Source organism: Ferrimonas sediminicola, from assembly GCF_005116715.1.
GTDB lineage: Bacteria > Pseudomonadota > Gammaproteobacteria > Enterobacterales > Shewanellaceae > Ferrimonas > Ferrimonas sediminicola.
Genome location: NZ_SWCI01000007.1, coordinates 1 through 55,768 on the forward strand (window position 1 = coordinate 1; position 55,768 = coordinate 55,768).

Below are 55,768 nucleotides of genomic sequence, written 5' to 3' on the forward strand. Positions count from 1 at the left end.
GGCTAACTACATTGACCAGTTCTATAACCGCCGTCGATTACACTCAAGCTTGGGCTACCAAAGTCCACAGCAGTTTGAGAAACTGGCGGTATAACAAACCCGTGTCCACTTTATCGGGGCAGGATCATGTTGGTGCTGCTGCTCAATAAGAGAAAGCGCGCTATCCACGACTTCATTGCCGGCACCGTGGTGGTTAACCGAGAGTTCGCTGTCCCGGCAGCGCATGGGAAGGGGCATGCCGCCGAGGCTGTCGGGTAACCTCGACTCGCGAGTGGCTGCCACCTGTCGGTGATACGTAGGTTGGAGGGGGCTCGGCTCCCTTATTCGGGCGCTGGGCGCCGGGTACTCCGCCCTGGTTATTTGCCCGCCCTGTGTTTCGTTCGGTATTTATTATTTGTTGTTGAGGTTTGAAAGTATGATGTTGATGCCGTCTACCATTGCGGTTGTTTTGGTTCTTGGCTTGGTTTTACTGCCCTTCCTGATCCAATATCTTTGGAACAGCACCGTCTCCGAGCTGTTTGAGGTGAAGACGATTAACTACTGGCATGCGTTACGCCTGCTTATTCTGTGTAAGATACTGTTCGCCAGCACGGTATATACCGGATAGCCGGGTAGGGCGTTTCGCCTCACGGTCCGATGAGGGGGCGGTTCTCGCCCCCTTGGTCCTCGGCAGGCAACCGCCGCCTAAGGCCGGTTGTTGCCTGTGCTTCAACGAGTTACACTCACGCGTTCCCAGTTTTTCAACGTGGCGTTCTAAGCCGAAATCCCATGAAATTACCTGCAGTGATCCTGGTTGCCGTCGTTCTGTTGTCCAGGGGAGCCCCGGCACTGGCCGACGGCCGGCTCTACACGGAGTATGCCACGCCCACCGACCCCTCCCATTGGCCTGTCAGGCAGAGGGTCATGGCATCCGGTGTGGTCGAGCAGGTGACCTCCTTGATCAACGACACACTGCAACTGCGGCACCCCGTGGGCATCCTCTTCGGGGGTGAAGCGGGGCCTCTCTATGATGATGAGGCCAGGAGGATAGTGATTCCCTACGCCTTTCTCGAGGAGGTCAGGGGGCGATTTGAACGATCACACTACGCTGAAACCGGTGTCACGGCCGAGGATGCGACCATGGACGCCTTGATGCATACGCTGTTTCATGAGATTGGCCATGCGTTGGTGCCGATGTTTGACCTGCCGATGCTCGGCAGAGAGGAGGACGCGGCAGACAGCCTGGCGACGATCCTGTTGATCGAGTACTTCGATGGCGGCGGGGAGATTGCACTGAGCGCCGCGGATCTGTTTGCCTTGGAGAGTGACGAGGTCGACGAGTTGGTTGAGGAGGACTTCTGGGACGAGCATGGCCTGGATCTGCAGAGATTCTACACCACGTTGTGCATGGTCTACGGCAGCAATCCCCAGGCGTACGCTTACCTGGCCCGGCAGGCCAACCTCTCGGCCGAGCGTGCGGCGCTGTGTGTGGATGACTACCACAAGGTGTCTGTCAGTTGGCTTTCCCTGTTGAATGAGCACCGCAAGGACGGCGACCGCCGGTACCGGGCCGATGCGCCAAAGGGCTAGGGCGGTATGAGTCGCAGCCTGAAGGACCTCGCCGCTGTCCTGCTGCTGCTGGCCCTGGCCTTTTTGGTCAGGGGAATTACCGTTCTGTGCGTCGCCCTGGAATCCTATGGCTGGAGCGCAGTGCCCGGTAGCGTGGTCGATAGTCACATCAGCCGCTTCCGTCCCGATGGCGCTCGTCACGGCAGCGATCTCTACCGGGCGGAGATAACCTATCGCTACGCGGTCGATGGCTTTGGCCGGCGCGGCAATCTGCTCTACCTCGGCTACAGCTCAGACCGCACCCGTGACGGGGCGCAGGCCTGGCTCGATAGGTTTCCCCCGGACCAGGCGGTGGTTGTCTACGTCAATCCTGAGGATTCGACCCAGTCCGTGTTGATCACCGGCATCAGCATCGAGGATTTTGCCGATCTTCTGACCGGTTCTCTGCTGGTCGCCGTGGCAAGCGCGATGTTGCGTCGCAGCCGCCGCAGATAGCTGCATCCGTTTCATACCTATTTAGGCCAATCTGCCGGGGCGCAATGGCCAGTTTATTTACAGGAGATGGAAAGTTTCAGTCATGTGATGGTGGGCTCAAACGATATCGGTGAGTCCAAGAGGTTCTACGACGCGGTGATGGCGGTACTGGGCTACCCGGAAGGGGTGATGGACGCCAAGGGACGTTGTCTCTACCTGGGCGAAGAGGGGGTTCTGGGGATTACCCGGCCGATCGACGGCCAACCCGCCCCCCACGGCAACGGCATGACCATCGGTTTCCGGGTGGCCACTCCCGAGTTGGTGGACGCCTGGCACGCCGCGGGGCTGGCCGGCGGCGGCAGCAGTTGCGAAGCGCGTCCCGGTGTTCGGGTCAGTGGAGAGAGGCGCCTGTATCTGGCCTATCTGCGCGATCCGGCGGGCAACAAGTTGTGTGCCACCCACTTTCTTTCGGCCACCGGCTAGACGCGACACTATACTGTCACCATGCGTCAGGCGGACAGCGGCCGGGTCCGAGGCATGGCGCGGTGAGTTCTGCGGCCGGGGCGCGGCGCCCCCGGCCGGTGAACTTGGGATCCGTGAATGCGCCGGAGGCTGGGTATGCGATTTCATCATCTTCTGCGGGTAGCGATGCTGCCCCTGTTGGCCGTGTTGGCAAGCGCCGAGGCGGCGACGCCCCCAAGCTCCAACGGCATCGATTATCCCACCGGTTGGCAGGAGTGGGCGCTGATCGCGGTGTCTCACCGAACTGACAACGGCACCCTTCGGGCGATCCTGGGTAATGACACCGCAGTGAAGGCGGCCCGGGCAGGGCAGACCAACCCCTGGCCCGACGGCACTGTCCTGGCCAAGGCGGTGTGGAAAGGGGCCGGGCTGGAAAACTGGAGCTCGGCGGTGGCGCCCAAGGCGTTCGTGCATGCAGAGTTCATGATCAAGGACTCGGTCCGGTTTGCCGAGACCTATGGCTGGGGCTGGGCTCGCTGGCTGGGGGAGACACAGGCGCCGTTTGCCGATGGGCCGCAGGTGTGCATCTCCTGCCACACGCCGGTGCGCGGCCGCGACTGGGTGTTCACCGATCCGGCACCGTTCCCCCATTAGCCGCGGCTGAGCGGCCCAGGCACCCGAGAAAGCTCATGGCCGTTGGGTCAGGATCTCCATGCATCTGGCGGCCACGGCCTCGCCGCTGCCGGTCAGGTGGGCGGTGACGATCGCCCCCTCCTTCAGCAGGCACAAGGTGTCCAGCAGCAGGGGGTCATCGCTGTGCAGGTGACCGGCGATGATCCGGCGCACCTCAAGTTTGTGGTGGCGGCAAAACTGGGCGACCTCACTGTCCAGATCACTGAACTCCGCCGAGGTATTGATAAAGAAACAGCCCCTGAAGTTGCCCAGCTCCGGCTCGTTGTTGCCGAACCAGCTCCGCAATGCGCCGAACAGGCACCCTATTACCTCCCGGTCTGAGCTTGCTGCCGACAGCTTTGCCTCCAGCCAGCGGCTGAAGCGATCGTGCCGTTGCTGAAGGGCGGCCATCACCAACTCATCTTTACTCTTGAAATGGCTGTAGAGCGTTCTCTTTGCCACCCCGGAAGTAGTGAGTACTTCATTGATACCAATGGAGTTTATTCCATTGTTGTAGAACAGTTCCAAGGCTGTATCGATCAGTAACTGGCGCTTTTGACTCATACCCCCTCCCTCTGGAATGCATATTGACAAATGTAGACCAGTCTGTCTACTCTTTCGGGTAGACCAACCTGTCTACTTTTGGATCTCATGATGAATCGTACCCTGTTGAATATCGTCGCCGGTCTCGGCGCCTCCCTGGCCATCGGGCTGCTCTCCTACTTTGATTCGGTGTCCAGCCAGCTGGTGCTGCTGATGGCGCCGTTCGGGGCAACGGCCGTGCTGGTGTTTGGTGTGCCGGAGAGCCCGCTGGCCCAGCCCAAGAACGTCATACTGGGCCACCTGATCACCGCCTTTGTGGGGGTGTTCTTTACCCAGTTCATCGGCGTTACCCCCCTGACCCTGGCGTTGGCCACCGGGGTGGCGGTAACGGCCATGCTGCTGACCGATACCACCCATCCGCCGGCGGGCGCCAATCCGCTGCTGATCATGCTGTCCAACCAGGGGTGGAGCTTCCTGATCACTCCGGTACTGCTTGGCACCCTGATCATCGTGGTTGTCGGCAGGAGCATGCGCCTGTTGCTCAAACAGTGGGCCCAGCCGCAGTGACCGCCAGGCCGGGGAAAGGGTTTGAACTCTCCGGCGACAAGCCGTATCGTCGGTAACAGTGCACCGGCGAGCGCGTCCGGTGGTTGTCGCCATTGACCGGTGACGCCAACGGCTCAACACCAAGGAGAAGGTATGCTGAGTAGAGAGAATACAGGACTCATTGTCGTTGATGTCCAGGGAAAACTGGCTCGGCTGGTGGCCAACAGCGACGCGATGATCGGCCACTGCCGCAAGCTGATCCTCGGGGCCAAGGCCCTGGGTCTGCCCATCGTCTGGCTGGAGCAGAATCCCGACAAGCTCGGGCCCACGGTCGAGGAGCTCGCTGGTGTGCTGGGGGAGAGTTCGCCCATCACCAAGTTTACCTTCGACGCCTGCGAAGAGCCGGAGTTCCTGAGGGCCGTTCGCCGCTGGGGTCGGGACTCCTGGCTGGTATGCGGCATAGAGGCCCATATCTGCGTGTATCAGACGGCACTGCATCTGCGGCGCCTCAGTTACGACGTCCACCTGGTGTGCGACTGCGTCTCCTCCCGTCAGGAGGCCAACAAGGCGCTGGCCATATCCAGGCTGACCCACCAGGGAGTGTCGATGACCGGGCTGGAGATGAGCCTGTATGAACTGGTCAAAGACTGCCGGGCCTCGGAGTTTCGGACGCTGCTGGATCTGGTAAAATAGCGCTGACCACCTGAGCCGGGGCACTTGAGCTGAACTTTTGAGCGGATTTCGTTACCCTGGTGGCTCAGCAGGGTGGTTGTGCCTGGGCTTCGGCTCGGCATCGTACCCATCATCGGGCCGCAGACCACACCAAGGAGTAAAGGGGGGGAGCGCAGATGAACACCATTATTCCCTACCAGTCCCTGCAGGAAGCCCTGACGGATCTGGATAACGGTGGCCGGTTCTACAACGTCTTTACCAGTGCCCACGACGGGGTGGTGGAACCGGCGGAACTGGCCAGGGTGGCCGGGGTGTTCAGCGACACCCAAAGGATGATGCTGTTCCTGGAGATGGCCCTGTCCGACCTGACTGAGGAGGATAAGGCCAGGGTTATTCAGCGCCTCAGTCCCGAGCTCAACAGTCTTTACCACGCCGAGGCGCCGCGCCGTTACACGCCGGTCCAGGCGAAGTTGCAGGGCCGGGCCGGCGAGGCGGCGATCCTTTGCGGCGTCCCCAGGCTGATGGAATCGGCGGAGAACTTCGCCGGAATGATCACCGTGCCCATCAGCGCCGGCACCATGAGCACCTTCACCATGATCCCCATCGTCGATCACTACGATGTCTACCAGGTTCGCGATGGCCAGACCAACCGTGAGTTTGTGGTGGCTCATGCCCGGGGAGAAACCAAGCTGCCGGAGAGCGTGTCGTTGTTCGGTGGCACCTTCAAGGAGCTGCAGCAGGATCAGTCGGGTAGCCTGTTCCTGGAGGTGGTCTATTATGTCAACCACCACACCCTGGCGGTATAGCGGCAAAAGTGGGGAGAGCGGATGAACCGCTTACTCAGGGGGCTGGCGCTGCTGCTGATGCTGGTGGCCCTGGTGGTGCTGACCAAGCCGGCGGATGCCGATCTGGGCATGGCATTGCTGGCGCTGGCGACGCTGCTGCTCTTTGTCAGTTTTGCCCTGAACCGACGGTCTCGCCGCCCGCCGGGCGGTGACTCCCTGCCCGGCGCCAGCGATACCGATGGCCGCGAGGGTGACTCCGGTTCCGATGGTGCCGGCGACTGAGGCAGGCTCAGTATCTCTCCTCGATGAAGGGGTAGTCGGCGATGGCGCCCTGGTCATCATACCTGCCGCTGAGATTTCGTTTCCCCAGGGCCGGGGCGTCCCTGGGCAGCTCCTCGTAGGGGAACTGGCTCAGGAAGTGGGCGATGCAGTTCAACCGGGCCCGCTTCTTATCGTCTGACTGCACCAGATACCAGGGGGCATGGCGGTTGTGGGTGGCGGCCAGCATGGCGTCCCGGGCCCGGGAGTACTCGTACCAGCGGTTGTAGGATTCCAGATCCATCGAGCTGAGTTTCCAGGTTTTCCTCGGATCGTTGATCCTCGCCCTAAAGCGCCGCTCCTGCTCCTCCATGCTCACCTCGAACCAGTACTTGATCAGCACGATCCCCGATTCGGCAATGGCGCGCTCGAACACCGGGGTGTACTTGAGGAAGATGTCGTACTGCTCCTGGGTGCAGAAGTTCATCACCCGCTCGACACCGGCCCGGTTGTACCAGCTGCGGTCAAACAGCACCACCTCGCCGGCGGCGGGAAAGTGGCGGACGTAGCGCTGGGCAAACCACTCGCTTTTCTCCCGTTCGGTGGGGGCCGGCAGGGCGACGACCCGAAAGATCCGCGGGCTGACCCTGTCGGTGAAGCGCTTGATCACCCCGCCTTTCCCAGCCGCGTCCCGCCCCTCAAACACCACCACCACCTTCAGCCCCTTCGCCTGAATCCAGTACTGCAGCTTGACCAGTTCACCGTGCAGCCGGAACAGCTCCTCTTCGTACTCCTCTCGGCTCATCTTGGGTTTGCTGCCATTGGGTGTGTCGTTGGTGGGCTTCTTGGCCATGGAGAGGATCCCTGTCATCGTTGAGCGCTCGCTGACGCCATCCTGCGTCAGCCCGTTGAGAGTTCATTCTACTGTGTCTCTTTTTTCGGCCCGGCTCAAGGGGCGGTCCGCCGCCGCGTATACTTAGGGGCAGTCAACGGTGACAACCCGCGGAGGATCCCATGCTCCAGGCGCTGTTTTTTGACATCAGCGGAGTGCTGTACGAGGGGCAGCGCGCCATAGCCGGTGCCGCCAAGGCCGTTGGCCGGGCACAGGCCAGTCCGCTGCAGGTGCGGTTTCTCACCAATACCTCGAGGAAAACCCGCCAGCGGGTGCACCAGGATCTGCTGGCTCTGGGGTTTGAGCTGGCGCTGTCGCAGATCATCACCGCCCCCTCCGCCGCCAAGGCGATGATCCAGGCCAAGGGGTGGCGCCCCTTCTGCCTGGTGCATGAGAAGATTCGCAGTGAGTTTGACGATCTCGACCAGGCGCAGCCCAACGCGGTGTTGGTGGGGGACGCCGCCGAGGGTTTCAGTTACCCGGCCCTGGACCAGGCGTTCCGACTCTGTCTGGAGGGCGCCCCGCTCATCGGTGTGGGCATGAACCGCTACTTCAAACTGGAGGGGCAGCTGCATCTGGATGCCGGTCCCTTCATCCGGGCCCTGGAGTATGCGGCGGGGACCGAGGCGATCATCGTCGGCAAGCCGGCGCCGGCGTTCTTCCTGGAGGCGGTGGCCAGTGTCGGGGTGAAACCGGACCAGGTGATGATGGTGGGGGACGATGTTCAGGGCGATGTGGAGGGGGCGCTGTCGGCGGGGCTGCAGGCCTGCCTGGTGCAGACCGGCAAGTACCGCCTGGGGGATGAGTCGGGCTGCCGCCGGCGCTTCCCCTGTGTGGCCTCGGTAGTGGAGGCGGTTGAGCTGGCCCTCGGTTGAGCCCCGCGGCGGATCACCGGGTCTGGGGTGGCAGAGGGGCAGGGTGCAGCGCGCCCAGGGTGGCAAACCCGGCCCCAAAAAAAGGGCCGCTTCACGCGGCCCGAAGATGAGAGTCAGGAGAGTATTATTATTTGGATTCTGCGGTTTCGAATTCGGTACGTTGCTGGCTGATCTTCTGGTGCAGCCAAAGTCCGGCGCTTTTCATCAAAAAGCCGAACAGGCCACCCAGCAGCAGGGCGGGGACCACCGCCCGCCAGTTGCCACCGGCGGCAAAGGTGGCGCAACAGCCGACGAAGGTGCCGGGGATGTAGCCCAGCCAGGTCTGTTTGGCCTGGATGCACATCAGCGTGGCCACGATGCCGGTGATCACATAACCCACCACTTCAATCCCGGCGATGGTCGACAGCTGGATGATCACCATGGCCCAGAACACACCGCTCATGTTGGTGATCATGCTGGCGGCCAGCCCCTTTGCCCCATCCTGGGGAGAGGCGAAGTAACTGGTACAGCCCAGGAAGCCGGCCCAGGTCAACAGGCCGAGGCTCACGGAAACCCAGCCCCACAGGGCCGACAGGATTCCGGTTGTGATTGCGATGGCCACCAATACAGACATGAAATTTCACTACCTTTATCTGGGAAAGGTAACGCAGTGTAGCGGACCGCACCCCAATTGCTAGTGATCACGATCACGCAAATTCCCCTTTGTAGCGTTTTTTTGATCCAGATATTGGTGCTTGTGTGACTTGATTGAAAATAAATTACGGTGGCGCAGGCACTTAGGGTACTGGGTGCGGCGTTCACCCTAGAAAGATTCGACGTTCCCCATTGACCGTCATCTCGGGGCCCGCCATTCTGCCGGTCAAGTCTGGCCGAGCTCCTCCAGGTCAACGTCTAAGCGGTGGGGCCTTTAGGTGAGCGCACCTTGAATCTCTTGCTGGCTGAGGGGACGGGCCTGGCCCTCGGCCAGGCCGGGCTCCAGGACAATGTGACCCATGCGCTCCCGGTGCAGCGCCACCACCGGGTTGCGGTAGAGGGCAAACATCCTCTTGATCTGGTGGTGCATCCCCTCATAGATGGTCAGCCTGGCCTGGTTATCAGCCAGCCGCTGCAGCTGGGCCGGTGCCGTCGTCACCCCCTCCTTGTCAAACCTCACCCCCAGGGCAAACTGCTCGGCGGCGTTAGGGTCTATGGGGTGGGCGGTGGTGACCAGGTAGGTCTTGGGGATCTTCTGCTCCGGCCGGGTCAGCCGCTTGGACCAGAGTCCGTCGTTGGTCAGCAGCAGCAATCCGGTGGTGGCCCGGTCCAGTCTTCCGGCCAGGTGGAGGTCGTCCAGCGCCAGGGCCGGATACTGGCGGGCCAGCAGCTCAATGGCGGTGGTGTGCTCGGCGTCGCGGGTGGCGCTGAGCACGCCGGCGGGTTTGTTCATCAGGAAGCAGTGGCGGGTGTCGCAGGGCAGGGGGTGGCCGTTGGCGACGATCCGGCTGAACCGGCTCACGCTAAGATCCCCACGGCTGCAGATGCTGCCATCCACGGTCACCGCCCCCTGCTCCAGCCAGTGTTTGACCTGCTTGTTGCTGGCCCTAAGGGTTTTACTCAGATATCTGTCCAGTCGCATCCCGGCCTCCGAAAGTGGGCGGCCAATGGTAACCCGACTCGCTTGCGGGCCCAAATTCGTTGATCAGGATCAGGGGTCGGCGCCCTATCCCCCGTTCGGGGGATGAACCTGCTTTTAGGTCGTCGTATCAATGGGGCAACTAGCAGGAGGTAGCTATGAAAACACAACATGGATTCAATCGATTTTTAATGCTGGCGGCCATGGCAGCCCTGGTGGGCGGATGTGGCAGTGATTCCGACTCGGAACCCAATCCCAAGCCACCGGTGGAGCCCCAGGTGCTGACCGGCGTTTTCCTGGACAGCGAGGTGGAGGGGCTGACCTTTGCCACCGATAGCCAGAGTGGCACCACCAACAGCGGCGGCGAATTCCTCTATCTCGACGGGGAGAGGGTGCTGTTTAGCCTGGGGGCGACCCAGTTCCCCGAGGTGGACGCTGGTGAGCGCATCACCCCGCTGGAGCTGTTCAATACCCAGGATCCCACGACTCAGGCGGTGATCAATACCCTGAGGCTGTTGCAGTCTCTGGATGCCGATGGCAACCCCGAGAACGGCATCACCATTCCAGAAGCGGTGGCGGCTGCCCTCGAGGAGGTGACCATCGATGTTACCGGGGAGGACTTTGAAACCCAGATGGCCGGGGCGATGGAGACCGCCGGCCTGGATCCGACCACCCTGGTGAGCGAAGAGGATGCCCTGGCTCATTTCGATGACACCGTGAACCCCGGCTTCAGCGCCGCGGATCTGAATGGCCAGTGGGTCTCCATGGAGTGGCTGACCCCTAGGTTCGGTTTCTACGATCCGGCCTACTTCGACTACCGTCTGGCCAACTGGAGTATCGAGGAGGGCACGCTGACCGTCAATGAGTTCACCCTCGCGGGTAAAACCTACGAGCCCGAGAGCTATGCCGTCGCCATCAATGATCGGGGGCAGATGCAGGTGGACGATGACGAGGAGCTGGCCCAGCTCGATACTGGTGAGCAGATGATGCTGTGGTGGGATGAAGATGACGGGCGTCAGCGCCTCGCCGCCGCCCTGAAGCGGGCCGACAGCTATCAGCTGGCGGATCTTCAGGGAGAGTGGCTGGTCGGCAGCCTCTACACCCCTGCCCACCAGAACGGGGATCCTGCCCAGTACGGTTTCGGGGTCTATCACCTGCAAGTGAACGATACCGGAGTGGTGAACTTTACTCCGGTGGGCGGTTCCGAGGACGACATCGATGTGTTTACCTTGGGGCTGGAAGCCAATGGCCACGTGGTCGATGAGGATGAGGGCTATATCCACCTCTCCGCCAACAAGGATGTGATGATGCAGGTGGCGGTTTGGGATGGTGTACAGCAGGAGATGATGCTGGCGGTGAAGCAGCCCGAGCAGCTTGAGGTCGCCGGCCTTGAGGGGCGCTGGTACAGCGTGACCGTCAACGTGCCCGCCCATGAGCACGATCCCGCCCTGTTCAACTACAGCCGGGATGAAGTGGTGTTCGATGCCGAGGGCAACAGCGCCTGGCATCAGTTGGCCACCGATGATCCTGAGGCGGATCTGGAGGTGGTCGACACCATGAAGATCACTTTGGTCGATGGCATGCTCAAGGATGAATACAACGGCTACTGGCTGGTGAACGCCTCCTACGACGTGGCCATCAACCTCTATCCCGAGGAGGATGGGGCCTATGTGTACGCCATGCTGGTGCGTATGGAGAAGTAATCCTTTCGTCTGCTAGTGCGCCAAAGGGCGTCGGGTATGGGCCCGTCGCCCTCTTTTTTTGTGACTGAATCCGGGAGGGTGGTCAAGGGGCACTGGGGGTCGACAGGGTACCGACGGTGTGGAGAAGGGGCCTCCCTGGGCCCCCGATTAGCCAAACTCCTTTTGGCGCAAGCGGCTCAGCAGGTGGTTCTGGTGGCGGCTGTTGGTCTTGTGCAGCAGGGATTTAATCTGGCTTTTTACCGTTTCCTTGCTGACGCCGCGATGGCGGGCAATCTCGCTGCCGTCCATCCCGCGGGCCAGCAGCTGCAATACCTGGCATTCGGCGTGGGTGAGTCTTTCAGCCAGGGCTGGGAGGTGCAACTGAGGGTAAAGTCTTGGCGCCAGCCTCAGTTGTGCCCAGGGCAGCAGCGCCGCCCCGACCCCCTGGAGGATCTGCTCCAGTCCCTTGGGGAAGGGGGTACGCCGCCGGTGGCAGGAGAGTCCCAGCTGGCGGCCGTTAACCAGGGGCAGGATCAGCCCCATGGAGTAGCGATAGTCAAAATGCGGGGCAAATCGCTCCAGGAAACCGTTGACCTCCGCCAGCGGACGGGGCAGCAGCTCCTGCAGGCAGACGGCGTGCCCCAACTGGTTTCGCTCCAGGTAGGTGATTAGGTAGCGGTCTTCGTAGCTGTGATCGGTCATAAAGGCCAGGGAGCGCGGTGAGAGGCCGGCGGCAAAGCTCTCGGTTTCTCCGGTCGACAGGTCAACCAGGAACAGCAGGCTGCTGTCAGCCTGCAGCAGTTGGGTCAGCTTGCCCAGTGCGTGATTCAGTGCCTGGTCGGTGTCTGCCTGACACAGTTCGTTGATCCAGTGGTAGAGGGGCTGCCAGTCCATAGATGCTCCTTATCGGCGTTAGTGTAAGGGCCGGAAAGGGTTGAGTTTTTGATGTGGATCACGGGTTGCCAAAATGTTGCGTTTGGGTAAATAGCTGGCGCCTCCGGCGGGAGGCGCAACAGGGGCCGCCAGGCTGGCGGCGGGGCAGGGGGCCTCTTGTGGGTTTTAGCCGCAGCCGACGCCCCCGCCTGGCGGGGCCGCAAACGCCTACTGCTGTTTGGGGGCGAACCTCTGATACAGGGTGGGCAGCACCAGCAGGGTCAGGGCGGTGGAACTCACCAGGCCGCCGATGATCACCATCGCCAGCGGCCGCTGCACCTCGGCGCCGACGCCGGAGGAGAGGATCACCGGCAGCAGGCCCAGGGCAGAGGTCAGGGCGGTCATCAGCACCGGCCTAAGCCGGCTGATCGCCCCCTCGAAGGCCGCCTTGGCCACCCCCTCGCCGGCGGCCACCCGCTGGTTGATGGCGTCCACCAGCACCACCCCGTTGAGCACCGCCACCCCGAACAGGGTGATGAAACCGATGGAACTGGGCACCGACAGGTAGGTGCCGGTCAGGTACAGCGCCAGGACACCGCCGATGAGCGCCAGCGGCACGTTGGCCATGATCAAAACTGCCTGGCTCAGGGAGCCGAAGCTGAAGTAGAGCAGCAGGGCGATCAGCGCCACCGACAGGGGCACCACGATAGCCAGCCGTCGCTGGGCGCGCTGCTGGCTCTCATACTGACCGCCCACCTTGACCGCGTAGCCGGCGGGCAACTGGGCGTTGTCGGCGACGGTGCGGTAGATGTCGTCCACCACCGAGCCCATATCCCGTCCGGAGACGTTGGCCTGGATCACCACCCGACGCTGCACGTCGTCGCGGCGGATGTTGGGCGGGGCGCTCTCCATGCCGATCTCCGCCACATCGCCTAAGCGCACCTGGCTGCCATCCGGGGCGGTGATCAGCAGATCCGCCAGCTTCTCCGGGCCGTTACGGAAGCGCTCGGCGAAGCGCAGCTGGATGTCGTAACGGGCGTTGCCGTCGATCACCTGGCCCGCCTCGCGGCCGCCGATGCCGTCAGACACCAGCTGCAGCGCGCGGTCGATGCTGATGCCGTAGCGGGCCAGCCTGGCCCGGTCCGGGCGTACCACCAGCTGCAGCTCCCCCTGGATCTGCTCCATCGCCACGTCCACCGCGCCATCGATCCGTTTCACCAGCTTCTCGATCTCCCGGCCCTTGGTAGCCAAAACCTGCAGGTCCGGGCCATACAGCTTGATCGCCAACTGGGCGCGCACCCCGGAGAGCAGCTCATCCACCCGGGTGGCGATGGGCTGGCTGAAGGTGAACAGCAGACCGGGGAACACCGACAGTTTCTGCTGCATCAGCCGCTGCAGCTCGAAGCGGTCGCCGGCGGAGGTCCACTGCTCGATCGGCTTGAGGCCGACATAGATCTCGATGTTGCTGATGGGCTCCGGGTCGCCCCCCAGTTCGGCGGCGCCGACCCGGCTCAGGGCGTACTCCACCTCGGGGAAGCTCAGCAGCACCTGCTCCAGCTTTGGGGCCACCGTCAGGCTGGTGTCCAGGTTGGCGGTCGGCGCCAGGGTCACCCGGATGTTGATGGTGCCCTCCTCAAGCTCAGGCACAAACTCGGTGCCCAGTTGCGGCACCAGGCCGAGGGTGGCGACAAAGGCCACCAGGGCGCAGAGCATCACTGTCTTGGGCCGGTGGATGATTCGCGCCAGCAGTGTGCGGTAGCCCCTCTCCAGCGGCGTGACCACTGGGCTGGGGCGGAAGCGGACGCCGCGTTTGAAGGCCAGGGTCGCCAGGGCGGGCACCACCAGCAGCGCCACCGCCAGGGCGGCCAGCATCGCCAGGATGATGCTCAGCGCCATCGGCTGGAACATCTTGCCCTCCACCCCCTGCAGGGTGAACAGCGGTGCGAACACCACGATGATGATGCTGGTGGCGAAGAACACCGGGCTGGCCACCTCCTGGGCGGCGGCCTTGATGCGCATGGCGATCCCCTGGCTGTCGTCAGCGGCATGGTGAGGGTCGGCCTCGTCGCTGCGGGCCCGGGCATCGTCCAGGTGACGGCGATCCGGCTGGCTGAGATGCTTAAAGATGTTCTCCACCATCACCACCGAGCCATCCACCAGCATGCCGATGGCCACCGCCAGTCCCCCCAGGGACATCAGGTTGGCCGACATGCCGAAGTAGGCCATGATCATCAGGGCGATGCCGATGGCCACCGGAATGGAGAGCAGCACCAGTAGTGTGGCTCGCAAGTTCAGCAGGAACAGCGCCAGAATGACGATGATCAGTGCGAAGGCGATCATCAGGGCATCGGTCACCGTCTTCACCGCCTTGGCCACCAGATCGGCGTTGTCGTAATAGGGCTCGAAGGTCACCCCTTGCGGCAGTGCCTGCTGGATCAACGGCACCCTGATCTTGATGTCGTCGATGGTGGCCTTGGTGTTGGCGCCCATGCGCTTGAGCACCACGCCGGAGACCACTTCGCCCAGGGGCTGGGGGGCACCCTGGTCGTTGCGGCGGGTCATGGAGACGGCGCCGACGCGGATCTCTGAGCCGTAATCCACGGTGGCGATGTCACCGATGGTCACCGGGGTGCCCTCGACCGCCTTCAGCGGCAGCAGCCGAATCGCCGCCAGTCCGGCGTCGCCGGCGGGGATAAAGCCGTAGCCACGGACCACGAACTGCTCCTGGCCGCGGGGCATAAACCAGCCGCCGGTGTTGCGGTTGTTGGCCTCCAGCGCCTGCTGGACATCGTCCAGGGTCAGCTGGTACGCCTGCATCCTGCCGGGATCCAGCTGCACCTGGTACTGGCGCACTTCGCCGCCGAAGGAGAGCACCGAGGTGACGCCATCCACCGGCATCAGCATCAACTTCACCAGGTAGTCGTTGAGGCCGCGCAGGGCCATGGCGTCATAGCCGCTGCCGGGCTCGGCGCGCAGCAGGTACTGGTACACCTGGCCCAGGCCGGAGGTGTTGGGGCCCATCTCCGGGGTGCCCACCCCCTCGGGGATGTTCTCCTGGGCCGCCTGCAACTGTTCGAACACCTGTTGGCGGGCGAAGTAGACGTCGGTTCCCTCCTCGAACACCACGGTCACCATCGACAGGCCGGTGCGTGACAGGGAGCGTACCTCGATGACTCCGGGCAGGGAGTACATGGAGGCCTCAATGGGGTAGGTGATCAACTGCTCCACCTCCTCCGAGGCCAGTCCCTCGGCCTGGGTGTTCACCGTCACCTGGACATTGGTGACGTCCGGGAAGGCGTCCAGGTTGAGCCTGGGCAGCATGAACAGGGCCGCGGCCAGGGTGGCCAGCAGCAGGATAAGTACGATCAGCCGGTTGCGAACCGCCATTTCAATCAAAGAGTTAAGCATACGCGGTCCCGTCAGTGGTTGTGGATCTCAAAGCCCGACTTGGCCTGCTCCGAGGCCAGGAAGAAGGCGCCCTGCACCGCCACCTGGCTGCCCGGTTTGATGCCACTGACCAGGTTCATCCCCTCCAGGGCGCTGAGCACCTGCACCTCGGTGGCGGTGAACCGGCCGCCGTCATAGCGGTAGACCATCCAGTCGCCGTCGGGGTTGCGGGCCAGGGCGGTATCCGGCAGCACCACGCCGCGACGCTGACTCTGGCTCAGGTAGACGGTGGCAAACTGGCCGGCGTGCAGCCGGTGATCAGGGTTGGCCAGCTCCAGGCGCACCGATTCGGTGCGGGTGCGGGGATCCAGCCGGTGATCGCGGCCGATCACCCGGGCGGCCGCCAGGTCGTCATCGATCCTCAGGGTCAGGGTCTGGCCGATGGTCACCAGGGCGGACTGGCTGGGCGCCACCTGGGCGGTGGCCCACAGGGTGTGCTCATCGGCCAGCACCATCAGGGTGGTGAGGGCCGGCAGGTTCTGCTGCATCACTGAGTTGTCCTGCTGGACGTTGCCGTCATGAGGCGCCAGCAGGGTGAACTGACCCAGGCGGTACTCCGGCGTGTTCAGGTCATCGATCTGGGCCTGGGTCATTCCCAGGGCCAGCAGATCCTGCAGGCCAGTTTCCAGGTCGATGCGTGCCTGCTGGTAGCGGCCGGCGGAGACCGCCTGGTTGCCCAGGGATTTGACCCGGCGCCACTCCGCTTGGGCCAGCAGGTAGCGCCCCTGGGCGTCGGCGATGGCGCTGGAGGCCAGGGTCAGCAGCGGGTCGCCCTGGGTCACCGCCTGGCCGGGGGCGACATGGCGGGCGATCACCCGGGCGTCCACCGGCAGCGACAGGGCGCTGGTGAGGTTGGGGTTGGCCTGCAACTGGGCGGGGAGCGGGTGGCGGAAGCTCAGCTCGGTCTCCATCACCGTGGCCACTTCGATGCCGGCAATGGCGCTCTGGGCCGGTGTCAGGGCCAGGCCATCCTCATCATGGTCCGCTTCCCCTCGCTGATGGTCGTGCCCCTCGTCGGCCTGCGCGTGGCCGTGCGCCCGCGATCTCTCCTGGCGTTCATGGCCCTCGGCCTGCTGGCCATGGCGGTGATCGTCACTCTCTCCAGGCGCGGAGGCGGCGGTCGTGGCCGGAGAGCCATGGCCGTCAGCGGCCAGGGCGGGGGCCTGGGCAAAGGCCAGCAGCAGGGCGGCCATCAGGGGAGTCGATGTTTTGCTGTTCATGGGGTTGTTCCTCGAATTCATTGTGCCTGTGCCTGGCTGACCAGCCAGGTTTCCAGTTCGCCGCGCTGGGCCATCATCTCGATCCACAGGGTGCGCTGCTGCGCCGCCAGTTCGGCTCCGGTGGCCCGGGTGTCGGTCAGTTGCTGTTGGGACTGCAGGTACTGGCTGGTGGGGAGCTCGCCCTCGCGCCACAGGGTCTGCAGCAGTGTCTCACTGCTCTGCAGCGAGTCCCGGGTCAGCCGTTGCCAGCTCTGGTAGGCCCGGCTGACCGCCTGATAGCGTTCGGCCAGTGACTCCAGGGTGATCGCCAGGGTGCGGGAGGCGTCGAGGAACTGTTTCTCGGCGACGATGATCGCCTGGTTGGCCTGGGCGATCTCGCCCTGGTAACGGTTGCGGATGTTCAGCGGCACTGAGATCCCCAACTGCAGGCTGGTGTCGTCACCGTCGGTGATGGCCCCCACCGAGAGGGTGGGGTCGGCCTTGGCCTCGGTGCGGGCCAGTGCCAGGCCGGCGCGGGCCGCCAGGACCCCCTGGTAGGCTCCCTTGAGGGCGGGCAGTTGCGGGGACACGTCGGTGGAGGGCAGGGGGAAGCTGGCCGACCAGGCGGGCAGCGCCAGATCCGGGCTGCCGCCGGAGAGTCTGACTTCGGCCCTGGCCTGGGCCTGTTGCTGGCGGGCATCGGCCAGGTTGCCAGTCATCCGGGCCAGCTCCAGGGTAATGAGCTGCCTGTCCAGGGGAGCCAGTTCCCCCACCCGGACCATGCGCTCGGCCAGCTCCAGCATGGCGCGGGTGCGCTGCTGCTGCTCGCCGGCGTAGCGGCTCAGGCTGCGGGCCTGGTCGAGGTTGACCCAGGCGATCAGCAGACGGGCCAGGGCGTGGTTGCGGGACTGGCGGTACTCAGCCAGGGCCTGCAGGGCACTGAGCTGGGCCAGCCGGGCGCGATAGTCGCGTTTGTCAGACCAGTCCACCGTCTGGGACAGCCCCAGGGTGATCTCCTCCTTGGCACCATCGGCACCGAGGCTCTCCAGCTCCAGGGAAAGATCCGGGTTGTAGAGGGGCTGGTCGGCGGTGCCAGCCGCCAGGTTGGCGAGCTCCAGCTCGGCGTGTTTGGCCTGGAGCTCCGGCAGGGCCGCCAGGCGCTCCAGCGCCTGGCGGGCAAAGTCGGACCATAGCTCCGCCTGGGCAACCGTGGCGGTGCCCAGGGTCACTGCCATCAGGGCAGTGCGAATCATTAAGTGCATAGATAGAATCCTGCGACAAATTGAATATCAAGGTGATTCAACGGGAGCCGCAGCAGGCTGGGGTGATCCTCAAGCGCGCGGGGTTGAGGCCCACTGGCCTGGATGCTGTCGGTCTGTCTGCAACGCCACCAGGCGTTGGGACCAGGATCACGGCTGCTGCGGCCGCAGCGGCAGGATCAGGCGATGGGGGGTCTCAGACGTTCGGAAGGCGCGGCATCGGGACAGTGGCGCAGGTAGTGAAACGGCTGCTGTTGCGGGTCACTTGCGGGCGAGAACTGGCCGGTGACGATGGCAAGGTGGCCGGCATGGCAGTGGTGGTGCAGGCAGGTCTCCCCTTCGGAGTGGGCGTGATCCTGGCTGTCGTCGTGGTGGCGGTCGTGGCCGTGACCGCCAGTATCGAAATGGAGCTCGAAGCTCTGCAGATCGCCACCGATATGCAGATGCCGTCCCTCCAGCACCGCGTTGGCGGTCTGGCTGAGCAGGGTTAGCACAATCAGCAGTACCAGTCGTGTCATTTCGGCAGCAGGGATCCAGGGGCAGATGCGAGGTTGGAATGCTACCAATAAATTAGGTTCCCGCCCTAGGAAAACTTTTCCGTTTTTGGCGATGGGATCACAGGGGGCAGAGAGGAAGACCGCGTCATTTTCTTAATCTGAAGCAATGGCTTCCTGAGCGCTGGCTATACTCAAACCAGGATCGATAAACCTCTTATCCTGGAGCTGCCGCCATGCCTGCTCGTCTGTTTCTGCTCTCTAGCCTGCTGTTTGTTCCTTCGGCGCTGGCCAACGATCCCCTGACCATGCCCGATCTCCCCGGCTGGAGCGGTTACCTGGGGGCGGGCGTGGCCTATTACGACGTCAGCTCCAACTTTGTCACCGGCAACCGCCTTGTCGATCTGGACAATGAGCAGAGCCGCGGGCTGCAGCGGGCGCCCGGGTCCGAATCGGTCACCTCACCTGAGGTGCTGCTGGATCTGCGCTACACCTTTGAGGGGCTGCAGACTCAACTGTTTGCCGGCAACCTGGTGCAGGATATGGTGCGTTTCGACCTGGCCCACCAGTTGGGGGTCAGGCACAGCCTGGGCGAGTGGGGCATCGTGTCCGCGGGCTATGTGTTTTCCTCCCTGCCGACCGAGGTGTGGCAGGACCCCTTCCTGACCGATGGTCCCCGCAGCCGCAGCGATCGCGACTCTCAGGGGGGGCGGCTGGGGTGGAGCGCCATCGCCGGTTCCACCCTGGGGGTCAGCTACACCTACCGCCGCATCGATGTGAAGGAGGACCGGGCCGGGGAGGAGCTGCGGATTGCCGGTGAACTGACGGTGGATGAGCAGGCGATGCTGCGGCGCGACGGTGAGCACCATCGTTTCGAGTTTAATGCCCTGTGGAGGCTCAGCGACAACCAGCGGCTGATGCCGGCGCTGCTGTTTACCCAGCGTAGCATCGAAGGTCGGGCCAACGAGGGCGAGAGCAAGGGGATGCAGCTGACCTACTATTTTGACGGCGTCAACATCAGCGCCACGGTGACCGGCTACTACGGCGATCGGGATTACGATGCCAAGAACCCGGTGTTCGACAAGGCCCCGGATGCCGAGGAGTATGGCCTGGGCGCCAACTTGTTCTGGCACCAGCCTATGGGGTTGAATCAATGGGATATTAGATTGGGATTGCTCTATTTTGAATCCGATGCGAGAGTAGAGTTTTACGACTCTGATCTCTTCGGTGCCAGCCTGTCGCTGCTTTACCGATTTCGTTGAGGGCCGGCATGCAACTGATGGTACGACTCTGTCTGATCTTTCTTTGTGTCTGGATGCCGTTGGCGCATGCGGTGCCAGAGACCAGTGGGCGAGTGCCGCTGACCATGGCCGAGCGCGCCTGGATGGCGCAGAACCCGGTGGTCACCGTGGCGGTGGAGGACTGGCCCCCCATCGTCTTCGAGCGCCCCAACGGCCAGGCCGGTGGTTTGTCCGCCGGCTTTCTGGATCTTATCGCTCAGAAAACCGGGTTGAGGTTCCGTTACGAGTCCAGGCCCTGGCTGGACCTGCTTGAAGGGGTTCGCGAAGACGAGCTGGACCTGATCCCCGCCATCTTCCACCTGCCCGAGCGTGAAACCTACGGGATCTTCTCCAAACCCTACTTCATGGTGAAGGAGTTCCTCTATGTGAAGTCGGGGAACAGCGAGATCAGCGGTTTCGATGATCTGCGTGGAAGACGCCTGGCGCTGATACGGGGCTACACCAGCTGGAACCGGGTCTCTGCCGCCTTTCCCGAGATTGAGATCGTCCCCGCCGACACCCTGCTTGATGCCATCAACATGGTGCTCAACGGAGATGCCGATGCCACCTTCGAGTCCCAGGTGGTGGTGGAGTACACCCTCAACAGCGCCCTGATTGGGGGGATCAAGGGGATCCCCCAGAGCGCGTTCGGAGATATCCCGTTGAGGTTCTTTACTCGAAAGGGGGCTCCGGAGCTGGCGTCGATCATTCAGAAGGGGCTTGATGCCATCAGCGCCGAGGAGAAACGGGCAGTCATGGGGCGATGGCTGTTCACCGCCACCGATATCTCCGAGCCCGAGGTCAGCACCTACGAGAACCTGCGCTGGCTGACGGCGCTGCTGGTGGTGATCATCACCGCCCTGATTATCCTCGGCAAGCTGATGCAGCGTTTTGTGCACTCAGAGAGGGCCGAGCTGCAGTTTGGCAGCCCCAGGTTCAGCTACCTGGTGGTGATCGGCGTCGCGGTGTTTGTCACCTTCGTCATCGCCATGAGCCTGTTGATGCTGGATTACAACAAGCGGGTGCTGGAGGAGCGAAACCAGATCTCCCTGGAGGTGATCGCCTCCTCAGTGCTGGAGAACCTGGAGGCGATGGTGGAGGGCCGGCAACAGGCCCTCTCTCTGGTGGCGCAGAAGCCGGACTTCATCCAGATGGTGGAGCGACTGCTGGCCATCTCTCGTCACCCCCAGCTGCTGCTGCAGTCCGATGAGCAGGAACAGCTGCGAAGCGAGCTGGCCTCGCTGAACTCGGTGTTGGGTGATCTGGGCTTTTTCGTCATTGCACCGGATGGCACCACCCTGGCGTCCGCCAGGGAAATGGCCATCGGTGAGCGCAACCTGATTGCCGCCGCCCGCCCCGGGCAGTTCATTCAGCTGCTCTCCGGACAGAGTCTGTTCATCCCGCCGCTGCCCTCCGACATTGAAGGCCAGAGGTTCACCATGTTCGTGGCCATTCCCATCTTCAACCGCTACGGCAAGGTGATTGCGGTGCTGGCGGAGCGGCTGGATCCGCAGAGGGACTTCAACGCCATCATCGGTGCCGGCCGGGTCGGGGAGACCGGCGAGACCTATGCCCTGGACCGGCAGGGGGTGCTGCTCTCCAACAGCCGGTTCGAGGAGATGCTGATCCGCACCGGACAGATCGCCGTCGGTGAGTCCAGCGTGAGGGCTATCGAGGTGCGCGATCCCGGCGGGGATCTCTCCGCGGGTTTCATCCCCGCCCCGGGTAAACACCCCCTGACCAAGATGGCGAAGGCGATCTCCCTGGTGCAAAGCGGCTCGTCACTGGAGCCTTACCGGGACTACCGGGGCATTCCGGTGGTGGGGGTGTGGCAGTGGAGCGAAATCCTGGGAGTGGGCATTGCCACCGAGATGGATGAGCGGGAGGCGATGTTCGCCTACACCACACTGAAATCCACCCTCTCCCTGGTGTTGGGGGTGACCCTGTTCTTCGCCGTGGTGGCCATACTGTTCACCCTGAGCCTGGGCAAGAACGCCAACCTGAGGTTGATGCGGGCCAAGGCCTCGCTGGACAAGCGGGTGCGCCAGCGCACCCGCGAACTCTCCCTCTCCGAGGAGAAGGTGCGCCTGCTGCTGGGCTCTGTTGGCCAGGGGATCATCGGTACCGATGTGGAGGGGCGGATAAACTTCGTCAACCCCGCGGCCCTGGCGATGCTCGGCTACCAGGAGGAGGCGATCGTCGGACGCGCTCTGGAGCCGCTGCTGATGCTGGAGCAGGAGGGGCCGCCCCGGCCCAGCCCGCTGGGGCTGACCCTGAGCCGAGGCTCCAAGGAGCAGCTGGACGACGTTCTGCTGAAACGGCGCAGCGGCCAGAGCTTCTCCGCCGAGTACGCCACCCACCCTGTGGTCAAGGAGGGGGAGATCGTCGGGGCGGTGGTGGTGTTCAGCGACATCACCCAGCGCAAGACCATGGCCCGGGATCTGGCCCAGGCCAAGCAGGAGGCGGAGCTGGCGTCGGAAGCCAAGAGTGAGTTCCTGGCCAACATGAGCCACGAGATCCGCACGCCGATGAACGCCATCATCGGCATGTCCTACCTAGCCCTTGAGACCGACCTGGATCGCAAGCAGCGCTCTTTCATCGAGAAGGTACACCGCTCCGCCGAGGCGCTGCTGGGGATCATCAACGACATCCTCGATTTCTCCAAGATCGAGGCGGGCAAGATGACCCTGGAGCAGACCCCATTCTACCTGGACGACGTGCTGAGCAACCTGAGCAACCTTATCGCCCTTAAGGCGGAGGAGAAGGGGCTGGAGCTGCTGTTCAATGTGGAGTCTGATGTGCCCCAGGCCCTCGTCGGCGACCCGCTGAGGCTGGGACAGATCCTCACCAACCTGGGCAACAACGCCATCAAATTCACCGAACGGGGGGAGATCGTCGTCTCCATCCGGCTGCAGGAGCAGCACAACAGCCGTGCCCAGCTGCTGTTCTCTGTGCGCGACAGCGGCATCGGCATGAGCCGGGAGCAGCGTCAGCGGCTGTTTCGCGCCTTCAGCCAGGCGGACAGCTCCACCACCCGCAAGTATGGCGGCACCGGATTGGGGCTGACCATCAGCAAGACCCTGACCGAGCTGATGGGCGGGGAGATCTGGGTGGAGAGCAAGCAGGGAGAGGGCAGCGTCTTCAATTTCACCGTCTGGATGGAGGTGCAGGAGAACGCCGAACCCCGCACCCGCTTCGATGCCCAGCGGTTGTCTCAGCTCAGCGCCCTGGTGGTGGACGACAACCCCTCGGCGCGCACCATACTGGTGAGCATGCTGGAGAACTTCGGCATCCGTGCCGACAGCGCCGAGGGGGGTGAACAGTGTCTCAAGTTGCTGGCGTCCGGCCACTATGACCTGCTGTTCATCGACTGGAAGATGCCAGACCTCGATGGCTTCGGCTGCCTGCGGGCCATGGGCGACCTCAAGCTGGATCGTGAACCCAAGGTGATCATGGTGACCGCCTATGGCCGTGAGGAGGCGATGCAGGAGGGGATGGACAATGGCCAGCTTCTCAACGGGGTGCTGAGCAAGCCGATTACCCCCTCCACCCTGCTTGATGCCATCGGTGAAGCCCGGGGCGAGGCGGTGGTGCGCACCAATCGCAAGCTGGATAAGCGTAAGCAGATGAAGCGCTCCCTGAGTCAGTTGCAGGGGGCTCACCTGCTGCTGGTGGAGGACAACGAGTTCAATCAGGATCTGGCGAGGGAGCTGCTTGAGCAGAATGGCCTCACCGTCGAGGTGGCGGCCGACGGCCAGCAGGCTCTGGACAGGATCAACCGGGGCGGCGAGTACGATGCGGTGCTGATGGATGTGCAGATGCCGGTGATGGACGGCTATCAGGCCACCCGGGCGATTCGGGCGATGCCCGGGCAGGACAGCTTGCCCATCATCGCCATGACCGCCAACGTGATGAGCCGTGACATCGACCGGGCCCGGCAAGCCGGGATGAATGACCACATCGGCAAGCCCATCGACGTGGAGCAACTGTTTGCCACCCTGGCCCGCTGGGTTGACAAGGGGGCGGCCGAGGTCAGCCTGGCCGAGACGGAGCCCCACAAGGATCTGGCCCAGCTGACGCCGGAGATCGATGTGGGTCACCTGACGGCGGTGACCCAGGGGAACCAGGGGCTGATCGACAAGCTGCTGCGCCATTTCGCCGCCGACCACCTGGCGTTTGCGGAAAGCTTCGCCCTGCGGCTCAAATCCGGCCACCAGGAGGCCACCCGCCTGGCCCACACCCTGAAGGGGGTAGCGGGCAACCTCGGGGCGGGGGAGGTGCAAAGGGCGGCGGAGCAGCTGGAGAGTGGCTGTGACGAGCGCAAGAGCGACGCGGAGCTGTTGGCACTGGCCGAGGCGGTGGAGGCCAGACTGCAGCCGGTGCGTCAGGCCATTATCGCCTACCTGGGCCCAGAGTCTCGGGCGGCGTCTACAATGAAAGAGTGCGATCCCCGGGCTCGGTTGAAGCAGCTGGAAACCCTCAGGCAACTGCTTCTGGATGATGATACCGAAGCGGTGGATCTGCTGGACGAGCTGCTGGCCCAGGCCCGCGAGCCCGGGATACGTCGCCGGCTCGGCAAGATTGCCCAGGCGGTGGAACAGTTCGATTTCCCACAGGCTTTGAGTCTGCTGGAGCAACTGCTGGAATCTCAGGGGTGGACCCTGGAGGAGGGCTAGGTGCACAACGCGGTAATACTGGTGGTGGATGATAACCCTGAGAACATCAACCTGCTCAGCGCCGTGTTGCGTCATGACTACAAAGTGAAAGCCGCCACCAGCGGCGCCCGGGCCCTGGAGATCGCCGCCCGCCACCCCCGTCCGGATATGATCCTGCTCGATGTGATGATGCCGGAGATGGACGGCTATGAGGTGTGCGAGCGCCTAAAGGGCGAACCCACCACCGCCTACATTCCCGTCATCTTCGTCACCGCCAAAATTGCCGTAGAGGATGAGACCCGCGGCCTGGAGCTGGGGGCGGTGGACTACATCACCAAACCGATCAACCCCTCCCTGGTCAAGGCGCGGGTGCGCACCCACCTGGCGCTGTCGGATCAGAACCGGGAGCTGGCCCGCCAGGTGGCGCAGAAGACCGAGGAGCTGACCCTGACCCGGCTCAAGGTGATTCAGACCCTGGGACGGGCGGCGGAGTACAAGGACAACGAGACCGGCATGCACGTCATCCGCATGAGCCACTACTCCAGGCTGATCGCCCAGCAGCTGGATGTCAGTGAGGAGTGGATCGAGCTGCTGTTTAACGCCTCCCCCATGCACGACATCGGCAAGATCGGCATCGTCGATGCGATCTTGAAGAAGCCGGGGCGGCTGGAGGGTGAGGAGTGGCTGGAGATGAAGCGCCACTCGGAGTATGGCGCCGACATCCTCAGCGGTCACGACTCGGAGCTGCTGAATATGGCCAGGGAGATCGCCCTGGCTCACCATGAGAAGTGGGATGGCACCGGTTATCCCAAGGGGCTCAAGGGGCAGCAGATCCCGCTGTCCGCCCGCATCGTTGCCATCGCCGATGTGTTTGACGCCCTCACCTCAGAGCGCCCCTATAAACCCGCCTGGAGTGTGGAGGAGTCGGTGGCCTTTATCGATAGTCACTCTGGGGTTCACTTCGATCCGGAGCTGGTGGAGATTTTCCACCAGTGCCTGCCAAAGATGCTGGAGATCCGCGCCCAGTTCAGTGGCTAGTGTGGGTAAACTCGATGCGGGCCACGCACCCTCCCTGTTCACGGTTGGCCAATGCGAACCGCCACCGGTATCGCTGGCACAGGTCCTCGATGATCAACAGTCCCAGACCGTGACCGCCGCACTGGACACCCTCCAGTCCCGGCCCCTGGTCCAGGATGGACAGGCTGTGATCGTCCATTTCCACCCCTATTTCGCCTTTGCCGGTGGCGGCGATGGCGTTGCGCAACAGGTTGCCGACGATCATCCTGACCACCGCTGGTTCCGCCTGGATCTGCGGTGTGCCCGTCACCGACAGGGTGAGGCCGACCGCCTTGTTGTCGGCGGCGATCTGCTCCTGGTCGACGATCTCCCGTAGCTCCTCGTCGCCGAGATCCCTGGGTTCTATGAGGTGTTCGCTCTTTTCGTAACGGACCAGGGAGAGCAGGGCGTCCACCATGGTCTGCATCTCCTTGGTAGCACTGAGGATTCGGGTGCGCTGACGCGCCACGAACTCGGCTTTGGTGGAGTGCTCCAGCAGGTTGGCGGCGCCGCGGACAATGGTCAGAGGGGTACGCAACTCGTGGCTGGCGTAGCGGGCGAAGGCTTGCTCCCGACGGATCAGCTTGTCCAGATCCTCCCGGTGCTGGTTGAAGGCATCGGTCAGCTTGACGAACTCTTCAGCGGCGGTGTCCGCCATGTAGAGCGGCGTCTGCGGATCATCCTTCAGGCTGGCCAGTTGGTCGCCCAGCTCCTTGACCGGTTGGATCAGTCGGATAGAGAGCAGGTAGACGATGACGCCCACCACCATCATGATCCCTATGGTGGCGGTGACAATCATCAGGTTCAGCAGCAGGGTCTCCCTTTCAGTCACCTCGACCGACTCGGTTTCTGCCACCAGTACCAGGGGCACCCGGGCGCCTCCTTTCTGAAACTCGGTCACCAGAACGTAGACGGAACCCAGTTCCAGGTGCAACTCCTCGATGGCGTAGTGCCTTGCCAGCAGGCGCTTGGGGACAAACTCCGGTACGTCCGCCAGGTTGTCGAAGGCGTAGGTTATGCGGTCAATTTCCAGCGGCCCGGACGCGCCGGTCAGATAGCGGGCCACCGCCACCTCCTTGGAGATCTGCAGGGAACGCTCGTTCACCGCATCCTCGCCCCAGTGCAGGGCGGTGTTGAACAGGGTGATCATCGCCAGGCCGACGGCGATGGCCAGGGCGCCGAACACCAGCAGCAACCTGGCGGTCAGGCTGCGGACATTGGAGAAGCGATGGCGCCTCACGGTTTCAGTTCCAGTCTGAGGCCTACCTTGGGGACGGTCACCAGCATCGGCTTGGTGAAGGGCTTGTCCAACTGGCTGCGCAGCTGGTAGATGTGGCTGCGCAGCACATCGTTACTTGGGGGCTGGTCGCCCCAGATGGCATCGGTCAGTTGCTCGCGGCTGACCACGCCGGGTGCGGCGTGGGCCAGCACCGACAGGATCTTGAAGGTGGTGGGATTGACACAGAGCTTGCGTCCCTGGCGCCATGCCTGGCGGGTCTTGGTGTCGATCTCCAGCTCGCCCACCTGCAGTTTGCCGGTGGTGACGGTGCCGCGGTAGCGGCTGATCAAAGCCAGCAGGCGCGCCTCCAGGATCTCCAGATCGAAGGGCTTGGTCAGGTAGTCATCGGCTCCCTGCTTGAATCCCTGCAGAGTATCCCGGCGGTTGTCCAGGGCGGTCAGCATCAGCACCGGGGTGTCTTTCCCCTGGCTGCGCAGCGCCTGGCACACTTCGAAGCCGTCCATGCGCGGCAGCATCAGGTCCAGGATGATGGCATCGAAACTGCTGTCCAGGGCCAGCTTCAGTCCCAGTTCGCCGTTGTCGGCGTAATCCAACTCCACCTCTTTGGCTTCGAAGAAATCGAAGAGGATGCCGGCGATCTCGCGGTTGTCTTCCACCAGCAGCAGTTTGGCGTCTTTCAGGCAGTCCATCGGTTGTCCGGATCCAGGTTACTCTGGCCAGTATGATGCCCTGTTTGTGAAGAAAATGTCGATGGCAAGATGGTCTCTGCGGCCAATCGAGACGGGGTGGCATCGGCGGGCATGGTGTCCAACTACCTGCTCAGCGGTCGCTGGGTATTTGCCTGGGCTGACTCGGATTCCGGTAGAGTACCACCCGCTCTCCGGAGTTCAGTTCGACGCTGCCGTCCGCCTCCAATCCCAGTTTCTGCAGCACCCGCCGGGAGGCCAGGTTGTGTTCCGACACCACCCCGACCACCACGGGTAACCCCAGGCCCTCCCGGGCATAGCTCATGACCGCCCGGCAGGCCTCGGTGGCCAGCCCCAGGCCGAAGTAGGCTTCGCTGATGGCATAGCCGATGTCCGGCCAGGGAAGCTCCTCCCGCTTTATCAGGCCGGCGATACCCACCGGGGCACCTCCCCGGGTCAGGCTCAGATGGTACATGCCAAAGCCGTGAACCCGGTAGCTGGCGATGGGGCCGTCCGCCAGATGCTGGCGGGCCTGCTCCAGGCTTCGGACCCCCTTGTCATGAATGCCGTCGATGAAGGGCTGCTCGTTGAGCAGCTTCAGGTAGAAGGGAGCATCCTCAGGGGTCAGTTCACGAATGGTCAGTCGCTCGGTGATCAGCGGTTGCATCATCTCTCCCAGGGTTGGGCAAAGATTCAGGGTAGCCAGCCTGACCACGGTTTGGCAAGCAGGGAAAAACGCCTGTCATTCTGATGTGAATTCGATACTATGGGCGATCCCGCTTCGGGGTAGGCTGAGGGAGAGCAGCAATGATAGAGACCGAACGTGTCAGGCTCAGGCCCTTCGAGTGTAACGATGCCGAGGCGGTCTACGCCTTCAGTGCCGATCCCAGGGTGACCCGCTTTACCGGTGACGCCGGTCGGGTCCAGAGCCTGGAGGAGGCCAGGGAGATCATCGCCAAAGTGTTTTTCCAGGATTATGCCACTTATGGCTACGGCCGCTGGGCCGTGGTGTGGAAGGAGACCGGCCAGGTGATCGGCTTCTGTGGTCTTAAGTATCTACCGGAAATGAAAAAAACCGATTTCGGCTACCGCTTTATTCCGGAGTTTTGGGGGAGGGGGATCGCCACCGAGTGCGGCCGTGCCATGCTCGGCTACGCCCGGAAGCATTGGGATACGGGTGCGGTCGTGGCCCTGACCGATCCCCGCAATGAGGCCTCCCACCGGGTACTGCTGAAGCTGGGCTTCGAGCAGCACGGCATGGTGGAGTACTGGGGCGAACAAGTCAGATATTACAAGCAAGGAACCTCTTAAGTGAGAACCCAAGGAAAACCTTTGATGGTGGCGCTGGTGGCGCTGTCGTTGTTCATCGGTGCCTCCCCGGTCGAGGCCAACCAACCTTCCATCTACAGCCAGATGGACGTCACCCACCCGGTGTGGGCCCAGCATGGCATGGTGGCCAGCCAGGAGCGGCTCGCCTCCGAAGTGGGGGTGGAGATCCTGCGTCGTGGTGGTAATGCCGTGGACGCCGCCGTCGCCGTGGGCTTCGCCCTGGCGGTTACTCTGCCCCGGGCGGGCAACCTGGGAGGCGGTGGGTTCATGGTGGTGCACCTGGCCGACTCGGACCAGGACATCGCCATCGACTACCGAGAGATGGCTCCTGGGCGGGCCCACAGGGATATGTTCCTGGACGAGCAGGGTGACGCGGTGACGGAACTGTCGCGTTTCCATGGGCTGGCGGTGGGGGTACCCGGTACCGTCTACGGCCTGGATCTGGCGCTGAGCAAGTATGGCACCATGAGTCTCAAACAGGTGCTGGCGCCGGCCATTGCCCTGGCCGAGGAGGGGATCCTGGTGTCTGCGGATCTGGCCAACAGCCTTGAGGGCCTGAAGAAGCGCCTGGGGCGCTGGCCCAGCACCGAGAAGGTGTTCTACAAGGCCGGTGGCGGCCTCTATGCCCCGGGCGATAAGCTGGTTCAACGGGATCTGGCGGCATCCCTCAAACGCATTGCTGATGGCGGCAGGGACGGCTTCTACAAGGGGGAGACCGCGCGGCTGATCGCCAAGGCGGTGCAACAGGCTGGCGGAGTGATGACCGAGGCGGACCTGGCCAACTACCGGGCGGTGGAGCGTCAGCCGGTTCGTGGTGAGTATCGCGGCTATGAGGTGATCTCCATGCCACCTCCCTCCTCGGGAGGGGTGCATATCATCCAGATGCTCAACATGCTGGAGCACAAGCCGATGGCCGAGATGGGGGCAGGCAGCGCCCAGTCGATCCACTGGATGGCGGAGACCATGCGCCGGGCCTATGCGGACCGCAGTGAATACCTGGGGGATCCCGATTTCACCAAGGTCCCGGTAGCCGGGCTCACCAGCCGGGCCTATGCGGCCAAGCTGCTGAAGGGGATCGACCCCAGCCACGCCACGCCCTCGAGTAACATCAAGCCGGGTAACCCCGTCCCCTACGAGAGCGATCAGACCACCCACTATTCGGTGGTGGACAAGTGGGGCAACGCGGTGTCCAACACCTATACCCTGAACTTCAGCTATGGCTCCGGTCTGGTGGCCGAAGGCACCGGCATCTTGCTGAACAACGAGATGGACGATTTCTCCGCCAAACCCGGCACGCCCAACGGCTATGGCCTGATCGGCGGCGAAGCCAATGAGGTGCAGCCGGGCAAGCGCCCACTGAGCTCCATGAGCCCCACCATAGTGATGAAGGCGGGCAAGCCCTACCTGGTGACCGGCAGCCCGGGCGGCTCGAGGATCATCTCCACCACCCTGCAGGTGATCGTCAATGTTATCGACCACGACATGAACGTGGCGGAGGCGACGGCGGCCTCCCGAATCCACCACCAGTGGTACCCCGATGAGATCCGGGTCGAAAAGAGCATCAATCCGGATACCAAGCGCCTGCTGGAGACGATGGGTCACAAGGTGAGCGTCAAACCCTCCATGGGCAGCACCCAGTCCATCATGGTCACCGAGGAGGGGCTGATGGGCGCATCCGACCCCAGGCGCATGGGCGCCGCCACCCTGGGGTATTAAGCCACTGGCTACGGGGGGCGTCGGTGGGCGCTTCCTCGTTGTCATCGTTTGTAAGTGAAATGGTCATCCTGGTTGATTAGGGTTGAGTTTGATCGTCCCGGCTCCCACTCTCGCTCAAGATGTGAACTCATGCGCGTTTTTAGTTATCGTTTGGCTGTTTTTCTGGAACCGATTTCCCCGCGGGGGCAGACTCTGCCATCGCAAGGAATGCACCACCACGCGGCTGCCGGCCGCGAATTAGATATTTCACGCGACGACGGGCTCCCAACCAGGGAGCCTTTTGTTTTATCAGGCTAGTATCTCCGCCGATCCATGCCAGGCGTTTACAAAACTTTCATGTCATCTCTGTTACAACTCCGCCTCGAGACAATGCAATTCAGGGCAACAGTGTGAAATCCAATCAGACCGGCTTCTTACGAATCATCTATGCAACCCGCTACTCCTGGTTGGGCCTCAGGGCGGCCTGGAGAAGTGAAGCGGCGTTTCGCCAGGAGTTGGTTGGGCTTCTGGTGCTGGTGCCCCTGGCTCTGTGGTTGCCTGTTAGCGGGCTCGAAAAGCTGTTGCTAATCGGCTCGCTGGTGGCGGTGATCATAGTCGAGTTGCTCAACTCCGCCATCGAGGCGGTGGTTGATCGCATCGGAGACGAGTTCCATCCCCTTTCGGGCCAGGCCAAAGACATGGGGTCGGCAGCGGTGCTGCTGGTCCTGTTGATGGCCACCGCTACCTGGGCCTACGTGTTGTTCTCCCACTACCTATAAAATTACTTTTTGGATGACACTATGTTGGACAATCTGCGCCGGCGGATGGGGCTGCTGTATCCCATTGTATCCGCGTTGGGGGTGGCGCTTCTGGTGATGACCCTGTCGCGGGCCGGCCTGGCCCTGTGGCAGTGGGACCGGGTCTCTGCGGCCGATGGCTGGGGCACCCTGTTTGTCGGTGGCTTACGGGTGGATCTCTCCACCCTGTGTTACCTGTTGATGCTACCAGCCCTTCTCACCGTGCTGATGGCGGGCGAGGGGCCGCTGGGCCGCAACGTCCTGAAGCTGCTGCGCCTGTTCCTGGTGGTGGCGCTGTGGTTTGTGGTGTTTATGGAGCTGGCCACGCCAAGCTTCATACTGGAGTACGATCTTCGTCCCAACCGCCTCTTCTATGAGTACCTCGGGTATCCTCATGAGGTGTTTGCCATGCTGTGGAGCGGCTACAAAACGGAGCTGTTCATCGGCCTGCTGGTCAGCAACCTGACCCTGTGGCTGGCCTGGCACGCCAGCGGCCGCTGGACTCGCCAACTGGCCGTGCCCAAGTGGTACTGGCGGCCGCTGTTGGCCCTGCTGGTGGTGGTGATAGGGGTCGGCGGCGCCCGCTCCTCCCTGGGGCACCGGCCATTGAACCCGGCCCTGGTGGCCTACTCCACCGATCCCCTGATGAACGATCTGGTGCTTAACTCCGCCTACGCCGTGGCGTTTGCCCTCAAGCAGTCGGGATCGGAAGACAGCGCCTTTCAGTACTATCCCAACATGACCCGGCAAGAGATTGTCCAGCGGGTTCGCGAGGCCACCAACCTGGGAGCGTCTGACTTCGTTTCCAAGGCGTTTCCCACCCTGGCAGAGCATCCCGCCAGCTATGCCGGCAAACCCAAGAACCTGGTGATCCTGCTGCAGGAGAGTCTGGGCGCCCGTTACGTGGGGGCGTTGGGGGGGCTGCCGCTGACGCCGAACCTGGACACCCTGATTGCTCAGGGATGGAGCTTCAATCGGCTCTACGCTACCGGGACCCGATCGGTGCGCGGCATCGAGGCGGTGACCACCGGGTTCTCGCCGACGCCGACCCGCGCGGTGGTGAAGCTGAGCGACAGTCAGCGCAACTTCTTCTCCATCGCCGATCTGCTTCGCAGTCACGGCTATCATACCCAGTTCATCTATGGCGGGGAGAGCCACTTCGACAATATGAAGAGCTTCTTCCTGGGCAACGGTTTTGTGGATATGCAGGACCGCCCCACCTTCGGGTCGCTGGCCTTCGAAGGCGCCTGGGGGGCTTCCGACGAGGATCTCTACGTCAAGGCCCACCGCCAGTTTAGCCAGCTGCACCGGCAGGGGCAGCCCTTCTTCAGCTTGGTGTTTACCTCCTCCAACCACAGCCCCTTCGACTACCCAAAGGGGCGCATCGAGCCCTATAACCAGCCGGATCAGACCCGGGAAAATGCCGCCAAGTACTCCGACTGGGCCCTGGGTCAGTTTATGGCTAAGGCCAGGGCGTCTGACTACTGGAAGGACACCCTGTTCCTGGTGGTGGCGGACCACGACTCGCGCACCTATGGTGACAAACTGGTGCCCATCAACCACTTCCGTATCCCGGCGGTGATTGTGGGGGAGGGGATTGCCCCCAGGCAGGATGATCGCCTGGCCAGCCAGATGGATCTGGCGCCGACCCTGATGTCGCTTATCGGCATCAGTGATCAACACCCGATGATCGGACATGACCTGACCCGAGAGGTGCCCAGGGAGAAGCTCAGGGCGATGATGCAGTTTTACAAGAACTTCGCCTGGATGAACGACGACAATCAGGTGGTGATCTACCAGCCCGAGCAGGCGGCTCAGGGGTTTCGCTATGATCCACAAACCGACCGCCTGAGTCCGGCACCGGTTTCCGAGGAGCTGGCCCGAACTGCTCTGGCGAACGCCCTATGGGGCTCGCTGGCATACGGTGAAGGGCTTTATCCCGGTGTGGACAGGCGGTTGAGGGAGGCCGGCCAGGCGGTCTCGGCCGGACTGGGGCTGGCCGCTGGCGCTCCCTGAGGCCCGAACGGACAAGGGGCCGCTGTCGCCGACCCTGGGAGTCAGCCGGGGTAGTGGTTGCGGTGCAGGGAGTAGCGCAGGGCCGAGTCTTTCCATTTCTTACCGTTTTTCCAGCGCTCCAGGAAGGCCGGGCCGTCCAGGATCACTCGGCCTCCCACCGAGGTGACGCCCAGCTCGAACAGCACCTCCGGCAGCAGCCCCACCGAGGGGCCAACCAGGGCCACCTCGTTGGCCTCGGTAACCAGGGGCAGCAGGGGAGCGAGGGTGTGATTGATCACCGTGGTACCGGTGATCAGCACCTTGTTGCATCCCCTGAGTGCGGTCGGGTCGGTGGTGACCCGCAGGTGCTCCTCCTCCCGCGCCAGCTCCGCTTTCAGTTCGATGACGGTGACCGGGATCTGCCGCGCCTTGAGGGAGTCAAGCAGCGGCGGAAAGAACCCGACCATGCCGACCCGGTCGGCGTCGCTGAGCCTGAGCAGATCCAGGGTGTCCTCGGCCCGGCTGTAGTCGAATCCCCTCTGTCTGAGCAGCATCTGGCTGATGGCATTGAGGGCGCCGGCTCCCAGTACCCGCTGCCACTGGGTGGACGCCAGGTAGAGCCTGGCCAGATGGGTGACCGGTTGGCCTAGGTAACTGCGATAGAGGGTGTCATCCTGAAGTATCGACAGGGCGTCTCCCAGCTTGGTGTAGGTCAGGCCGACGGTGCCATCCTCCAGTTCGACGGCGCCGAACTTGGCATTGGGGTTGGAGTCCAGGTGCTCGCCGATGATGTGGATGCCTCGGACCCGGGGCGCGTCCCGGGTGCCCAGTGCGTCGATTACTCGCTGATACACGGTGTTCATAAGGTTACGAAAGTGGTGGGTTTGCCTCATTATACTGGTGCCGGGAGTGGAGAAATGAGAGTTGGCGCCGATTTACCCGAGCAGGAGGGTTGGGTAATATCCGAGTACCTAGCGCAGCGCCGTTGAATCGAGAAGTTGGCGGAATTAGCGGGCAGAAGGGAACGTGTGCGGCCGAATGGGGAAGAGAGGATCGCCTTCGGCGTTACTTCGCTCATTCTTCGCTTCGTTGCGAACCGGAGAGTTTGCACCAAGTCCTGCCGTAACGCGCATAAACAAAAAGCCCCCGCACTTCGTGCAGGGGCTCTCTGTTTATATGGCGGTTAGGGAGAGATTCGAACTCTCGATACGTTGCCGTATACACACTTTCCAGGCGTGCTCCTTCAGCCACTCGGACACCTAACCATGTTTTGGATTTGTTGTTTTACGAGGTCAAATCTAACTCGCTGCCAGATGGCTGAGAACCCCGCCTGGGACGTGGTTAAGCTGCGCTGCTGCAGCCACTCGGACACCTAACCATGTTTTGGATTTGTTGTTTTACGAGGTCAAATCTAACTCGCTGCCATATGGCTGAGAACCTCGCCTGGGGCGTGGTTAAGCTGCGCTGCTGCAGCCACTCGGACACCTAACCAGATAAAATGGCGGTGAGGGAGAGATTCGAACTCTCGATACGTTGCCGTATACACACTTTCCAGGCGTGCTCCTTCAGCCACTCGGACACCTCACCAAATTTTCAAATCCTGGGTTTAACGAGCACAGAATCAAGCTCGTGATGGGTGGCTGAGAACCCCGCCTGGGGCGTGATTAAGCTGCGCTGCTGCAGCCACTCGGACACCTCACCAAATCGTCGTTTTGCAGTTTTAGAAGCACAAATCGCTCTTCGTCGCTGTGGGTCTGGCCGACAGGACGGGGCGTACTTTACGGACAGGGGCGCAGCGGGTCAAGCCGCTCTGGCCGGAATTGGGTTTGGTTGCGCTGCTTTTAGCCGTATTGGTTGATTTTTGGGATTTTACTGGCAAAAGTTACAGCAGTCGGGGCTGGGCGGGCTATCACACCCAACCCATATGCCACTTGTCCGAGTCCCGCAGATCGTCGGTGCTCATCTCGACGGGCATGCGGTTGTTGACCCCTTGCAGGCCAACCCGGGTCACATGGCCATGGGCATCGGTGTAGGTGTAGGTCACCAGGAAGTGGGTGTCGTTATTGATGGAGGTAGTGGCGGTCCACTTGCTCAGCGGCAGGTACTTTTCAGAAAAGACGTTCATGCTTCGTCCCCTTAAAGTCGCATTGAGTGTGCAGGCCATCCTGCTTGGCGCCTGATCCTAGTTTAGAACGTCACCGTCCCCCCGCAAGCGGTGGATGAGGTATTGCCGACGGCCGCTTGTGTTCCCTACGTGGATTGGTCAGGATGGGATCACTACCAATCTCAAAGGAGTGAGACTATGTTGGATCTGTTGCCGGAGCTCTGTGATGAGTACCTGGATGAATTGACCGTTTTCCCACCTATCTTTCGACAGTTTGGCGGTCAATCCGTGTTCTATGGCCCCGTGATGACCCTCCGCTGTCCCGAAGACAACTCCCTGGTGCGTCGCTGGGTTTCCCAGCCTGGAGAGGGCAGGGTGCTGCTGGTGGATGGCGGAGGTGGCGATCGCCGGGCGCTGCTGGGAGATAACCTGGCCAAGCTGGCGATGGATAACGGCTGGTCGGGCATCGTGGTCTATGGCTATGTCCGGGATGCGGCAACCCTGGCCACCCTGCCGTTGGGAATTCAGGCTCTGGGGGCGATGCCGGTCAAGACCGACAAACGGGGCCTGGGCGAAGAGGGGGTCGAGGTGGAGATCCAGGGGCGGGTGATCAAACCGGGCCAATACCTGTATGCCGATGACAACGGTGTGGTGGTCGCGGATCGAGCACTGCCACTACCTTTAGCCTAACCATTTGAGTTGTTTGAGTTAAACTTATAGAACTCTCTCCGCCATTCGGTGGTCTCATTTTGAAACGGATTCAATGGATTCTCAATGAAAGCGATTAAATGGTTCCTTATCGTCCTCGTGACCCTGGTGTTGATGCTGGCGGTGTACATCGGCGTGTTTTTAGACCCCAACGCATTTAAGCCGCAGCTCAGTGCCAAGGTGGAGGAGGCCACCGGCCGCACCCTGACCATAGACGGTGATATCGGCTGGAGCCTGTTTCCCAAGGTGGGCCTGGAGATTGGCGGCCTGACCCTGGGCAATCTGCCCGGTGAGCCTTTGCCCCCGCTGCTCTCTGTTGAGCAGGCGGTGGTGGGGGTGAACCTTCTGCCCCTGCTGACCCGGGAGGTGGAGATCGAGGAGGTGACCCTCACCGGGGTGGATCTCAACCTGGTGACCCTCAAAGATGGCCGTACCAGCCTGGATGGCCTGGGGGGGGACAGCGGCCAGGCCGCGCCCGCGTCAAAGCCTGAGAGCGACACCAAGGGGCAGATAACCCCCGCAGGATGGAAACTGGGCAGCCTGTCGCTGAAGCAGCTGAACGTCAGCAGTGATAACCGCCAGGCCGGCGTCAGTCGGACCCTGGCGGTAGCCTCTCTCACCCTGCAGGAGTTTGAGCCGGGCAGGGCGGCGCCCTTCGAAATGGTGGTCAAGGCGGTGGATCCCCAGATGACCCTGACCACCTCGGCGTCCGCCCTGTTGACCGTCGCCAAGGACTTCTCACGAATTCAGCTGGACAAATGGAATCAGCAGATTGTCCTGTCGGGTGATCAACTGCCGGACGGAGGCAAGCTGGAGGCCAGCATCGGTTTTGATGCCAACGTCAACCTGGTCAGTCAGCAGTTTGCCCTGACCAACCTGGATCTGGTTCAGGGTGAGTTCCGACTCCTGGGGGCAGGTAGCGTCAACCTGATCAGCCAGCGCCCTGAGCTGAACCTGGAGTTGTCGGGCAACGATCTGGTGCTCGACCCCTGGATGCCGGAATCGGCCAAAGAGGGCAAGGGCCGCGGGGAGGGCACCTCCCCATCCCCCCAGGCGGGGGAACCGGACTTGTCCATTCTGCGTCAGTTTGACCTCCACGCCCGCATGGCCCTGGATTCCATCAAGGCGAAGCAGTGGCTGGTGAGCAAACCGAGTCTGGCTCTGAGCCTGGTGGACGGGGTGTTTACCCTGAAGCAGATGAAGGCCACCGCCTTCGAGGGCACCCTGGTGGCCAAGGCGACCCTGGACAGCCGCCTGGAACCCGTGGCCTATGATTTCGATGCCAACCTGCAGGGCCTGTCCATTCAACCGCTGCTGGAAGCCGCCGTGGATCAGACCGTCCTGGCGGGGCGGGGTGAGCTGACTCTCAAGGGCAAAGGCGCCAGCCTGGCGCCGGATGCGCTGATGAACAACCTGGTGGCCGACGGTCGCCTGGTTCTGAATGACGGGGCGTTGTATGGCATCAACATCGCCCAGAAAATTCGGGAAGTGGAAGCCAAGATCTCGGGGGAGAGCCTGGAGCAGGCTACCGAGGTACAGAAGACCGATTTCTCCAGCTTCGCGGCGGGGTTTGCCATTGACAAGGGGGTGGTGACCACCCCGGATCTGAACCTGGCCTCACCTCTGCTGAGGGTGCAGGGACAGGGGCAGGCCAACCTGGTCAGCCAGGAGATGGACTACGGCATGGAGGTCTCCATCGTGGGTTCCCTCGAGGGGCAGGGGGGCCAGTCCCTGGAGAAGCTGAAAGGCTTGACCATCCCTTTGCGCATCGGTGGCAGCTTCACTGATCCCTCTTTCCATGTCGACATGGATGAACTGCTGAAAAACAAGGTCGATCAGGAGGGTGACAAGTTGAAGGAGAAGTTGGAAGAGAAGTTGAAGGACAAACTGTTCAAAGGGCTTGGAGGCTGAGTATGAGACAAGCAGTGGCACTGTGTGGGGCCATCTTGTTGGGCGGCTGCGCCGATCAGCTTCAAACCGGGGAGTCAGCGCCGGCGGCGAGCGCGCCAGAAGCGCTTTCGCCGGAGCGCCTGCGCTCCGGCACCGTCATCAAGAAACTGGAGCCGGGAGTCCGGATGATACAGCCGAGTCTGACGGTGGTGCTGCCGGCCGCCAACTGGCCGAGGCAGACGCCCCTGGATGTGACGGTCAAGGTGGAAAACCTCACCGGGGTTGACATGGACCTGACCCTGCTTTCGGGCATGACGGCCGATCTGCTGTTGGCCAAGAGTGGGCAACCGGTCTGGAGGTTCAGTCAGGAGAGGATGTTCACCCAGGCACTGCGTCCCTGGCCCCTGGCCTCGGGCGAGGCGCGTACCCTTACCTTCACCATCGGGACCGAGGTCCTGACGTCGCTGGCTCCGGGCGGCTATAGCTTGCAGGCGCAGCTGAACACCTTCGACCGGCCGAGCAGCGCCCCGGTGGCGCTCACCCTCGAGTAACCCGTCACGCGCCCCGGTTTCCGCTGGGGCGTTTTTCTCCCCGGTCCAGGTATCTCTTCGCAGCTGCCTAATTTGCTTCAACTATAGTTATGTGACTGGGCGGATTTCGGGGGCTGTGTGTGATTATCGTTAAGGATCTGGCCAAGGGGTTTGCCGTGCCGAAATCGGGCCAGCTGACCCAGTGCAAGCGGTTGGACCCCAGGTTGCAGGAGGGGTTCTTCAATTCGGTGCAGTCGGTGAGCTTCCGGGTCAGGCCCGGTGAGGTGCTTGGGTTGCTGGGGCCAAACGGTGCCGGTAAGACGACGGTGCTGAGAATGCTCTCCGGGGTGCTGAGCCCGGACAGAGGCAGCATAGAGATCAATGGCCGCCATTGGCACCAGCATCCCGAACGGATGAGGCGTCAAATCGGTTTCCTGTCTGCCTCCACCTCCCTCTATGAGCGTTTCAGCGTCGAGGAGAACCTCATCTACTTTGGCCAGCTCTATGGCCTGTCCCGGGCGCAGATCGCCAATCGCATCCATACCCTGTCGGACCAGCTGGAGCTGGCGTCCTTTTTGCAGAGGAAGGTGGTGGAGTTGTCGCTGGGGATGAAGCAGAGGGCGGGCATCGCCCGGGCGGTCATTCACCAACCCGAAGTCATAGTTCTCGATGAACCTACGACCGGACTGGATATCATGTCCGCCCAAGCGGTGCTTGACTTTATTCTTAGTCAAAAACAACGGAATCGGCCAGTTATTTTCTCCACACACAAGCTGGAGGAGGTGAGCCTGTTGTGTGATCGTATCGCCGTGGTGATGCTGGGGCGGTGTGTTTTTGAGGGCTCGCTCACCGAGTTTGCCGGCAGCCGGGATCCCGGTGCACTTCGGCAAGCCTTCGTCGCCTGTCAGCAGAGGATAAGCCGCTCTGTGGGGCGAACCAGGGGGGCGGCTTGATGGTCGGCAAGGTGTGGCTCAAGGAGCTCAAGGAGGTACTGAGGGACCGCAAGACCATGACTTTCGTGGTGCTGTTTCCGACCGTGCTGCTGCCGGCGCTGATTCTTGGGGTCGGGCTTCTGGGCTACCAGATGCTGATCAGCAAACAGGAGGAGGTGATCCACTACGCCGTGGTGGGGGCGTCCCCCTGGCGGGAGCAGGTGATCGAGGCTCTGAGTGACGAGCCCAACCTGGTACTCAGCCAGCACGATGAGCGGCTGCCGCTCTCCAGCCAGATCAATGAGGGGCGTCTGCAGCTGGCTATCCTGCTGCTGCCCGGGTTTGACCCGGTGACCTCCAGCCACAATCGCTGGCAACTCCTCTACGACCAGACGCAGAATTTCGGCCAGCTACGCCGGATCGAACCGCGGCTGAAGGCCCTTGACGATCGGTGGTTAGGCCGGTTTATGGCCTACCATGGGGTCCCAGAAAAGGTGCAGGGTCGACTGACGACCCCGTTGGCCCTGGAGCATGTGGGGACCGCCGAGGCGCGTCAGGATATCGGCGAGAGGGTGGGCAGCGTCCTGCCCTACATCCTGCTGTTCCTGTGCATGATGGGGGCGATGCTGCCGGCTCTGGACATTGGGGCCGGTGAGAAGGAGCGGGGCACCCTGGAGACCTTGTTGATGGTACCCCTGCCCAGAACCACCCTGGTACTGGGCAAGTTCCTGGTGATCGTCACCACCTCCATGACCCTGACCCTGCTTACCATCGTCAGTGCCCTGGTCTGGTTGACGGTGGTGGGCTCGCTGCTGGACCTGAGCCTGTTTGTGGCTCTGGCGCAGATGGTCAATCCCGTCGACCTGATGTTGCTGCTGGCCCTGTTGCTGCCCATCTCCGGTGTGTTCTCGGCCATCTTGCTGGCGGTGTCGATCTTTGCCACCAGCTTCAAGGAGGGGCAAAACTACATGGGAGGCCTGCAGGTGGCGGTACTGGTTCCAGCGATGGTGGCCACCCTGCCCGGGGCGCAACTCACCCAGGTCAACGCCTGGCTGCCCATCTTCAACATTGCCCTGGCCATCAAGGAGCTGCTCAAGGGCACCTTTGCCTACCATGAGCTGGCCGCGGTGTTTGCCTCCAACCTCATTCTCGCCACCCTGCTGCTGTGGTGCTGCGTCCAGTGGTTTCGCCGGGAATCGGTGCTGTTCCGCTAGGGGATCAAAAAGGGCCGCGTCGAGGCGGCCCTTGGAGGGGGGTCAACTGCTTATCTTGGTGACATCCACATAGAGGGTCATCTTCTGCCCGGGCTGAAGATACTTCTTGCTATCCAGCTGGTTCCAGCGGACCAGATCGCTGACGGTCACATGAAACTTCTTGGCGATGCGAGCCAGGGAGTCGCCGCTGCGAACCTTGTAGCTGATCTGGCGCATCACCGAGGTCTTATCCTCCTTCTGGCTGATCCGGTTCACCCAGATCACCAGCTTCTGGCCGGGACGGATGGTGTCCTTGGGCGCCAGGGAGTTCCAGGAGGCCAACTGGGACACCTTCACCTTGTTGGCCCGGGCGATGGTCCACAGGGAGTCCCCGGGTTTGACGGTGTGCTCTATCTTGTAGTTGGCCCGCTTCTTAGACTGCTTTCGGGCCAGGCGCTGATCGGCGCTGAAGGGATAGAGCTCGGGATCCTTGGCGGCGACCGGAATCAGCAGGTGCTGTCCGGCCCGAATCATGTTGCCTTCTATGCCGTTGACTGACTGGATGATGCCGATGCGGGTATGGTACTTCTTGGCGATCACCCCCAGGGAGTCGCCGGGTTTAATCTTGTAGCGCAGCCAGTTGACCCGTTCGGTGGAGGCGGTATCGGCCAGGGCGGTGATGAATCCGTCGGCTTTGTCGATCGGCAGCAGCAGGGTATGGGGTCCTTCCGGCGCAGTGGCCCAGCGGTTATAGCCCGGATTCAGCTTGTGCAGGTCCGCCACCGACATGTCGGCCATGTCGGCCGCCAGGGCCAGATCGATCTGGCTGCCGGCGTCGATCTCCTGAAGTTGCGGTGCGTTGTCCACCGGTTTCAGGTCGAGGCCGTAGGCTTCGGCATTACGCACCACGTCTGCGACCGCAAGCAGCTGAGGCACGTAGCGTTCGGTTTCGCTGGGCAGGTCCAGGGACCAGAAGTCGGTGGGCTTGCCCTTGGCCTTGTTGCGCTTAATTGCCCGGAACACTCGGCCCTCGCCGGTGTTGTAGGCGGCCAAGGCATACAACCAGTTCCTGTCCAGCTTGTTGTACAGGTACTCCATCATATCCATGGCGGCACGGGTCGAGGCGGCGACATCGCGGCGGCCGTCGTACCACCAGTTCTGCTTCAGGCCGAAGTGCTTGCCCATTGGGCTGGTGAACTGCCATAGTCCGGCGGCAGCCCCGTGGCTGTAGGCGAAAGCGTCGAAGGAGCTCTCCACCACCGGCAGCAGGGCCAGTTCAATGGGCAGGCCTCGCCGCTCTACCTCTTCGACGATCAGGTAGAGGTAGGGTTCGGCGCGTTCGGAGATGATCTCGATATGGCGAGGGTTGGCTTTGTACCACTTGCGAAACTTGTTGACCCGCTTGTTGTCGGGCACCTCCAGAGTCATCTGGCGGGCGATGCGGTCCCAGACATCCGTGATCGGTGCGGGCACCGCTTCCTGAGCTTCCTGCTCGTCGTTGTCGTCACCCTGAACGTTGGAGTGGTCCGCCAGGGGCGCTTCGGCGTTGGTTACCGGGTTGTCCTGCTCCGGCTCACCCTGGCCGAGGGATTGACACCCCGCCAGCAGGATTGCCAAGGACAAAGCAGAAAGGCTCTTTTTCATCAATTATTTACCATTATCAGCCTGGATTGCGGCAAACGCGTTGGCATTCGCCAGGCAATAGTGGTTCGGGATTGTACCCTCTTTGACTGACATTGTCCATTTGGATTGTTTCAGCTAAATCCTTAAAAATCAGTGGGATAACACATGATTAGGCCGGGCTGGCGCATTACGTCGTGCCGGTTGCCGACCGGGCCTGCCTCTCAGGCGCCCCTTCTGAGCACTCTGTCCGGCACCGGGAATTGATCTGGGTGATGAGGGGAAAATGCGCCCCGGCCCCAGCGAAATTGAAGATAAACAAGGAGCCGAAAAGTTCAGTGGAAACGATTAGATACCAGCAACCATTTTTTATTTTTCTTTCAGGCCGAGAGGCCGGGAATGGTGTTTTTTTTATAGATTGAGCATGGTTGGTTGAAATTTAATCGGCAAAGTTGGCGACATTTGAGTTTTTGGTCTAAGTTTCCTTCGGAAGTAATAACAAGGAAGTCAATGATGAAATGCAAATCGTTACTGCTACTGCCACTCATGCTGGCTTTATATCAAACGTCGGTCCTGGCCAATACTCGAACCGAGTCGGAGACCATGTACCTGGGACTCTCCGTCGCCTTTATCGACGCCACGCTCGAGTCCCGCGGTGAGCCGTCCGGCTCCCTGGGCATCGACAATACCCTGCTGGGGATCACTGCCGGTTATCAGTTCAACGATATGCTGGCGGCAGAGTTCCGCGCCTACGGCAATGTCGAGGACGACACTATTGAGGGCGTCGATATCGAGGTGGAGCACCATTTCAGTGTGCTTGGCAAACTGAGCTACCCGGTTCACAAGTATTTCAAGCCCTATGTCATCGCCGGTTACGGTACCACCAAGGGCTCGATAGAGGGCTTCTCTGACAGTGAAGCGGACTTTACTTATGGCGCCGGTATCGATATTACCAACAGTCGAGGCGTCTCACTGCAGCTTGAATGGCAGCGGGTCATCGAGGACGATTTTGATATTCCGGGCGTAGAGTTCGAGATTGATACCATTAATCTGAATGTGGTGTACAAATTCGCCCTTCTATAAGCTGTCGCCATTGAAGAACTGCCAAGGGGTGAAGACTCTTTGGCAGTTTTTTAATGTGAACAGACTCACAAGCGGCGGCGTGGCCCGGTCCGGCTCGCCGCCGTGCCACCCTGCTAGAAGCGGTCCTTCCAGGCGCGCAGCTGGGTAAAGCAGGCGAGGCTGTCCTGACAGGGGTGGCCGCTGTGACGTTCCGCCGCCGCCTGTACCTGGGGCAGGTGGCTGCGCAGGAAGGGGTTGATGGCCAGTTCGTTGGCCATGCTGGTTGGCAGGGTGGGGATGCCATCCTGCCTCAGTTTGCTGCAACGAAGCTGATAGGCCTGGAGCTGCTCATTATCCGGTTCGACCGCCTGGGCAAAGGCCAGGTTGGCCAGGGTGTACTCGTGGGCGGGGTAGAGCAGGGTGGAGGCCCCCAGCATGCGCAGCTTGTGCAATGAGTCGTGCATCTGTTCGGCACTGCCCTCGAACAGCCGGCCGCAGCCGCCACTGAACAGGGTGTCGCCGCAGAACAGATGGTGTCCGACCTGGTAGGCGCAGTGATCCAGGGTGTGTCCGGGACACAGGGTGACCGTGGCGATCTGGTGGAGCCCCTCCAGTAGGATGCGGCTGCCCTCGCTGACAGTCTGGGTTCCCCCTTGAAAGGGGGAGTTCACCGGTACCACCACTTCGGCATCGGGCCAATGGCGTTTCAGAGTGGCGACGCCAGCGACATGATCACTGTGGTGGTGAGTGATCAACACCCCTCCCAGCTCCAGTCCCTGTTCCAGCAGGTAGGCGGCCGCCGCGTCACCGTCGCCGGGATCCACCACCCAGGCGTGATCTGTCGCGCTCAGGCACCAGATGTAGTTGTCGTCAAAGGCGGGGATGGGACTAATGCTCAGCATGATGGGATCTCCAGCGGGAGTGAGCCCCCAGTGTATGAGGGAATGGGGTGGCGGGAAAGCAAAACTTCTGCTGACGGCAATGGCGTCATCGCGACTAAGGTACTGGCGTTGAACGCCAATTGTCAGGTATCTTTACTGCGTAACCCGTTACCAGCCAGATGGTGATAGATGCGTCCAGCCTACAGTTTCGATTCCATAACACCGCCTGAAAACTGGCGCCAACTTCCCTGGGGGGAGTGGCTGCAGCAGCAGGTGGCCGCGGGATTGGACAACTGGTGGCCAAGATTGTTCGGGTATCACCTGGTCAAACTCGGCCCCCTGGCCGTCGATCTAAACTCACGCCTCTGCTCCATCCGCCACCAGGTGGCGATCCATGACACCGGTGGGGATGCCTGGGGCGAGATGGACGATCTGCCCCTGCGTTGTCGTAGCGTCGATGCCTGCATCATGCCCATGGTACTCGATTTTCACCAGGATCCGCATGGTGTGATCCGGGAAGCGGATCGGGTCCTGCTGGAGGGGGGGCACCTGGTGATCATCGGCTTCAACCCAGTGAGTCCCGCCGGTCTGGGGATGTTGTCCCCGGGGTGTCGTAAGCGCTACCCCTGGAAAGGCAGGATGTTCACCCCCAGCCGGGTCCGCGACTGGCTGGGGGTGCTGGGCTATCAGGTGGTGGCCCAGGAGCCGCTGGCTTTCAGCTCGCTGTTGTGGTCGCCGGACCGTTTCCTGTGGCCCCAGCAGTGGATGGCGCAGCAGACGCCGTCGCTGGCCTCGGTCTATATGCTGGTTGCCCGCAAGATGGCGGTGCCCATGACCCCGGTTCGCCCCAGGTGGCGTCCGCGCAAGCGACTGGTCACCTCGCCGGCGGCCGTAGGCCGAACCGTCGTCAACCGCCGTCAGCGCTAGGGGTCGGCGTCGGTTCGGGGAGTCTACTGGGGCTGGTAGCCGCTGTCCTCCTTCAGATCCTTGCCGCTGGCCGCCTCCCGGGCCAGGTCGTCCACCCGCTCGTTTTCGGGTTGGCCCGAGTGTCCTTTGACCCAGTGCCACTCGATGCTGTGTTTCTGGGTCGCGTCGTCCAGCCGCTTCCACAGGTCGACGTTCTTTACCGGCTGTTTGCTGGCAGTCTTCCACCCCTTGCGCTTCCAGCCGTGGATCCACTGGGTGATCCCCTGTCTCAGATATTGGCTGTCGGTGTGCAGCGATACCTGGCAGGGCTCCTTGAGGCTCTCCAGGCCCACGATGGCGGCCAGCATCTCCATGCGGTTGTTGGTGGTCAGCCGATAACCCGCGCTCATCTCCCGGGTATGTTGGCGGTAGCGAAGCAGCACCCCATAGCCTCCGGGGCCGGGATTGCCCAGGCAGGAGCCGTCGGTGTAGAGGGTGACAGATTTTAGTTGAGTCATTTAAATTGATACCATAGCCGCAGCTTAAGCGGACCAGTATACCGCAACTTGTTGCAAATCAGGATTATGACAGAGATCAATACCCCAGTACGCCAAATCGTATTCGATACGGAAACCACAGGTATGAACCAGGACGGAGGGCCCCACTATGAGGGACACCGTCTGATCGAGATCGGCTGTGTTGAGATGGTCAACCGCAAGCTGACCGGACGCACCTACCACGTCTACATCAAGCCGGACCGCCCGGTGGATGAGGAGGCGATCCAGGTTCACGGCATTACCGATGCGTTCCTGGCGGACAAGCCGATGTTCCACGAAGTGGTCGACGAGTTTATGGAGTTTGTCCGCGGGGCGGAGCTGATCGCCCACAACGCCCAGTTCGATATCGGCTTTATCGATTACGAATTCCAGATGCTCGGCCGCTATGGCAAGTTGCAGGACCACTGCTCGGTGGTGGACACCCTGCAGCTGGCCCGGGAGAAGAAGAGCAAGGGGGAGATCCAGGGCAACCTCAACCTGGATGCCCTGTGCCGTTTCTACGGCATCGACAACAGCCACCGCACCCTGCACGGGGCACTGCTCGACTCCGAGATCTTGGCAGATGTCTACCTGTTCATGACCGGTGGCCAGAAGGCGCTGGAGCTGGCCTCAGGCGCCGACGGTGAGGGCGGCGGCATTGTTCGCCTGAAAAGTGACCGTGCCCCCCTTAAAGTGATTGGCTGTACTGCCGATGATATCAGTAGGCATGAAAAGCGGCTCGAGCTGGTGAGTGAGCCGATCTGGTTGAGAGGGTAACGGATGAGTCGATGGAAGGCGGTGCCGCTGGTGCTCCTGCTGATGCTGGCAGGCCAGTCGGCATGGGCACTGTCACCCCAGGCGCTGAAGCTGCTGGATAACCGCTTCCGGGTGGATTACGGCATCGAGGCGATCACCATGCTGGTGCAGCGCAAGGAGTACTCCTCGCCGGTCATCGTGGTGTTGCCCGATGGCAGCAAGTGGTATGCCCATCGACACCCCGACAACGTCAGCTGGAGCGAAGGCCCAGGCGGCGACATGATTCGGGTCAGCAATCCGACCCCCGGCCCCTGGCAGTTGATCGGCCAGGTCAGTGAAAACACCAAGATTCTGCTGATCAGTGACATTCAGCTGAAACTGGATCCCCTGCCGGACAGGGTGTTCCGTGGCGAGCGCATCAAACTGAATGCCAGCATCGAGGGGGACAGCCACACCTTGTCCATCCGTGACTTTCATAAGATGCTCAAGTGGAAGGTGAACCTGATTAGCGCCAACCGCCGTGGCGATGAGAACTACGCCGCTGGGGTCAAAAAGATCGGTGGTTTCGAGGATGATGGCACCCACCTCGATGAACGGCCCGACGACGGTCATTTCACCTCCTCCCTGGATTTCGACCAGCCCTCCGGCCTGTATCGCCTGAAACTGGAGGTGGGCAACGAGGTGTTCAACCGCGTGGTGGATCAGGATCTCGAGATCATCCCCCAACCCTTCCGCCTCTCCGTTCCGCAGCGGCCGGGAACCAACCCCGGAGATTACCGGGTGCGGCTGGATGTGGACCAGCAGGATCTGATGCCCGGCGAGCTGCATCTGGTGATCCAGGTTCGTACCCCGTCGGGCATGGTCAGTGAGCTGACGGTGACGCCGCTGGAGGCGAGCCAGAGTTACCCGCTGTCGATGGTGATGGAGATGGGCAGCTACCTGATCCGGGGCACCGCCGTGGGCACCACCGCCGGTGGCGAGGAGTTCTACCTGAACCTGCCTGAACTCAACTTCTATGTGTCGCCGCCCCCCCCTCCCGCCCTGAGCCCGGCAGAGCGGGCTGCCCTGGTTCAGCAACAGATGCAGCAGAAGGAGGACGCCGCCCGCTTCAGGGTTATCAGCATCGTGGTCGGGGCCAATGCGCTGCTGCTGCTCTTCGGCCTGGGGGTACTGCTGTTCTGGCGCAAGCGGATGAGACTGATGGAACAGCTCGAGCTGAGGCCGCTGGTGGAGGAGCCCCAAATTGAGGCGGACAAGATCGATCTCTCCGCCGATACCGGCCGTTAACGGCGGCCGGCGGATGGGTGGCTAATCCAGGTATTGGGGCAGTGGCCGCTCGGTGCTGTTCAGCCCCTGGTTCAGGGTCAGCTTCTCCTGCAGCGCCCTGGCCAGGGTCGGCCAGGTCAATATGCCCTGGGGCTGGCCCCGGGCGTCGTTGACCAGCAGGAAGTGTTCCTCGGTGGACTGCAATCTGACCGCGGCGCTCTCCAGAGAGGCGCAGCGCTCGATCTGTGGCACATCGTGCTTCATCACCTGGTGCAACCTGCGGTGCTGCAGTTCGCGATCGAGGGTCCGCTCGGCGGCGGTATCCAGCAGCGGGCTGTGCCAGAAGGTGAGCATGGCATTGGTGATGAAGCCGCGCACGGTGACACCGTCGTCATCCATCACCAGGGCCACGCTGAGATCGGCCTGCTTCATCTGTTCTTCAGCGGTGGCCAGGGTATCGTCGAGACCCAGTCTGAGAACCTCGCCCAGGGACAGACCCTCGACGCAATCTATCGCCTGGGTACGCTCCTGACACAAAAGCGCCAGGCAGATATCCACCGCGTCGCTATTGAACTGACTACCTCGCCCCTCCAGCAGGACCTCCTGCAGTTTCTCGTAGCCCAAGGCGGGCCGGTAGGGCCGGTGGGAGAGGATGGAATCCGACACGTCCGCCACCGCCAGGATCTGTGACTCCACCAACAACTGCTCCCCCTTCAGGCCGAAGGGGTAACCCGAGCCGTCCAGGCGTTCGTGGTGCTGCAGAATCATCTCCCGAATGGGCCAGGGAAACTCCACCTCCTTGATGATCTCCGCTCCCCGCTCGGCGTGGGTCTTGATCAGGTCAAACTCCTCGCCGGACAGGCGAGAGGGTTTGGTCAGCAGCTGGCTGGGAATGGCCAGTTTGCCGATGTCGTGCACCAGTCCACCCAGCTTGAGCCCCTCCAGCTGGTGAGGACTCAGCCCCATCCTGCGGCCAATGCGATGGGCCAGCTTGGCGACAGAGCGCTGATGGCCCGCGGTATAGGGGTCGTTGACCTCCAGTGCATCGGCAATGGCCCCCACCAGTTGAATCAGCGAGTGGTTCAGCTGCTGTTTCTGCTGGCGAATGACCCTGGACTGCTCCGCCACCACCCTGAGGGTTTTGGGCAGTTGCAGGGCATGCCAGAGTAGGGTGCCGAACACCATCAGGCTCTTGGCATCCACTTCGGTATAGGGTGTATCCCGGTTCAGCACGCCGAGCACGCCGACAATACTGCCCCGGTAGTTGATGGGGACACACAGGTGGCTGCGGACCTCCTGCCCCGCGAGAAAGGGCAGGGGTTGAGCATCGATGTCGTTGCAGATGTAGGCGGTGGAGTCATCGACGCAGGCCGCCAGGGCCGGGCAGCGGTCTATGGCGAAGGGCGCATCCTGAGTGTCGCCCTGATCCGGGTAACGGGCCGTGAGCCGCAGCTGGCGCAGCTCCGGCCGGTAGTGCATCAGGTAGCCCCCCCGGGAGTGAGATATGTCGACCGCCCGTGCTGCCAACTGGTTGAGGGTTTCCTCCGGCGCCGACTTGATGATCGACTCCAGGTGCCCCAGCCACTGGTCGCTGGAGTAGAGCGCGTGGTTGTAGTTGGGGTGGAGATCCATCAGCCAGCGGTCGTCCAGGCTGAACTCCATCAGGGTCAGGCAAACGGGAAACTGATCGCTGCCGGTCGGGGAGGCGATGCAGTGCAGGCCCCGCCCCTCTACCGAGACCAGCTGAAAGCTGGTCCGGTCCTGGAGGTAGCGCAGGTTCATCTGTTCATCGGCGCTGAGATTCGGCAGCAGGTCGGGCAGCGGTCGCGGCAAGGGGGTGTGGGGAGACAGGCTGATCACAAACTCCCGGCTTGCTTGCACGACATTCAGGTCCGGGTCCATCAGTGCCCACTGCAGGCCGCTGGCGCTGAGGACATCAACAGGGGGAGTGGGGGGGGCGGGGCGGGTCATGATGTCTGGCTCCTAGTGAACACCGGATTGGTGCAGCAAGGGCTTACTGGCTGGGTTCAATTTATCGTCAATTGATGCAACTTCCAATAGTTAAGCCAATGAAATTCAGCGTGAACCATGGGCGAACCCGGGGAAGAAAAAAGGACCAGCCGCGGTGAGAGGTAGCGCAGGTTGGGATCCGCGGCCGTCCAAAAACAAAAGAGGCGGGGCTGCTGTGAGAGGTAGTGACGGTCGAGGACGGCAGCCCGCCAAAGAGGGTCAGGAAGCCACGGCCCGCTCGGCGTCGATGTAGTTCAACGCGCTGATGACGCTGTGGTGCCAGTCGCCGGCCAGCTTGAGCTTCCTGCATTCGGTGTTGATGACAAAGCGCTCAAAGTCGTTGCCCAACTCTCTTTTCAGAGACTTGGAGTGATGGATGCTGCGCAGCGCCAGCACTTCGTGCAGGGGAATTTTCCAAAATATCAGTTTGCCGTCCGGTTCCTGAGTGACGGCGGTCGATTCATAAACCCAACCAACTTGCCGGACAAGATCGATCAGTTTTACTTTTGGGTCCATTATTGACTCCCTTATATTTTTTTTCGTCAATGTGTGAACATGAATAAATGCCAGCCAATAAACTCTTCAGTGCTCCCCGCACTATTATCGTTTTAAAAGATAATCCTGAATTTAACTGGCTGATTGTCGGGGCTGACAGGTTGTGTCAACGTCGATGGCCCCGGCATTTCATTACGGGTCAGCCTAGGCTGTGTCGGCCCCAGGTCCGCGGGCTTCTTGGCCAGCGCCGGTCCCGGTTCTGCTCCCAGGCGATGACCACTGGGTTACGGCTGCCATGCTCCTTCCGATAAAGACCGGAAATGAAAACCAGTGCGGCGACCACCAGCGAGGCAAGATAAAACAGGGCCATTCCGGTGAGACACAAACAGGCGAATAACACGAGACAACTGCCAATGAGTTCTAATACTTCCATATTAACCTCTGCTATTTGTTCGGTCTGAATCTTGAATTTCATATAAACACAGAAAACTCTTACCGGCCCATAACTTAAGAAAATAAGTGTTAACTGGGTCTCCTATTGCCCCGACATTGATAAGTAGATTCCACCCCAATGACGGCAGAGGGCAGGGTGAATCACCCACAGGGTCTGGAGCCGGAAGATGAATGACGATGTTTACTGGAGGTGAATCTTCTTGGTCACTCTGTCCAAATGGCAGATATTGTGTTCCTTGTGTCGGGAACGATCGATAAACTGCTGAAATCAGGCTCTCCGGCAGCAGCTCATCATGCGGTCAAATGGGGCCTGACAGAGTAAATGCTCGGGCTGACGGTGGCGAAATAGCGGGATTCTACTCTCTGTTACCGCAAAGTGGCGCCCCGGCGGCGTGATCGTGATCACCCTGGCGCGGGGCCGGTCGGTGAGCTGTGCCTTTTTTTTCCTGCTGTGGATGTCTGGACAGCCACCGGGGGGGCGGTGGCTGCCCGAACCAAGGTCTCAACCTAAGCCGGGCCGGGGCAGGTAGTGATGCAGGTAGCGGATGGCGACATAGCCGACCATCAGTGTCGCCAGGATCAGTTCCAGATCGGCCAGGCTGTTGAGCATCTCCCAGGCGTTGCCGGTGAGGTCCGCTGCCTTGTGCACCACCTGGTAGAGGGCGGTGGCCGAGATCACCAGGGGAAAGGTGAAGGCGGCATAGCCGGGGCTGAAGGGCAGGCGCAACAGCCGCAGCATCGCCAGGTAGACCAGGGTGGTCATCACCATGGCCAAGGGCAGCAGGAGCTCGATGATGGTGGCGTCCGGCCGGTGAATGACCGCCAGATAACCCGCCAGCGACAGGCTGGCCGGTGCCGCCATGATGGCGAAGGTCGGGTAGCCCCTGGGGTCCTGCCAGCGGCGGAACAGCAATCGGTACAGCATCAGCGGCAACAGCAGAGCATAGTTGAGCATGCCGAACCACATCAGCCCCCTGGCCAGGGGCAGCAGGCTGTCGCTGGGGCAGGTCAGGGCGGCGACAATGATCCCCACCGGCGGCACAAACCAGCTGGGCAGCATCAATCCCAGTCGACGCTCCGTCAGCCTGTGGTAGAGGAACATCGCCATCAGCAGCAGGTGCAGCGACACGGCCCCCAGCCACAACGCGGTGGCCGAGGCCGCCGAGAACAGCCCCAGGGACTTGGAGAGAATCATCGCCGCCATGGCGTAGGTGGGCAATACGCTGCCCACCAGCGGGCAGGCGATCTCACTGCGGACCAGCGCCGGGTGCATCAGGAACTTGAGGCTGAGCATCAGCCACAAGGCGCCGGCTACGGCCGCGCACCCCAACTGTATCCAGAGGTTGGCCTCCAGCCGTTGCTCAAGGCAGAGTCCCAGGCTGGCGATGCCCAGTGCCAGTCCTGCCATGGGGGTGGGCAGCGAACGCATCTTGGTGTGAAAGAGATGGAACATGGTGGTCCCCGATTGAATTGGATGGCCACCATTGTCCGTACTTCCTGTGTTTAATAATATCGAATAAATCACAACAGATGTTTAGAGTGTCTATATGCGGGATCTTTCCATGAGGCAGCTTCGGCTGTTCTGCTCGGTGGCCGAAACCGCCAACCTGGGGCGGACGGCAGAGTCGCTCTGTCTGACCCGTGGGGCGGTCAGTCAGGGGTTGAAAGCCTTGGAGTCCCAGCTTGGGGTGACCCTGTTTGAGCGGCAGGCCCAGCGGGTACGGCTCAATGTCCGTGGCCGCTTGCTGCTGCCCCTGGCCCGACAGATGGTCAATCGTCAGCAGTGCATCGTCTCGCTGTTCCAGTCCGGCGCCAGTCAGGCGCCGCTGCGCCTGGGTGCCAGCCTCACCATCGGCAACTACCTGTTGCCCACCCTGCTGAGCGGCGCCCTGTCCGAGGTGGCGCTCGATGGGGCGGTCCGCCTGGCCAACAGTGCCGAGATCCAGGCGTCTCTGGCCCGCTATGAGCTGGATCTGGGTATGATTGAAAGTGACCGGCTTCACCCCGGCCTGGAGAGGCGCCACTGGCGGGACGATGAGATGGTGGTGATCGCCCCGCCGGGACACCCTCAGCACGGCGCCCTGGCGGACTGGCAGACGCTGTCGCGGGAGACCTGGGTGATCCGGGAGCGGCGATCGGGCAGCCGCGAACAGTTTGATCGTCACCTGGCGCCGAAGCTGACCGAGGCTCACAGGACCCTGGAGCTGGGCAGCCTGGAGGCGGTGGTCAGGTCGGTACGGGCCGGCCTGGGGTGTTCGCTGGTCTCCCGGCTCGCTTGCGACGAGGCCCTGAGCCAGGGGGCGGTGAGTCATATCGAGATGGCCACCCCCATTGTCCGCCGCCTCTATCTGGTTTGGGGACAGGGAAACACGGCGTTGCCTCAGGTGGAGTCGGCACTGACACTGCTGATGCCGGACTGACCCCCCCGGGGCAGCAGCGGCAGGAAAGGGGGCTCGCCGTCGAACCGATCATCCAGGATCCCGCCCACCTGCGGGTTCAGGTAGGTGATCACCAGGTTGCCTTCCCGGTTGATGGGATCCACCAGCAGGCCGGGGTTGGCTTCATGGAAGGTGGGCAGGTAGGCTTCGGCGTCGGCTCGGTTTTGGTAACTGCCGCGGAAGATGCAACCGGCCTGTCGGCAATAGTGGTAGACCGGTTTGATGCCGTCTCCGGGTTGCAGGCCCCCAGTTGTCACTCCAGGGCCCCATCAATGAGTCGCCCATGAACTGGGCCAATTGACCATCCACGTAGCGCAGCGGGTGCTCGTAGATAAAGCGTGCCTTGGCCAGGCTGTACTCGAAAAACAGCAACTCACCGTCGACCATTTTTGGTATCAGCAGCTTATCACCCAGGACCAGGCTGGCCGGGCCCGGTTGCAGCATCTGGGTCAACCGGGCGTAATCCGGGGAGTCCGGTCGAATCACCCGGGCGTAACTGGGAATGTAGGCGGCGCTGATCTCGGCAGCGGCGGCATCAGCCTGTCTGGCCCTGACTAGGCCGAAATGCGGTGGCTTGTCCGCCTCGGCAGGCTGGGCGGCGGCTGAGCCCGTTGCCGGATTCCTCGGGCGGTTCGCCGTTTGGCCGGGAACCGCCGATTCCGGGGAGACACTCAGCCCCATTGCCGGGGGGGCCACGCCTCCTCCGGCGCCCCGACCCATAACCATTGGCCATTCTATCAGAAAAAACTCTTTGGTATCCGGGCAGAGCGAACAAGCTCCAGTAGACGTATAGCCATCCAAATGATAACGTCGGGAGCAGTATTGATGCAGTCAGTTGAGGGAGAGCGGAATGAGAGTCGGAATTGTCGGTTGGCGCGGTATGGTGGGCTCCGTGCTGGTGGAACGAATGCATCAGGAGCGGGACTTCGAGTCGATTCAGGCGACCTTCTTCACCACCTCTCAGGCAGGTCAGGCGGCGCCGGCGGTCGCCTGTGAGCCGACCCTGGCGGACGCCTTTGACATCGACCGGTTGGCCGGCATGGAGGCGATCGTCTCCTGTCAGGGCTCAGACTATACCAAGGCGGTCTATCCCAAGTTGCGCCAGGCCGGTTGGAGTGGCTACTGGATCGACGCCGCTTCCAATCTGAGGATGGACGCGGAGGCCACCATCGTCCTGGATCCCGTTAATCGCAGTGTCATCGACCGGGCCCTGGCCGAGGGCAAGACCACCTTTGTCGGCGGCAACTGCACGGTGTCGCTGATGCTGATGGCCATCGGTGGCCTAATGGAAGCGGGGGTGGTCGAGTGGATCAGTCCCATGACCTACCAGGCGGCTTCTGGCGGCGGCGCCCGGCATATGCGGGAACTGCTGCGGCAGATGGGCGATCTGCATGCCGAGGTGGCCGATAAGCTGGCCGATCCGGCCTCGGCGATCCTCGACATCGAGAGGTCGGTGACCGCCAAGATGAACTCCGGCAGCCTGGATGCCGCCCAGTTCGGTGTGCCTCTGGCGGGCAGCCTCATCCCCTGGATCGACGTCCCCCTAGACTCCGGGCAGAGCCGTGAGGAATGGAAGGCCCAGGCGGAGGCTAACAAGATCCTCGGCTGCGAGCAGCAGCCGATCGCCATCGACGGACTCTGTGTCCGGGTGGGCGCACTGCGCTGCCACAGTCAGGCGTTGACCATCAAGCTCAACCAGGATCTACCCCTGGCGGAGATAGAGCGGCTGATCGCCGAACACAACGACTGGGTTACACTGGTGCCCAACACCCCCGAAGCCACCCGGGAGAAGCTGACCCCGACGGCGGTCACCGGTACCCTGACGGTGCCGGTCGGCCGCCTGCGCAAGCTGGCGATGGGGCCAGACTACCTTTCCGCCTTTACCGTCGGCGACCAGCTGCTGTGGGGAGCGGCAGAGCCGTTGCGGCGGATGTTGGCGATTCTGGTGGCCAGACAGGACTGATCCAGCGCATGTTTTGCCGGTTTGCGGTCGCCGTGACCTGGCGGGGCGGGCTATACTGCCCGCCACTGATCATGGGGCCGGCCGATTGTCTGGCGGCTCTTTAGCTGGAGTTGTGTATCGATGTTGACCAAGATACTGGTCACCCTGCTGGTGATTACCGTGGTGCTGATGGCCACCAAGAGGCGGGCCCCCGAACCTAAACAGGATACTCCGCTCCCCTCCATGGCTTCTAGCTGGCTGCGATTTCTGGCCCCCGCCATTGCCGGGGTGGTGATGCTGGTGGCGGCGGCTTTTTCCGGATGGCAGTGGTACCAGGGCCAGCAGGTGCTGCAGGTGCGCATCATCGATGCCGAGCACCAGAGTGAAACCCTGTATGAGGTGTATCGCAAGGACCTGGACGGGCGCCACTTCACCACCCGTGATGGGCTCTACGTGGAGCTGGGCAGTACCGAAAGGATGGAAATATCTCCTATAGAGTAGTGGCTCGGATCGAATCTCCCGGGGCAACCGTTGGCGTTGCCCCGTTTTTTTTTGGCAACAAGTCTGTATTATCTTCGCCAAACAACAAAAACGGTCTTAAGGAGAGCGCCCGATGATCACCGCCTACATTTTGCGCAACGAACTGTGGGAAACCCGGGAGTTGGGTGTCGAGGATGGCATCCCCGAGCATACCCTTTGGATCGATCTGTTCCGGCCGGACGACGACGAGCGTCAATGGCTGTCCCGCTACCTCTATGAGGAGGCCCCGGACGAAGAGGATATCAACGAGATTGAAGCCTCCGCCCGTTTCTACCTGGATAACGACGGGCTCCACATCAACTCCCTGTTTCCCCAGAGGGTCGGCCAGGAGGTGCGGGCCATCAACGTGTTCTTCCTGGTTCAGGCCACCCGGCTGTTCACCATCCGTGAAGAGGATGTGGGCCTGATCCGCTTGATGCGCAACTACCTCCGTCTGGGCAGGGTCGAAGCGGACCGTCCCGAAGGGCTGCTGGTGGAGCT

General features: G+C 62.1%; 53 protein-coding genes and 2 tRNA genes (1 of these 55 cut by a window edge). 31 read left to right on the forward strand and 24 right to left on the reverse strand.

Annotated features, from left to right (window positions below; translation table 11 throughout):
* Positions 1–10 precede the first annotated feature (10 nt).
* From FCL40_RS18910 to FCL40_RS11670, 5 genes are all read left to right on the forward strand, one after another.
* Positions 11–94, forward strand: coding sequence for a hypothetical protein (locus tag FCL40_RS18910; protein ID WP_407644149.1), 84 nt, complete (start codon positions 11–13; stop codon positions 92–94).
* 674 nt (positions 95–768) lie between these two features.
* Positions 769–1,569 (forward strand): DUF4344 domain-containing metallopeptidase, encoded by an 801-nt coding sequence (locus tag FCL40_RS11655; protein ID WP_136853480.1) that lies wholly within the window; start codon positions 769–771, stop codon positions 1,567–1,569.
* A 6-nt stretch (positions 1,570–1,575) separates the two neighbouring features.
* Positions 1,576–2,043, forward strand: a complete 468-nt coding sequence (locus FCL40_RS11660; protein WP_136853481.1) for a DUF3592 domain-containing protein — start codon at positions 1,576–1,578, stop codon at positions 2,041–2,043.
* A 66-nt stretch (positions 2,044–2,109) separates the two neighbouring features.
* Positions 2,110–2,505, forward strand: coding sequence for a VOC family protein (locus FCL40_RS11665; RefSeq protein ID WP_169307093.1), 396 nt, complete (start codon positions 2,110–2,112; stop codon positions 2,503–2,505).
* Positions 2,506–2,640: 135 nt separating this feature from the next.
* The gene (locus FCL40_RS11670; protein WP_205729131.1) at positions 2,641–3,138 is read left to right on the forward strand and encodes a cytochrome P460 family protein; all 498 of its coding nucleotides are present in this window, start codon (positions 2,641–2,643) and stop codon (positions 3,136–3,138) included.
* 33 nt (positions 3,139–3,171) lie between these two features.
* On the opposite strand, the gene FCL40_RS11675 is transcribed toward FCL40_RS11670, so the two are convergent.
* On the reverse strand, positions 3,172–3,720 hold the full coding sequence (locus FCL40_RS11675; protein ID WP_136853482.1) for a TetR/AcrR family transcriptional regulator: 549 nt from the start codon (positions 3,718–3,720) through the stop codon (positions 3,172–3,174).
* Positions 3,721–3,810: 90 nt separating this feature from the next.
* On the opposite strand from FCL40_RS11675, the gene FCL40_RS11680 reads away from it, so the two are divergent.
* The 4 genes from FCL40_RS11680 (at position 3,811) to FCL40_RS11695 (ending at position 5,984) form a co-directional block, all read left to right on the forward strand.
* Positions 3,811–4,266: an HPP family protein gene (locus tag FCL40_RS11680; protein ID WP_136853679.1), complete on the forward strand. Its 456-nt coding sequence runs from the start codon at positions 3,811–3,813 to the stop codon at positions 4,264–4,266.
* Between the two features lie 132 nt (positions 4,267–4,398).
* On the forward strand, positions 4,399–4,938 hold the full coding sequence (locus tag FCL40_RS11685) for a hydrolase (protein WP_136853483.1): 540 nt from the start codon (positions 4,399–4,401) through the stop codon (positions 4,936–4,938).
* A gap of 155 nt (positions 4,939–5,093) precedes the next feature.
* The gene (locus FCL40_RS18670; protein ID WP_205729132.1) at positions 5,094–5,723 is read left to right on the forward strand and encodes a hypothetical protein; all 630 of its coding nucleotides are present in this window, start codon (positions 5,094–5,096) and stop codon (positions 5,721–5,723) included.
* 21 nt (positions 5,724–5,744) lie between these two features.
* Positions 5,745–5,984, forward strand: coding sequence for a hypothetical protein (locus FCL40_RS11695; protein WP_169307094.1), 240 nt, complete (start codon positions 5,745–5,747; stop codon positions 5,982–5,984).
* A gap of 7 nt (positions 5,985–5,991) precedes the next feature.
* On the opposite strand, the gene ppk2 is transcribed toward FCL40_RS11695, so the two are convergent.
* Entirely contained in the window at positions 5,992–6,813 is an 822-nt protein-coding gene (gene ppk2, locus FCL40_RS11700) for a polyphosphate kinase 2 (RefSeq protein ID WP_136853485.1), read from the reverse strand.
* A 161-nt stretch (positions 6,814–6,974) separates the two neighbouring features.
* Between ppk2 and FCL40_RS11705 the strand changes: the two genes are divergently transcribed.
* The gene (locus tag FCL40_RS11705; protein ID WP_136853486.1) at positions 6,975–7,727 is read left to right on the forward strand and encodes a TIGR01458 family HAD-type hydrolase; all 753 of its coding nucleotides are present in this window, start codon (positions 6,975–6,977) and stop codon (positions 7,725–7,727) included.
* A gap of 127 nt (positions 7,728–7,854) precedes the next feature.
* Here the strand turns inward: FCL40_RS11705 and FCL40_RS11710 are convergent, their stop codons facing one another.
* Positions 7,855–8,340 (reverse strand): DUF1097 domain-containing protein, encoded by a 486-nt coding sequence (locus FCL40_RS11710; RefSeq protein WP_136853487.1) that lies wholly within the window; start codon positions 8,338–8,340, stop codon positions 7,855–7,857.
* 294 nt (positions 8,341–8,634) lie between these two features.
* The gene (locus tag FCL40_RS11715) at positions 8,635–9,342 is read right to left on the reverse strand and encodes a pseudouridine synthase (protein WP_136853488.1); all 708 of its coding nucleotides are present in this window, start codon (positions 9,340–9,342) and stop codon (positions 8,635–8,637) included.
* Between the two features lie 155 nt (positions 9,343–9,497).
* On the opposite strand from FCL40_RS11715, the gene FCL40_RS11720 reads away from it, so the two are divergent.
* A complete protein-coding gene (locus tag FCL40_RS11720; protein WP_136853489.1) occupies positions 9,498–11,042 on the forward strand; it encodes a hypothetical protein in 1,545 nt (514 codons plus the stop codon).
* A 147-nt stretch (positions 11,043–11,189) separates the two neighbouring features.
* Here FCL40_RS11720 and FCL40_RS11725 read toward each other — a convergent pair whose 3' ends face one another.
* The 5 genes from FCL40_RS11725 to FCL40_RS11745 all read right to left on the reverse strand — a co-directional run bounded on the left by FCL40_RS11725 (position 11,190) and on the right by FCL40_RS11745 (position 18,317).
* Positions 11,190–11,915: a helix-turn-helix transcriptional regulator gene (locus FCL40_RS11725; protein WP_205729133.1), complete on the reverse strand. Its 726-nt coding sequence runs from the start codon at positions 11,913–11,915 to the stop codon at positions 11,190–11,192.
* 207 nt (positions 11,916–12,122) lie between these two features.
* Positions 12,123–15,302 (reverse strand): efflux RND transporter permease subunit, encoded by a 3,180-nt coding sequence (locus FCL40_RS11730; RefSeq protein WP_136853490.1) that lies wholly within the window; start codon positions 15,300–15,302, stop codon positions 12,123–12,125.
* An 11-nt stretch (positions 15,303–15,313) separates the two neighbouring features.
* Positions 15,314–16,561, reverse strand: a complete 1,248-nt coding sequence (locus tag FCL40_RS11735) for an efflux RND transporter periplasmic adaptor subunit (RefSeq protein ID WP_169307095.1) — start codon at positions 16,559–16,561, stop codon at positions 15,314–15,316.
* Positions 16,562–16,578: 17 nt separating this feature from the next.
* Positions 16,579–17,802, reverse strand: a complete 1,224-nt coding sequence (locus tag FCL40_RS11740) for a TolC family protein (protein ID WP_136853492.1) — start codon at positions 17,800–17,802, stop codon at positions 16,579–16,581.
* 176 nt (positions 17,803–17,978) lie between these two features.
* The gene (locus FCL40_RS11745; protein ID WP_136853493.1) at positions 17,979–18,317 is read right to left on the reverse strand and encodes a hypothetical protein; all 339 of its coding nucleotides are present in this window, start codon (positions 18,315–18,317) and stop codon (positions 17,979–17,981) included.
* A 212-nt stretch (positions 18,318–18,529) separates the two neighbouring features.
* On the opposite strand from FCL40_RS11745, the gene FCL40_RS11750 reads away from it, so the two are divergent.
* The 3 genes from FCL40_RS11750 (at position 18,530) to FCL40_RS11760 (ending at position 25,266) form a co-directional block, all read left to right on the forward strand.
* Positions 18,530–19,555 (forward strand): DUF2860 family protein, encoded by a 1,026-nt coding sequence (locus FCL40_RS11750; protein WP_136853494.1) that lies wholly within the window; start codon positions 18,530–18,532, stop codon positions 19,553–19,555.
* Positions 19,556–19,626: 71 nt separating this feature from the next.
* The gene (locus FCL40_RS11755) at positions 19,627–24,249 is read left to right on the forward strand and encodes a response regulator (RefSeq protein ID WP_169307096.1); all 4,623 of its coding nucleotides are present in this window, start codon (positions 19,627–19,629) and stop codon (positions 24,247–24,249) included.
* Complete coding sequence (locus FCL40_RS11760) at positions 24,250–25,266, forward strand: response regulator (RefSeq protein ID WP_136853496.1); 1,017 nt, start codon at positions 24,250–24,252, stop codon at positions 25,264–25,266.
* Here the strand turns inward: FCL40_RS11760 and FCL40_RS11765 are convergent.
* The 3 genes from FCL40_RS11765 to FCL40_RS11775 form a co-directional block, all read right to left on the reverse strand.
* Positions 25,256–26,524, reverse strand: coding sequence for a sensor histidine kinase (locus tag FCL40_RS11765; RefSeq protein ID WP_136853497.1), 1,269 nt, complete (start codon positions 26,522–26,524; stop codon positions 25,256–25,258). The genes FCL40_RS11760 and FCL40_RS11765 overlap by 11 nt on opposite strands.
* On the reverse strand, positions 26,521–27,213 hold the full coding sequence (locus tag FCL40_RS11770; RefSeq protein WP_136853498.1) for a response regulator transcription factor: 693 nt from the start codon (positions 27,211–27,213) through the stop codon (positions 26,521–26,523). The genes FCL40_RS11765 and FCL40_RS11770 overlap by 4 nt, the downstream gene beginning before the upstream one ends.
* A gap of 130 nt (positions 27,214–27,343) precedes the next feature.
* A complete protein-coding gene (locus FCL40_RS11775) occupies positions 27,344–27,877 on the reverse strand; it encodes a GNAT family N-acetyltransferase (RefSeq protein WP_205729134.1) in 534 nt (177 codons plus the stop codon).
* Between the two features lie 140 nt (positions 27,878–28,017).
* Between FCL40_RS11775 and FCL40_RS11780 the strand changes: the two genes are divergently transcribed.
* The 4 genes from FCL40_RS11780 to FCL40_RS11795 all read left to right on the forward strand — a co-directional run bounded on the left by FCL40_RS11780 (position 28,018) and on the right by FCL40_RS11795 (position 33,047).
* A complete protein-coding gene (locus tag FCL40_RS11780) occupies positions 28,018–28,521 on the forward strand; it encodes a GNAT family N-acetyltransferase (protein WP_136853500.1) in 504 nt (167 codons plus the stop codon).
* A gap of 24 nt (positions 28,522–28,545) precedes the next feature.
* Entirely contained in the window at positions 28,546–30,255 is a 1,710-nt protein-coding gene (ggt, locus tag FCL40_RS11785) for a gamma-glutamyltransferase (protein ID WP_136853680.1), read from the forward strand.
* A 389-nt stretch (positions 30,256–30,644) separates the two neighbouring features.
* A complete protein-coding gene (locus FCL40_RS11790) occupies positions 30,645–31,013 on the forward strand; it encodes a diacylglycerol kinase (protein WP_136853501.1) in 369 nt (122 codons plus the stop codon).
* A gap of 21 nt (positions 31,014–31,034) precedes the next feature.
* Entirely contained in the window at positions 31,035–33,047 is a 2,013-nt protein-coding gene (locus tag FCL40_RS11795) for an LTA synthase family protein (protein ID WP_136853502.1), read from the forward strand.
* Between the two features lie 41 nt (positions 33,048–33,088).
* Here FCL40_RS11795 and FCL40_RS11800 read toward each other — a convergent pair whose 3' ends face one another.
* The 4 genes from FCL40_RS11800 to FCL40_RS11815 form a co-directional block, all read right to left on the reverse strand.
* Positions 33,089–33,880: a Rossmann-like domain-containing protein gene (locus FCL40_RS11800; protein ID WP_169307097.1), complete on the reverse strand. Its 792-nt coding sequence runs from the start codon at positions 33,878–33,880 to the stop codon at positions 33,089–33,091.
* Positions 33,881–34,203: 323 nt separating this feature from the next.
* Positions 34,204–34,291, reverse strand: a tRNA-Ser gene (locus tag FCL40_RS11805).
* Between the two features lie 234 nt (positions 34,292–34,525).
* Positions 34,526–34,613, reverse strand: a tRNA-Ser gene (locus FCL40_RS11810).
* Between the two features lie 322 nt (positions 34,614–34,935).
* Positions 34,936–35,151: a TIGR02450 family Trp-rich protein gene (locus FCL40_RS11815; RefSeq protein ID WP_169307098.1), complete on the reverse strand. Its 216-nt coding sequence runs from the start codon at positions 35,149–35,151 to the stop codon at positions 34,936–34,938.
* A gap of 177 nt (positions 35,152–35,328) precedes the next feature.
* Here FCL40_RS11815 and FCL40_RS11820 point away from each other — a divergent pair, with 177 nt between their 5' ends.
* The 5 genes from FCL40_RS11820 to FCL40_RS11840 all read left to right on the forward strand — a co-directional run bounded on the left by FCL40_RS11820 (position 35,329) and on the right by FCL40_RS11840 (position 40,404).
* Positions 35,329–35,820, forward strand: a complete 492-nt coding sequence (locus FCL40_RS11820) for a putative 4-hydroxy-4-methyl-2-oxoglutarate aldolase (RefSeq protein ID WP_136853505.1) — start codon at positions 35,329–35,331, stop codon at positions 35,818–35,820.
* Between the two features lie 84 nt (positions 35,821–35,904).
* Complete coding sequence (locus FCL40_RS11825) at positions 35,905–37,749, forward strand: AsmA family protein (protein ID WP_136853506.1); 1,845 nt, start codon at positions 35,905–35,907, stop codon at positions 37,747–37,749.
* A gap of 164 nt (positions 37,750–37,913) precedes the next feature.
* On the forward strand, positions 37,914–38,279 hold the full coding sequence (locus FCL40_RS11830; protein ID WP_169307099.1) for a BsuPI-related putative proteinase inhibitor: 366 nt from the start codon (positions 37,914–37,916) through the stop codon (positions 38,277–38,279).
* Positions 38,280–38,398: 119 nt separating this feature from the next.
* On the forward strand, positions 38,399–39,211 hold the full coding sequence (locus tag FCL40_RS11835; protein WP_136853508.1) for an ABC transporter ATP-binding protein: 813 nt from the start codon (positions 38,399–38,401) through the stop codon (positions 39,209–39,211).
* Positions 39,211–40,404 carry an ABC transporter permease subunit gene (locus FCL40_RS11840; RefSeq protein ID WP_136853509.1) on the forward strand — a complete coding sequence of 398 codons (1,194 nt, stop codon included), beginning with the start codon at positions 39,211–39,213 and terminating at the stop codon, positions 40,402–40,404. The genes FCL40_RS11835 and FCL40_RS11840 overlap by 1 nt, the downstream gene beginning before the upstream one ends.
* Positions 40,405–40,446: 42 nt before the next feature.
* On the opposite strand, the gene FCL40_RS11845 is transcribed toward FCL40_RS11840, so the two are convergent.
* Positions 40,447–42,027, reverse strand: a complete 1,581-nt coding sequence (locus tag FCL40_RS11845; protein ID WP_136853510.1) for a LysM peptidoglycan-binding domain-containing protein — start codon at positions 42,025–42,027, stop codon at positions 40,447–40,449.
* A 522-nt stretch (positions 42,028–42,549) separates the two neighbouring features.
* Here FCL40_RS11845 and FCL40_RS11850 point away from each other — a divergent pair.
* On the forward strand, positions 42,550–43,086 hold the full coding sequence (locus FCL40_RS11850) for a porin family protein (protein ID WP_169307101.1): 537 nt from the start codon (positions 42,550–42,552) through the stop codon (positions 43,084–43,086).
* A 113-nt stretch (positions 43,087–43,199) separates the two neighbouring features.
* Here FCL40_RS11850 and gloB read toward each other — a convergent pair whose 3' ends face one another.
* Positions 43,200–43,967, reverse strand: coding sequence for a hydroxyacylglutathione hydrolase (gene gloB, locus FCL40_RS11855; RefSeq protein ID WP_229360323.1), 768 nt, complete (start codon positions 43,965–43,967; stop codon positions 43,200–43,202).
* A 168-nt stretch (positions 43,968–44,135) separates the two neighbouring features.
* Here gloB and FCL40_RS11860 point away from each other — a divergent pair, with 168 nt between their 5' ends.
* Entirely contained in the window at positions 44,136–44,873 is a 738-nt protein-coding gene (locus FCL40_RS11860) for a class I SAM-dependent methyltransferase (RefSeq protein ID WP_136853512.1), read from the forward strand.
* A 23-nt stretch (positions 44,874–44,896) separates the two neighbouring features.
* Here FCL40_RS11860 and rnhA read toward each other — a convergent pair whose 3' ends face one another.
* Entirely contained in the window at positions 44,897–45,370 is a 474-nt protein-coding gene (gene rnhA / locus FCL40_RS11865) for a ribonuclease HI (RefSeq protein WP_136853513.1), read from the reverse strand.
* Positions 45,371–45,436: 66 nt separating this feature from the next.
* On the opposite strand from rnhA, the gene dnaQ reads away from it, so the two are divergent.
* Both dnaQ and FCL40_RS11875 read left to right on the forward strand, forming a co-directional pair.
* Positions 45,437–46,165, forward strand: coding sequence for a DNA polymerase III subunit epsilon (gene dnaQ / locus FCL40_RS11870; RefSeq protein ID WP_136853514.1), 729 nt, complete (start codon positions 45,437–45,439; stop codon positions 46,163–46,165).
* A gap of 3 nt (positions 46,166–46,168) precedes the next feature.
* Complete coding sequence (locus tag FCL40_RS11875; RefSeq protein WP_136853515.1) at positions 46,169–47,431, forward strand: TIGR03503 family protein; 1,263 nt, start codon at positions 46,169–46,171, stop codon at positions 47,429–47,431.
* Between the two features lie 21 nt (positions 47,432–47,452).
* Here FCL40_RS11875 and FCL40_RS11880 read toward each other — a convergent pair whose 3' ends face one another.
* The 4 genes from FCL40_RS11880 to FCL40_RS11895 form a co-directional block, all read right to left on the reverse strand.
* The gene (locus tag FCL40_RS11880; RefSeq protein WP_136853516.1) at positions 47,453–49,381 is read right to left on the reverse strand and encodes an HD domain-containing phosphohydrolase; all 1,929 of its coding nucleotides are present in this window, start codon (positions 49,379–49,381) and stop codon (positions 47,453–47,455) included.
* Positions 49,382–49,639: 258 nt separating this feature from the next.
* Positions 49,640–49,936 carry a hypothetical protein gene (locus FCL40_RS11885; protein WP_136853517.1) on the reverse strand — a complete coding sequence of 99 codons (297 nt, stop codon included), beginning with the start codon at positions 49,934–49,936 and terminating at the stop codon, positions 49,640–49,642.
* A gap of 178 nt (positions 49,937–50,114) precedes the next feature.
* A complete protein-coding gene (locus FCL40_RS11890) occupies positions 50,115–50,390 on the reverse strand; it encodes a hypothetical protein (protein ID WP_136853518.1) in 276 nt (91 codons plus the stop codon).
* 480 nt (positions 50,391–50,870) lie between these two features.
* On the reverse strand, positions 50,871–51,821 hold the full coding sequence (locus tag FCL40_RS11895; protein WP_205729135.1) for a TDT family transporter: 951 nt from the start codon (positions 51,819–51,821) through the stop codon (positions 50,871–50,873).
* Positions 51,822–51,930: 109 nt separating this feature from the next.
* Between FCL40_RS11895 and FCL40_RS11900 the strand changes: the two genes are divergently transcribed.
* The gene (locus FCL40_RS11900) at positions 51,931–52,788 is read left to right on the forward strand and encodes a LysR substrate-binding domain-containing protein (protein WP_169307102.1); all 858 of its coding nucleotides are present in this window, start codon (positions 51,931–51,933) and stop codon (positions 52,786–52,788) included.
* Here the strand turns inward: FCL40_RS11900 and FCL40_RS11905 are convergent.
* A complete protein-coding gene (locus FCL40_RS11905; protein WP_136853520.1) occupies positions 52,749–53,063 on the reverse strand; it encodes a hypothetical protein in 315 nt (104 codons plus the stop codon). The two genes, FCL40_RS11900 and FCL40_RS11905, sit on opposite strands and share 40 nt — an antisense overlap.
* 593 nt (positions 53,064–53,656) lie before the next feature.
* Here FCL40_RS11905 and asd point away from each other — a divergent pair.
* From asd to corA, 3 genes are all read left to right on the forward strand, one after another.
* Positions 53,657–54,769: an aspartate-semialdehyde dehydrogenase gene (gene asd, locus FCL40_RS11910; protein WP_136853521.1), complete on the forward strand. Its 1,113-nt coding sequence runs from the start codon at positions 53,657–53,659 to the stop codon at positions 54,767–54,769.
* 120 nt (positions 54,770–54,889) lie between these two features.
* Entirely contained in the window at positions 54,890–55,249 is a 360-nt protein-coding gene (locus FCL40_RS11915; RefSeq protein ID WP_136853522.1) for a hypothetical protein, read from the forward strand.
* 112 nt (positions 55,250–55,361) lie between these two features.
* Positions 55,362–55,768, forward strand: the 5' end (the start) of a protein-coding gene (gene corA / locus FCL40_RS11920; protein ID WP_136853523.1) for a magnesium/cobalt transporter CorA. Its footprint extends 541 nt past the window's final position; only the first 407 of its 948 coding nucleotides appear in the window; it begins with the start codon at positions 55,362–55,364; its stop codon lies off the right edge, out of view.

What these genes read in the sequence shown, in the direction of transcription:
- FCL40_RS11745 (WP_136853493.1), bottom strand. Translation starts at nt 18,317, where the DNA reads ATGACACGACTGGTACTGCTGATTGTGCTAACCCTGCTCAGCCAGACC.
- gloB (WP_229360323.1), bottom strand. Translation starts at nt 43,967, where the DNA reads ATGCTGAGCATTAGTCCCATCCCCGCCTTTGACGACAACTACATCTGG.
- FCL40_RS11830 (WP_169307099.1), top strand. Translation starts at nt 37,914, where the DNA reads ATGATACAGCCGAGTCTGACGGTGGTGCTGCCGGCCGCCAACTGGCCG.
- dnaQ (WP_136853514.1), top strand. Translation starts at nt 45,437, where the DNA reads ATGACAGAGATCAATACCCCAGTACGCCAAATCGTATTCGATACGGAA.
- FCL40_RS11685 (WP_136853483.1), top strand. Translation starts at nt 4,399, where the DNA reads ATGCTGAGTAGAGAGAATACAGGACTCATTGTCGTTGATGTCCAGGGA.
- FCL40_RS11670 (WP_205729131.1), top strand. Translation starts at nt 2,641, where the DNA reads ATGCGATTTCATCATCTTCTGCGGGTAGCGATGCTGCCCCTGTTGGCC.
- rnhA (WP_136853513.1), bottom strand. Translation starts at nt 45,370, where the DNA reads ATGACTCAACTAAAATCTGTCACCCTCTACACCGACGGCTCCTGCCTG.
- ppk2 (WP_136853485.1), bottom strand. Translation starts at nt 6,813, where the DNA reads ATGGCCAAGAAGCCCACCAACGACACACCCAATGGCAGCAAACCCAAG.
- FCL40_RS11695 (WP_169307094.1), top strand. Translation starts at nt 5,745, where the DNA reads ATGAACCGCTTACTCAGGGGGCTGGCGCTGCTGCTGATGCTGGTGGCC.
- FCL40_RS11735 (WP_169307095.1), bottom strand. Translation starts at nt 16,561, where the DNA reads ATGAACAGCAAAACATCGACTCCCCTGATGGCCGCCCTGCTGCTGGCC.
- FCL40_RS11840 (WP_136853509.1), top strand. Translation starts at nt 39,211, where the DNA reads ATGGTCGGCAAGGTGTGGCTCAAGGAGCTCAAGGAGGTACTGAGGGAC.
- asd (WP_136853521.1), top strand. Translation starts at nt 53,657, where the DNA reads ATGAGAGTCGGAATTGTCGGTTGGCGCGGTATGGTGGGCTCCGTGCTG.
- FCL40_RS11730 (WP_136853490.1), bottom strand. Translation starts at nt 15,302, where the DNA reads ATGCTTAACTCTTTGATTGAAATGGCGGTTCGCAACCGGCTGATCGTA.
- FCL40_RS11880 (WP_136853516.1), bottom strand. Translation starts at nt 49,381, where the DNA reads ATGACCCGCCCCGCCCCCCCCACTCCCCCTGTTGATGTCCTCAGCGCC.
- FCL40_RS11720 (WP_136853489.1), top strand. Translation starts at nt 9,498, where the DNA reads ATGAAAACACAACATGGATTCAATCGATTTTTAATGCTGGCGGCCATG.
- FCL40_RS11705 (WP_136853486.1), top strand. Translation starts at nt 6,975, where the DNA reads ATGCTCCAGGCGCTGTTTTTTGACATCAGCGGAGTGCTGTACGAGGGG.
- FCL40_RS11680 (WP_136853679.1), top strand. Translation starts at nt 3,811, where the DNA reads ATGAATCGTACCCTGTTGAATATCGTCGCCGGTCTCGGCGCCTCCCTG.
- ggt (WP_136853680.1), top strand. Translation starts at nt 28,546, where the DNA reads ATGGTGGCGCTGGTGGCGCTGTCGTTGTTCATCGGTGCCTCCCCGGTC.
- FCL40_RS11725 (WP_205729133.1), bottom strand. Translation starts at nt 11,915, where the DNA reads ATGGACTGGCAGCCCCTCTACCACTGGATCAACGAACTGTGTCAGGCA.
- FCL40_RS11780 (WP_136853500.1), top strand. Translation starts at nt 28,018, where the DNA reads ATGATAGAGACCGAACGTGTCAGGCTCAGGCCCTTCGAGTGTAACGAT.
- FCL40_RS11845 (WP_136853510.1), bottom strand. Translation starts at nt 42,027, where the DNA reads ATGAAAAAGAGCCTTTCTGCTTTGTCCTTGGCAATCCTGCTGGCGGGG.
- FCL40_RS11820 (WP_136853505.1), top strand. Translation starts at nt 35,329, where the DNA reads ATGTTGGATCTGTTGCCGGAGCTCTGTGATGAGTACCTGGATGAATTG.
- FCL40_RS11710 (WP_136853487.1), bottom strand. Translation starts at nt 8,340, where the DNA reads ATGTCTGTATTGGTGGCCATCGCAATCACAACCGGAATCCTGTCGGCC.
- FCL40_RS11715 (WP_136853488.1), bottom strand. Translation starts at nt 9,342, where the DNA reads ATGCGACTGGACAGATATCTGAGTAAAACCCTTAGGGCCAGCAACAAG.
- FCL40_RS11740 (WP_136853492.1), bottom strand. Translation starts at nt 17,802, where the DNA reads ATGCACTTAATGATTCGCACTGCCCTGATGGCAGTGACCCTGGGCACC.
- FCL40_RS11875 (WP_136853515.1), top strand. Translation starts at nt 46,169, where the DNA reads ATGAGTCGATGGAAGGCGGTGCCGCTGGTGCTCCTGCTGATGCTGGCA.
- FCL40_RS11860 (WP_136853512.1), top strand. Translation starts at nt 44,136, where the DNA reads ATGCGTCCAGCCTACAGTTTCGATTCCATAACACCGCCTGAAAACTGG.
- FCL40_RS11890 (WP_136853518.1), bottom strand. Translation starts at nt 50,390, where the DNA reads ATGAAATTCAAGATTCAGACCGAACAAATAGCAGAGGTTAATATGGAA.
- FCL40_RS11850 (WP_169307101.1), top strand. Translation starts at nt 42,550, where the DNA reads ATGCTGGCTTTATATCAAACGTCGGTCCTGGCCAATACTCGAACCGAG.
- FCL40_RS18670 (WP_205729132.1), top strand. Translation starts at nt 5,094, where the DNA reads ATGAACACCATTATTCCCTACCAGTCCCTGCAGGAAGCCCTGACGGAT.
- FCL40_RS11750 (WP_136853494.1), top strand. Translation starts at nt 18,530, where the DNA reads ATGCCTGCTCGTCTGTTTCTGCTCTCTAGCCTGCTGTTTGTTCCTTCG.
- FCL40_RS11665 (WP_169307093.1), top strand. Translation starts at nt 2,110, where the DNA reads ATGGAAAGTTTCAGTCATGTGATGGTGGGCTCAAACGATATCGGTGAG.
- FCL40_RS11770 (WP_136853498.1), bottom strand. Translation starts at nt 27,213, where the DNA reads ATGGACTGCCTGAAAGACGCCAAACTGCTGCTGGTGGAAGACAACCGC.
- FCL40_RS11825 (WP_136853506.1), top strand. Translation starts at nt 35,905, where the DNA reads ATGAAAGCGATTAAATGGTTCCTTATCGTCCTCGTGACCCTGGTGTTG.
- FCL40_RS11660 (WP_136853481.1), top strand. Translation starts at nt 1,576, where the DNA reads ATGAGTCGCAGCCTGAAGGACCTCGCCGCTGTCCTGCTGCTGCTGGCC.
- FCL40_RS11915 (WP_136853522.1), top strand. Translation starts at nt 54,890, where the DNA reads ATGTTGACCAAGATACTGGTCACCCTGCTGGTGATTACCGTGGTGCTG.
- FCL40_RS11675 (WP_136853482.1), bottom strand. Translation starts at nt 3,720, where the DNA reads ATGAGTCAAAAGCGCCAGTTACTGATCGATACAGCCTTGGAACTGTTC.
- FCL40_RS11655 (WP_136853480.1), top strand. Translation starts at nt 769, where the DNA reads ATGAAATTACCTGCAGTGATCCTGGTTGCCGTCGTTCTGTTGTCCAGG.
- FCL40_RS11775 (WP_205729134.1), bottom strand. Translation starts at nt 27,877, where the DNA reads ATGCAACCGCTGATCACCGAGCGACTGACCATTCGTGAACTGACCCCT.
- FCL40_RS11885 (WP_136853517.1), bottom strand. Translation starts at nt 49,936, where the DNA reads ATGGACCCAAAAGTAAAACTGATCGATCTTGTCCGGCAAGTTGGTTGG.
- FCL40_RS11795 (WP_136853502.1), top strand. Translation starts at nt 31,035, where the DNA reads ATGTTGGACAATCTGCGCCGGCGGATGGGGCTGCTGTATCCCATTGTA.
- FCL40_RS11895 (WP_205729135.1), bottom strand. Translation starts at nt 51,821, where the DNA reads ATGTTCCATCTCTTTCACACCAAGATGCGTTCGCTGCCCACCCCCATG.
- FCL40_RS11815 (WP_169307098.1), bottom strand. Translation starts at nt 35,151, where the DNA reads ATGAACGTCTTTTCTGAAAAGTACCTGCCGCTGAGCAAGTGGACCGCC.
- FCL40_RS11900 (WP_169307102.1), top strand. Translation starts at nt 51,931, where the DNA reads ATGAGGCAGCTTCGGCTGTTCTGCTCGGTGGCCGAAACCGCCAACCTG.